53 protein-coding genes (2 of these 53 only partly in view) are annotated in these 57,671 nt (G+C 44.7%); 19 read left to right on the top strand and 34 right to left on the bottom strand.

Features of this window, described 5'->3' with window-relative positions; genetic code table 11:
* The 4 genes from R7Z49_RS10320 to R7Z49_RS10305 all read right to left on the bottom strand — a co-directional run.
* Nucleotides 1–147, bottom strand: the 5' end (the start) of a protein-coding gene (locus R7Z49_RS10320; protein ID WP_318111621.1) for a TolC family protein. It extends 1,125 nt beyond the left edge of the window; only the first 147 of its 1,272 coding nucleotides appear in the window; its start codon is at nt 145–147; the stop codon falls past the left edge of the window.
* Nucleotides 140–1,273, bottom strand: coding sequence for an efflux RND transporter periplasmic adaptor subunit (locus R7Z49_RS10315; protein WP_318111619.1), 1,134 nt, complete (start codon nt 1,271–1,273; stop codon nt 140–142). The genes R7Z49_RS10320 and R7Z49_RS10315 overlap by 8 nt, the downstream gene beginning before the upstream one ends.
* A 228-nt stretch (nt 1,274–1,501) precedes the next feature.
* Complete coding sequence (locus tag R7Z49_RS10310; RefSeq protein ID WP_052708172.1) at nt 1,502–1,936, bottom strand: hypothetical protein; 435 nt, start codon at nt 1,934–1,936, stop codon at nt 1,502–1,504.
* A gap of 2 nt (nt 1,937–1,938) precedes the next feature.
* The gene (locus tag R7Z49_RS10305; protein ID WP_046874446.1) at nt 1,939–2,751 is read right to left on the bottom strand and encodes a TIGR02594 family protein; all 813 of its coding nucleotides are present in this window, start codon (nt 2,749–2,751) and stop codon (nt 1,939–1,941) included.
* A 376-nt stretch (nt 2,752–3,127) separates the two neighbouring features.
* On the opposite strand from R7Z49_RS10305, the gene R7Z49_RS10300 reads away from it, so the two are divergent.
* Complete coding sequence (locus R7Z49_RS10300; RefSeq protein WP_015297004.1) at nt 3,128–3,661, top strand: hypothetical protein; 534 nt, start codon at nt 3,128–3,130, stop codon at nt 3,659–3,661.
* 49 nt (nt 3,662–3,710) lie between these two features.
* Here the strand turns inward: R7Z49_RS10300 and R7Z49_RS10295 are convergent, their stop codons facing one another.
* From R7Z49_RS10295 to R7Z49_RS10275, 5 genes are all read right to left on the bottom strand, one after another.
* A complete protein-coding gene (locus R7Z49_RS10295; protein ID WP_318111616.1) occupies nt 3,711–4,226 on the bottom strand; it encodes a protein disulfide oxidoreductase in 516 nt (171 codons plus the stop codon).
* Entirely contained in the window at nt 4,223–6,334 is a 2,112-nt protein-coding gene (locus R7Z49_RS10290; protein WP_318111615.1) for a protein-disulfide reductase DsbD family protein, read from the bottom strand. The genes R7Z49_RS10295 and R7Z49_RS10290 overlap by 4 nt, the downstream gene beginning before the upstream one ends.
* A gap of 65 nt (nt 6,335–6,399) precedes the next feature.
* Nucleotides 6,400–6,798, bottom strand: a complete 399-nt coding sequence (locus R7Z49_RS10285) for a hypothetical protein (protein WP_258676389.1) — start codon at nt 6,796–6,798, stop codon at nt 6,400–6,402.
* 102 nt (nt 6,799–6,900) lie between these two features.
* Nucleotides 6,901–7,503: a response regulator transcription factor gene (locus R7Z49_RS10280; RefSeq protein ID WP_025767241.1), complete on the bottom strand. Its 603-nt coding sequence runs from the start codon at nt 7,501–7,503 to the stop codon at nt 6,901–6,903.
* 25 nt (nt 7,504–7,528) lie between these two features.
* Entirely contained in the window at nt 7,529–9,352 is a 1,824-nt protein-coding gene (locus R7Z49_RS10275) for a sensor histidine kinase (RefSeq protein ID WP_282149609.1), read from the bottom strand.
* Nucleotides 9,353–9,530: 178 nt separating this feature from the next.
* Here R7Z49_RS10275 and dsrO point away from each other — a divergent pair, with 178 nt between their 5' ends.
* The 10 genes from dsrO (at nt 9,531) to R7Z49_RS10225 (ending at nt 21,544) form a co-directional block, all read left to right on the top strand.
* Nucleotides 9,531–10,298 (top strand): sulfate reduction electron transfer complex DsrMKJOP subunit DsrO, encoded by a 768-nt coding sequence (gene dsrO, locus R7Z49_RS10270; protein WP_318111611.1) that lies wholly within the window; start codon nt 9,531–9,533, stop codon nt 10,296–10,298.
* Nucleotides 10,295–11,425, top strand: coding sequence for an NrfD/PsrC family molybdoenzyme membrane anchor subunit (nrfD, locus tag R7Z49_RS10265; RefSeq protein WP_318111609.1), 1,131 nt, complete (start codon nt 10,295–10,297; stop codon nt 11,423–11,425). The genes dsrO and nrfD overlap by 4 nt, the downstream gene beginning before the upstream one ends.
* A gap of 17 nt (nt 11,426–11,442) precedes the next feature.
* Nucleotides 11,443–14,535, top strand: a complete 3,093-nt coding sequence (locus tag R7Z49_RS10260; protein ID WP_318111608.1) for a tetrathionate reductase subunit A — start codon at nt 11,443–11,445, stop codon at nt 14,533–14,535.
* Nucleotides 14,536–14,743: 208 nt separating this feature from the next.
* Nucleotides 14,744–15,307, top strand: a complete 564-nt coding sequence (locus R7Z49_RS10255; RefSeq protein WP_180766580.1) for a c-type cytochrome — start codon at nt 14,744–14,746, stop codon at nt 15,305–15,307.
* An 8-nt stretch (nt 15,308–15,315) separates the two neighbouring features.
* The gene (locus R7Z49_RS10250) at nt 15,316–16,368 is read left to right on the top strand and encodes a c-type cytochrome (RefSeq protein WP_318111607.1); all 1,053 of its coding nucleotides are present in this window, start codon (nt 15,316–15,318) and stop codon (nt 16,366–16,368) included.
* Nucleotides 16,369–16,673: 305 nt separating this feature from the next.
* Entirely contained in the window at nt 16,674–18,005 is a 1,332-nt protein-coding gene (locus R7Z49_RS10245) for a paraquat-inducible protein A (protein ID WP_046874435.1), read from the top strand.
* Nucleotides 17,998–19,644: an intermembrane transport protein PqiB gene (gene pqiB / locus R7Z49_RS10240; protein WP_318111606.1), complete on the top strand. Its 1,647-nt coding sequence runs from the start codon at nt 17,998–18,000 to the stop codon at nt 19,642–19,644. Before R7Z49_RS10245 ends, pqiB begins: the two co-directional genes overlap by 8 nt.
* Nucleotides 19,644–20,222, top strand: coding sequence for a membrane integrity-associated transporter subunit PqiC (locus R7Z49_RS10235; protein WP_054574786.1), 579 nt, complete (start codon nt 19,644–19,646; stop codon nt 20,220–20,222). The genes pqiB and R7Z49_RS10235 overlap by 1 nt, the downstream gene beginning before the upstream one ends.
* Nucleotides 20,223–20,324: 102 nt before the next feature.
* Nucleotides 20,325–21,098 carry a hypothetical protein gene (locus tag R7Z49_RS10230; RefSeq protein WP_318111605.1) on the top strand — a complete coding sequence of 258 codons (774 nt, stop codon included), beginning with the start codon at nt 20,325–20,327 and terminating at the stop codon, nt 21,096–21,098.
* A gap of 206 nt (nt 21,099–21,304) precedes the next feature.
* Nucleotides 21,305–21,544, top strand: coding sequence for a hypothetical protein (locus tag R7Z49_RS10225; RefSeq protein WP_213876376.1), 240 nt, complete (start codon nt 21,305–21,307; stop codon nt 21,542–21,544).
* Nucleotides 21,545–21,604: 60 nt separating this feature from the next.
* Here R7Z49_RS10225 and R7Z49_RS10220 read toward each other — a convergent pair whose 3' ends face one another.
* The 8 genes from R7Z49_RS10220 to sohB all read right to left on the bottom strand — a co-directional run bounded on the left by R7Z49_RS10220 (nt 21,605) and on the right by sohB (nt 30,727).
* Nucleotides 21,605–23,443, bottom strand: coding sequence for an extracellular solute-binding protein (locus R7Z49_RS10220; protein WP_318111602.1), 1,839 nt, complete (start codon nt 23,441–23,443; stop codon nt 21,605–21,607).
* Nucleotides 23,444–23,942: 499 nt separating this feature from the next.
* Nucleotides 23,943–24,644 (bottom strand): orotidine-5'-phosphate decarboxylase, encoded by a 702-nt coding sequence (gene pyrF / locus R7Z49_RS10215; protein ID WP_017821659.1) that lies wholly within the window; start codon nt 24,642–24,644, stop codon nt 23,943–23,945.
* Nucleotides 24,645–24,728: 84 nt separating this feature from the next.
* Entirely contained in the window at nt 24,729–25,904 is a 1,176-nt protein-coding gene (gene lapB / locus R7Z49_RS10210) for a lipopolysaccharide assembly protein LapB (protein ID WP_005376665.1), read from the bottom strand.
* Nucleotides 25,905–25,922: 18 nt separating this feature from the next.
* Nucleotides 25,923–26,219, bottom strand: a complete 297-nt coding sequence (locus R7Z49_RS10205) for a LapA family protein (RefSeq protein WP_005376663.1) — start codon at nt 26,217–26,219, stop codon at nt 25,923–25,925.
* A 281-nt stretch (nt 26,220–26,500) separates the two neighbouring features.
* A complete protein-coding gene (gene ihfB / locus R7Z49_RS10200) occupies nt 26,501–26,782 on the bottom strand; it encodes an integration host factor subunit beta (RefSeq protein ID WP_005385816.1) in 282 nt (93 codons plus the stop codon).
* Between the two features lie 213 nt (nt 26,783–26,995).
* Nucleotides 26,996–28,666, bottom strand: coding sequence for a 30S ribosomal protein S1 (gene rpsA, locus R7Z49_RS10195; RefSeq protein ID WP_005385817.1), 1,671 nt, complete (start codon nt 28,664–28,666; stop codon nt 26,996–26,998).
* A gap of 110 nt (nt 28,667–28,776) precedes the next feature.
* Nucleotides 28,777–29,457, bottom strand: coding sequence for a (d)CMP kinase (cmk, locus tag R7Z49_RS10190; protein ID WP_021033981.1), 681 nt, complete (start codon nt 29,455–29,457; stop codon nt 28,777–28,779).
* 208 nt (nt 29,458–29,665) lie between these two features.
* Nucleotides 29,666–30,727 (bottom strand): protease SohB, encoded by a 1,062-nt coding sequence (gene sohB, locus R7Z49_RS10185; protein ID WP_186584801.1) that lies wholly within the window; start codon nt 30,725–30,727, stop codon nt 29,666–29,668.
* 254 nt (nt 30,728–30,981) lie between these two features.
* Here sohB and R7Z49_RS10180 point away from each other — a divergent pair, with 254 nt between their 5' ends.
* From R7Z49_RS10180 to R7Z49_RS10165, 4 genes are all read left to right on the top strand, one after another.
* Nucleotides 30,982–31,728, top strand: a complete 747-nt coding sequence (locus tag R7Z49_RS10180) for a YciK family oxidoreductase (RefSeq protein WP_005372980.1) — start codon at nt 30,982–30,984, stop codon at nt 31,726–31,728.
* A gap of 129 nt (nt 31,729–31,857) precedes the next feature.
* Nucleotides 31,858–32,550, top strand: a complete 693-nt coding sequence (imuA, locus tag R7Z49_RS10175) for a translesion DNA synthesis-associated protein ImuA (RefSeq protein ID WP_054577653.1) — start codon at nt 31,858–31,860, stop codon at nt 32,548–32,550.
* Nucleotides 32,551–32,554: 4 nt separating this feature from the next.
* Complete coding sequence (locus R7Z49_RS10170; RefSeq protein ID WP_258489679.1) at nt 32,555–33,958, top strand: Y-family DNA polymerase; 1,404 nt, start codon at nt 32,555–32,557, stop codon at nt 33,956–33,958.
* A gap of 27 nt (nt 33,959–33,985) precedes the next feature.
* Nucleotides 33,986–37,060: an error-prone DNA polymerase gene (locus R7Z49_RS10165; RefSeq protein ID WP_318111601.1), complete on the top strand. Its 3,075-nt coding sequence runs from the start codon at nt 33,986–33,988 to the stop codon at nt 37,058–37,060.
* Nucleotides 37,061–37,132: 72 nt separating this feature from the next.
* On the opposite strand, the gene R7Z49_RS10160 is transcribed toward R7Z49_RS10165, so the two are convergent.
* Complete coding sequence (locus tag R7Z49_RS10160) at nt 37,133–38,086, bottom strand: chemotaxis protein CheV (protein ID WP_005372976.1); 954 nt, start codon at nt 38,084–38,086, stop codon at nt 37,133–37,135.
* Between the two features lie 363 nt (nt 38,087–38,449).
* A complete protein-coding gene (locus tag R7Z49_RS10155) occupies nt 38,450–39,667 on the bottom strand; it encodes an ROK family protein (protein ID WP_005385828.1) in 1,218 nt (405 codons plus the stop codon).
* Between the two features lie 410 nt (nt 39,668–40,077).
* On the opposite strand from R7Z49_RS10155, the gene pyk reads away from it, so the two are divergent.
* Complete coding sequence (pyk, locus tag R7Z49_RS10150; protein ID WP_005372972.1) at nt 40,078–41,520, top strand: pyruvate kinase; 1,443 nt, start codon at nt 40,078–40,080, stop codon at nt 41,518–41,520.
* Between the two features lie 108 nt (nt 41,521–41,628).
* On the opposite strand, the gene R7Z49_RS10145 is transcribed toward pyk, so the two are convergent.
* Together R7Z49_RS10145 and R7Z49_RS10140 are read right to left on the bottom strand one after the other, a co-directional pair.
* Entirely contained in the window at nt 41,629–42,780 is a 1,152-nt protein-coding gene (locus R7Z49_RS10145) for a patatin family protein (RefSeq protein WP_005372971.1), read from the bottom strand.
* A 44-nt stretch (nt 42,781–42,824) separates the two neighbouring features.
* Nucleotides 42,825–42,917, bottom strand: coding sequence for a YnhF family membrane protein (locus R7Z49_RS10140; protein WP_005372970.1), 93 nt, complete (start codon nt 42,915–42,917; stop codon nt 42,825–42,827).
* A gap of 127 nt (nt 42,918–43,044) precedes the next feature.
* Between R7Z49_RS10140 and R7Z49_RS10135 the strand changes: the two genes are divergently transcribed.
* The 3 genes from R7Z49_RS10135 to R7Z49_RS10125 all read left to right on the top strand — a co-directional run bounded on the left by R7Z49_RS10135 (nt 43,045) and on the right by R7Z49_RS10125 (nt 45,763).
* On the top strand, nt 43,045–43,635 hold the full coding sequence (locus tag R7Z49_RS10135; RefSeq protein WP_047103413.1) for an outer membrane protein: 591 nt from the start codon (nt 43,045–43,047) through the stop codon (nt 43,633–43,635).
* A gap of 569 nt (nt 43,636–44,204) precedes the next feature.
* Nucleotides 44,205–45,671 carry a sodium-dependent transporter gene (locus tag R7Z49_RS10130; protein ID WP_005372966.1) on the top strand — a complete coding sequence of 489 codons (1,467 nt, stop codon included), beginning with the start codon at nt 44,205–44,207 and terminating at the stop codon, nt 45,669–45,671.
* A complete protein-coding gene (locus R7Z49_RS10125) occupies nt 45,668–45,763 on the top strand; it encodes a MetS family NSS transporter small subunit (RefSeq protein WP_005372963.1) in 96 nt (31 codons plus the stop codon). Before R7Z49_RS10130 ends, R7Z49_RS10125 begins: the two co-directional genes overlap by 4 nt.
* Nucleotides 45,764–45,831: 68 nt before the next feature.
* Here the strand turns inward: R7Z49_RS10125 and R7Z49_RS10120 are convergent, their stop codons facing one another.
* From R7Z49_RS10120 to plsX, 13 genes are all read right to left on the bottom strand, one after another.
* A complete protein-coding gene (locus R7Z49_RS10120) occupies nt 45,832–46,233 on the bottom strand; it encodes a hypothetical protein (RefSeq protein ID WP_005372960.1) in 402 nt (133 codons plus the stop codon).
* Nucleotides 46,234–46,445: 212 nt separating this feature from the next.
* Complete coding sequence (gene ptsG / locus R7Z49_RS10115) at nt 46,446–47,876, bottom strand: PTS glucose transporter subunit IIBC (protein ID WP_005372959.1); 1,431 nt, start codon at nt 47,874–47,876, stop codon at nt 46,446–46,448.
* 444 nt (nt 47,877–48,320) lie between these two features.
* Nucleotides 48,321–49,088: a TatD family hydrolase gene (locus tag R7Z49_RS10110; protein WP_005372957.1), complete on the bottom strand. Its 768-nt coding sequence runs from the start codon at nt 49,086–49,088 to the stop codon at nt 48,321–48,323.
* Complete coding sequence (locus R7Z49_RS10105) at nt 49,079–50,041, bottom strand: DNA polymerase III subunit delta' (protein WP_033905742.1); 963 nt, start codon at nt 50,039–50,041, stop codon at nt 49,079–49,081. The genes R7Z49_RS10110 and R7Z49_RS10105 overlap by 10 nt, the downstream gene beginning before the upstream one ends.
* A 24-nt stretch (nt 50,042–50,065) precedes the next feature.
* On the bottom strand, nt 50,066–50,698 hold the full coding sequence (tmk, locus tag R7Z49_RS10100) for a dTMP kinase (protein WP_005387350.1): 633 nt from the start codon (nt 50,696–50,698) through the stop codon (nt 50,066–50,068).
* Complete coding sequence (gene mltG, locus R7Z49_RS10095; protein WP_005372950.1) at nt 50,695–51,711, bottom strand: endolytic transglycosylase MltG; 1,017 nt, start codon at nt 51,709–51,711, stop codon at nt 50,695–50,697. Before mltG ends, tmk begins: the two co-directional genes overlap by 4 nt.
* Nucleotides 51,708–52,523 (bottom strand): aminodeoxychorismate lyase, encoded by an 816-nt coding sequence (gene pabC / locus R7Z49_RS10090; RefSeq protein WP_065274708.1) that lies wholly within the window; start codon nt 52,521–52,523, stop codon nt 51,708–51,710. Before pabC ends, mltG begins: the two co-directional genes overlap by 4 nt.
* A 107-nt stretch (nt 52,524–52,630) precedes the next feature.
* Nucleotides 52,631–53,881, bottom strand: coding sequence for a beta-ketoacyl-ACP synthase II (gene fabF, locus R7Z49_RS10085; RefSeq protein ID WP_005372948.1), 1,251 nt, complete (start codon nt 53,879–53,881; stop codon nt 52,631–52,633).
* 93 nt (nt 53,882–53,974) lie between these two features.
* A complete protein-coding gene (gene acpP, locus R7Z49_RS10080) occupies nt 53,975–54,208 on the bottom strand; it encodes an acyl carrier protein (protein ID WP_004406112.1) in 234 nt (77 codons plus the stop codon).
* Between the two features lie 246 nt (nt 54,209–54,454).
* Nucleotides 54,455–55,189 (bottom strand): 3-oxoacyl-ACP reductase FabG, encoded by a 735-nt coding sequence (gene fabG / locus R7Z49_RS10075; RefSeq protein ID WP_031781117.1) that lies wholly within the window; start codon nt 55,187–55,189, stop codon nt 54,455–54,457.
* Between the two features lie 45 nt (nt 55,190–55,234).
* Nucleotides 55,235–56,158: an ACP S-malonyltransferase gene (gene fabD / locus R7Z49_RS10070; protein WP_005387313.1), complete on the bottom strand. Its 924-nt coding sequence runs from the start codon at nt 56,156–56,158 to the stop codon at nt 55,235–55,237.
* Nucleotides 56,159–56,233: 75 nt separating this feature from the next.
* Nucleotides 56,234–57,184, bottom strand: coding sequence for a beta-ketoacyl-ACP synthase III (locus R7Z49_RS10065; protein ID WP_017821385.1), 951 nt, complete (start codon nt 57,182–57,184; stop codon nt 56,234–56,236).
* 5 nt (nt 57,185–57,189) lie between these two features.
* Nucleotides 57,190–57,671, bottom strand: partial view of a phosphate acyltransferase PlsX gene (gene plsX, locus R7Z49_RS10060; protein ID WP_017633846.1) — the final stretch only. The gene runs 544 nt beyond the window's last position; 482 of the gene's 1,026 nt are visible here — the last part of the coding sequence; its start codon lies beyond the right edge, outside the window — the gene reads right to left on this strand; its stop codon occupies nt 57,190–57,192.

The following is a 57,671-nucleotide window of genomic DNA, read 5'->3' as shown; positions in this document are numbered from 1 at the left end:
CTGGACGCCGATTTTCGCTTTTTCGTAATTTGGATCGTTCTGCTTTGCTTGTTGCCAAGCTTGTTCAATAGAAATTGCGTAGGTCGGCAAACTGAGCATTGCTGCCAACAATGCAAATGCGATTGTTGATCGTTGCTGCTTAACCATGCGCCGCTCCCATCATGCTGTTGTCGATGACCTCTTCATCAAGCTCCACGCCGTCAAGCACTTCGACATTGATGCCATCTGACAGACCGAGTTTCACAGGTTGTTTATGAAACCCTTGTTCTGAGCTGTCGGGGATCAGAACATTCGGTGCGTCACCATCAAATTGCAGAGCGCGCTCCGGTAGAGTGAGTACGTTTTCAGACTTCTTAAGAATGATTTGAGCCGTCGACGAAAACCCAGAACGAAGCAACACATCTTGTGGGATCTTGAGTTCTCCCACTTCAACCTCAAAACCGTTATCAAAACTTTTTGCCGAAGCGTTGCCTTCTGGTGAGTTAAGGTTCTCAGATTGAATCGCCACTTTGGTTAGCACACCAGAAATCGCCACATCAGGATAAGGCGCAACCGTCAACATAACGGGCATTCCCGGAGACAACTGCGCAGCATCATGCTCACTGACGCTACCTTTAAAAATCAGACTGTTCATGTCGGCCAATGACATCATTTCAGTCGCGGCTTGGCTTGATTGAGTCGAGATGATCGGCTCTCCTACCTCAACTTTCTGGTTGAGTACCGTGCCATCAATTGGCGCGTAGATCGTCGACGTTAAACGCGCATCACCGATAGACGCTTCACCACTGCGGATGAGTTCGAGATTCTGGCGCTTTTGCAATACGTCCGCTTGCGCAGATTTGACTGCCGAGCGCGCACTTACGTATTCGTCGTAGTTACTTGGAATAATGTCCTGCTTGACCAAGCTTTCTAAGTTGGACAGTTTTTGTTTGGCGGATTCCAGATCGGCTTCGCCACGCATGAGTTCTGCCGATGCATCCGTTAATGCTTGGGGGGTTGGGTTTGGACGCACTTTGATCAGCGGCTGGCCTTGCTTCACCTTTTCACCAACTTTCGCGTAAATTTCACCGACGATACCATCGATTTGTGACTTGATAGACACAGAGTGTGCAGGGACAATTTTACCAACAGCCACCGCTTGTTTCTCAATCGTGCCTTTTTCCACAATCAATGTAGGCAGCAATTCTGGTTGAGCGGCAGATTGGAGATAGAAATACGTACCACCGCCGAGCAGCGCAATGCTCACAGCGGAGACAAGCCAACGTTTCGTCATTATTTATTCCAACAATTATTGGGTAGTCTAATGACTACTCCTAAAACACAAAGTTGAAGGAATAATATCCTGCTTTAATAGAGGTTTGGTTGTCACAGTTGGTATGGTTTTGTCAGTCGCCTCTGACAATCAAAGACTAAAAAAATCTCGAGGAATCATTCAGCAAAGACGCTGTCTACGATGGCGACTAACATTCTCTGTAACCGCTCGTTTCAACCGCCCCCCATTTCATTCTGAACAATGTGCAAAATGGCGCTGCTCTGTATCCAAGTGAGCAGCTGTTTCTTGAGCGTTTAATATATTCTCTTGATTAGCCCCAAACTCAGCCCCTGTTCCAGGCCAATAATATGTATCTTTATCACGACATAGTGTGAGAATGACAGGATCATTGTGTATATTGGGCTCATCTCCTAGCTCGCCATACATACTGAAAGTAATCTCAGACCCAACGTCTCCACGAAGTTTCTGAATCACTTCTGCTTGAACTTTAAAGAGAACATCTTCCTCGTGTTCAGCAAACTTTTCAAAACCTGTAATTTTCACCACTGCAGAATAGGGCGTTTGAACTATCGCATCTTTGAGTACCTCATTCTGAGAGTACACTCCCTGTGAAGCACAAGCTGATAAGCTTACACAGCCTAGCAAACTTATAAATTTCTTCATATTTAACTTTCCGTTCCTGCTAAGGCAGAGCCTTTTGTATATACAGGTAAAGTACCTTTTGTTTCATCGTAGTTACTCGGTACTACGAACTTGTCCCAGACATCAATAGAGTACTTTGCTATATTGACTTGGTTGCTTTGGTTTCCTCCTAACATGTACAAATGCCTACCATCAGGGCTCTTTCCCACGACAAAAGCAACATGCCCACCACCTTTTCTCGATTTAATCCCTAGAGCTCCATGTATAGGTTCTGAGATGTTTTTACCAAAACCCTTCCACTCCTTTGCTCGATAAGCTTCTTTTACTGGAGTGATTCCGTGTTGTTTAAAAACCCAAGCGGCAAACGAACCACACCAAGCATTTTGACCTCCAGAGTCATCAGTGCCCCAGAACTTAGATGCTGTAAAATACTCTAAAATCCTTGGATTGGCCTTAGTGCCTGAAACTTCTTTTTGTCCAATTTCTCCCAACGCTGTTTTCATCCAAGGTACTTTGGTTACTAGTTTTTGAGCATCATGAGGATCATTTTTCACTGAGCTATAGGTTGGTAATCCATTGAGCTTACGATGAGTTCTACCATTTACATCAATCCGACCATCTGGCTTTACCATATAAAGCAGCTTACGCTGACACACTTTTATTGCCTCTACTGTTTTCGATAAATGAGGGCTCCGCCCTAACGAGCCATCAACAACCAACAGTCGGGTAAACCCTATTCTCTTTTGGTTATCATTTAAAAATTGTTGAACTGCTTTAACATCATTTTTAGAGTTAGTGCCATTTATACCAACAGAACCACGGATTTTTAGTCCCATTCTCATTACCTTTATAGCTAATCATATACTTAAGAAAGTACGCCTTAGCGTGGCAACAATAAAGATGAAATATTTTTTATACGATTAGCCATACGAGGGAAATTAGGTGTTGAAAATATAGATTACAAATAAACTCAGCTCATATCACTAAAAATACCTATCTAGCATCTTTTGGTAACGCTTCAAAGCAGAACAGCCGGATGTTTTTAAACTACACGTATTAGTAGACGATAAACTGTATATGAAAGAACACTTAAATTAATGTAACAAACCTATCGCTTATTATTTTTCATTTAAATAATGATTCTTATTTTGAATATCAACCTATAATTAAAGTGCTCAAATTCTCATGTTGTATTAACTTGAGGTTTAATTTATGAAACTAACTCCTTATTTAACTGCTGTTGTTTCGGTCAGCTGCGCTTTTGGCGCATTCGCAGCCGATGATTCAAAAGCACTTTTAGAAGATGCACTGAGTGCTGCACCACCGACTATTCGCGATAAAGTAACAGTGATGGACTGGAACAATAATGTTCTGCAAGAAGGTTCTAGCCAATACACTTGCTTCCCAACGCCTCCTCAATTGGAAGGCATTGCTCCAATGTGTATGGATGGTCCTTGGATGGAATGGGCAGACGCTTGGATGAACAAAAAACCTTTCCAAGCCAAAGCATTAGGTATTTCTTACATGTTAGCGGGTGATGGCGGTGCCAGTAACACCGACCCATTTGCAGAAGGGATGACGGACGATAATCAATGGATTGTGGAAGGACCACACTTGATGATTATTACGCCAGACCAAGCGTTGCTCGACTCTCTACCAACCGATCCAAGTTATGGTGGCCCATACGTGATGTGGAAAGGCACGCCATACGCACACATTATGATTCCCGTTGGAGCGAGAAAATAAAAAGAAAAAATCCGATATTCAGTATTTTGAATATCGGATTTTTATTTAGTTATTGAGCTAACCAAATTCTCGCCAATATTCCTATCGGCGTTGTGACGCCTGTCGTAATAGAGGTCACTTCACCATTTCTTAAAATATAAATGGTTGGAGTCACGCTAATTTTCCATTCACGCATAATATCGCTTGAAGGATCGTTTATGTTTTCAAAACGATATTCTTTTGCCTGCATAAACTGCGCCACACGCTCATTTGGCCCTGATGAGCCAGAAACACCAACTACGGCATAGTCATCACTCAGCCAGCTCACGCTTGGGCTTACAAATTTACAAGCGGGACACCAAGTCGCCCAAAAATAAACAACGACAGGTTGTTCATGACTTTGTGCGATTGCATCGAAGTATTCACCATCGCTCAATACGGAGCTCAATGGTGGTGCCTCCTGTTTGGGAATATCTTTGGTGCGATACCAATCCATCGCGATAGAAATAACGGTGACAATGAGCACCATCTGTACGATTTGAACGAGCCAATATCGGACTGTTCTACGCTCCTTTGTCGAACTCATTGAATGGATCCTCCACTCGCTTGTTTCACCGCGCTTAAAACAACATCATCAGTCAGAATCACAGGTAACGGGATACCTTGTGGCGCCGCCGGGCCATAGACGATGTTGAACGGCACACCGTAACGCCCATGAGCTCGTAAAAAGTCCGTTACCGAGCCGTCCGGATGCGTCCAATCCCCTTTTAACGTCGCCACATTAGGGCTTTGCAGCAATGAGTAGACAGGATCTTGCCAGATTACGCCGATCTTGTTCGCTTTACACGTGACACACCAATCCGCAGTCACATCCACAAACACCACTCGCCCATTATTGACGTGCTCTTCAATCGCTGAATTAGAAAGCTTTTGCCAAGCTAGATCATCCGGAAGTGGCGTTGCCCATTGGTCAGCAGTGACACTGCCAAGTAGTAAGCCGCCAGCTATTAACACTAACGATGCGGTCCCTGATACAACAAGTGCTTTCTCACCATACACACGCTTAACTCTTGCCATCATGACGACAAAAGCAATCACCGCGATGATTGCAATCCATAACATCGGAACATGATTTGCCATTAATGAAAGTAGCCAAACGCTGGTTGCCAACATCATTATGCCAAACACGATCTTAACGACATTCATCCATGGACCAGGCTTTGGTAGTTTTAGCGCGACACTTGGAAACACAGCGACTAAGACCCAAGGCAGTGCCATGCCCAATGCTAATGCTGTAAAGGTAGCAAATAACGTTAATACGTCCGCGCCCAAGGCAAAAGCAACGGCGGTGCCTAAAAACGGTGCGGAACAAGGTGTCGCAAGCAAAGTAGCGAACATACCTTGAACGTAGTGACCCACTAGAGAGTTATCACCTTTCGATGCGAGCCATGTATTAGTACCCGATGACAGACGGATTTCAAATAACCCCAACATATTGGCGCCGAACAAAGCAGTGACTAGTACCATCAATCCTAGGAACCAAGGGCTTTGGAACTGCACGCCCCAACCGATCGCGTTACCCGTAAGCTTCAACACCAAAATGAATCCAGCTATCAGCCAGAACGAAGTGAGAATCCCCAGAGAAGAAGCGATAAACTGGGTACGAATTTGACGGCGCTCTACACCATGCGCAGCCACAATACTGCTGAGCTTCATCCCTAATACAGGCAGCACACACGGCATGATGTTCAAAATCAAACCGCCTAACAATGCAAATAAGAAAATACTCGCTAAAGAGGTAGTTGGCAGTGACGATGTAACCGCTCCTGCTTGTGCTTGTGTTACCTCTTCGACCAGCAAATTATCATCTTTGATAGAAACATATAACGATTGTTCATTAAGCTCTACCTCACCCAGCCAGGTATCAACCGAGTAATTTGCTGTGACGATATCACCTTCTTGCTGAAGTCCATCCAACTTGAAGCTATAGTCACGAATCGCATCACCAACACCATCTACCAACACTTGAGGATTTTGCCAACCTTGCGTGTTCTTTAGTTTGATTTGTAATTTGGATTGAGTCGCATCCCAATTTGTTTGCGTGACCTCAACAAAAGGCGAAGATTGAGGAACATTACTCACCGCTTGGGCGTAACTGAACATCACGTCTTCGTCCACTTTCAGATCAGAAGGTAAGAACGTCAATTGAATTTGGTAGTCCGTCAGCACACAAATCGTAGTACAGGAAGAAAGCGTGAGCACTGCATCAATCGTGACGGGTTTCGACATATCGTCGATATGCAGCATCATTGGGAACAAAGTGTCGCCTTTGTAACCGAGAGTCTCAATGCCCAATAACTCGAACTTTTGCGGATATGGCCATTGCCAATCAACCTTGCTCAGGTTTTGCGAGTTTTGCCAATCTATCGATGGCGCGACACCACCCTCGCCCGGCGATCGCCAGTAAGTTTTCCAGTCTCCGGTTAACTTGACATCCAAATAACCTGTAAGTGTTTTGGCTTGCGGATCTTGTTGACCCGTTAGTACAAAGCGCGTTTGCACTGGAGGATGTTGTGGATTGGTCATCCAACCGGTATCGGTAGTTTGTGCTGAAATATTCAGAGAGAACAAACTCAAAGCCAGCGTCATAAAGAACATAGACGCGAACTGAGTCAGTTTGGTAATTTGATTCATAGTAATTCCTAATAATAAAAACAAATGTGCTAAATCGCTGACGTTATTGGTCAGAAAGCACGTTTTTATTCTTGGAATACACAGAAAGTCAGATGGACTCGATACTTACGACCTATCGGCTCCGTCCAATGTTGTGCGCGAATATAAGTGCAGCACATCCAAATAGCCGATGCTAAAAGACCGACAAACAGAACAACAATAAACGCATCGAGTTGATGTTGAGAAAATTGAATTAACTTTTCAGACAATTCGCATTTGCTGGTTTCGTTAGCATCAATCGACTTGACGCTCGAACCCTCATCAGTAAGTGAAACAGCAGGCGATACCGTCTCGTACTTCATAGAGCATGACGATGCAAAACCTGAATTTTGCATCAGACACACGACAACCACCCAGCCAATAATCGCTAGTAGCCATTTCACCCGTTTATGTGGCGTGTGATGTCGTTTAGTCAATAAACTCATAAGAATTCAGATAAAGTAGGAACGAAGAAGATAATACGCGAGTCGTCATAAAGCTCAAGTTGTATCCACAAAATAGCATTAAGAAGCTTCACTCACTAAGCTCTAATCTAGCTTGCCATAAATATATGCCAACTCTGCGACGGTTTTTGCCGAGAACTTCTTCAATAGATTAGCTCGGTGTACTTCAACCGTTCGCATTGCTATGCAAAGTTCGTCAGCAATACGAATGTTGCGCTTTCCTTCAATAATCAAACGTAAAATGTCTTTTTCTCTAGGTGTGAGCGATTCATAAGCCGATTTAGCTGCTGCCATATCGAGGTTTGTGGCAGACTGCGCCTGTCCCTGCAAAATGGCTCGTGCCAGTTCATCGCCTTTGACTGGTTTTTGGAAGAAATTGACCGCCCCAGCTTGCAATGCATCGACCGCCATCGGAACATCACCATGCCCTGTCAGATAAATAACGGCTAGCGGGCTGTTGGCTTGATTTAAAATTTGGTGCACTTGCTGGCCACGAAGGTTGGGCATTCGGCTATCAAGGATCACGCATCCGGCCTGATGAATGTTCACTTTATCGAGAAAAGATTGCCCATCAGCAAAAGTCGTCACGTTGAAGTCATGCTCTTCCAACATAAAAGCGAGCGAGTCACGCACCGATTCATCATCGTCGACTACAAAAACAGGTAGCTGCTTTTCACCGCTGCTCATTGAATGCTCCTATGCCTAGTTCAGATTAGTTTTGATATGGAAACACAAGCTCAACCAAACAGCCATGTGGCGCTGTCGAGCTGATGAGAAACTCGCCACCATGCATTTCCATTACATCACGACAAATGGCTAACCCCAGCCCGAGCCCTTCTTCTTTGCTACTCACAAACGCTTGAGTTGGATTCTCTTGCTGCAACCCTGTGCCGTTGTCCAATACTCGAATGGAAAGTTGATTGACTTGGTAGTCACTATGCAGGGCAATTTTACCTTGATAACCTGACGAGTGATATTTCTCTTGGAACAAAGTACACGCATCAATCGCGTTACTGATCACATTAACTAAAACCTGTTGAACGCCCACAGCGTCGACAAGTACCGGACAGACGTTCCCTTCTATACTGGTCACAATCGAAATATTTTGCTTCTGCATTCGAAAATGGAGCAATTCAATCGTGTCATCAATAAGAACTTGAAGATCGCACGGCGCTTTGTCGACACTGCGCTTGCGGATCAACGTTCTTAAGCGCTGAATAATTGCATCGGCTCGTTCAACTTGCCCCTGTATTTTCTCAAGCACTGGGACAATATCTTCATGAGGGCGTTTTTTGGCCAAGCGAAGTAAACCGCCTTCACTGTAATTGCGAATGGCCGCCAATGGCTGATTGAGCTCATGGGCAAGACTGGTGCCGATTTCACCGACAATCGCGACTCTTTGTGAATGCTCTAACTGTTCACTTTTCTCTTTTAAACGTAACGATGTCTGCTCCAACGCTTGCTTGCTCTTGCTAAATCGATACTCAAGCCAAAAGTGGTAAGCGTTCAATACAATCACAAAAATGAACAGCGCCCACGCCCATTCCTGATGACTACGCAGCCAACGCAATGCTTCTTGCCACCAAGGCTGCTGCAACGGATGGAGGTCTAGCGCCTGATAAAGTTTGTCGATGCTCAGCAAGCTGACGGGTGACGTCCAACCTGACGCGCCTGCCGCAATAATCGCAGGGTGATCTGGCGGCATCGCTAACAATACTTGCGCAATCTGTTTGGCGAGCTGAGCTGAGCCACGCTCTGTTTTGGCAAATGACCAGTTTGGATATAACGGCGTAGAAACAGCGCACGAAGAATGTTCATTTGGCTGTTGATTTAGGACTCGAAAATCACCTTGCTGTAACAGACCTTCATTTTGCATCTGTTCCAATAAACAAGCAGGGATGACAGCGGCTTCCACATTACCATCACGCAATTGATACAGGTTGGCGTCAATAGGAAAGCCGAGGTAACGGACATCAGCAAAGAAATCGTTAGGATTAAGACCCATTTCCAAGATTTGATAGCGCATCGTTAGATAACCACCAAAGGCTTTTTCTGATACTGCCGCAACGGGAAGCCCTGAGACATCTTGCAATGTTTGATGGCTTGAATTGGCTCGAACCACCAGCGCCGAACCAATGCCGTAGTTCGAATTTTGCGGCACTCGGCTGGTTAGCGTTGCCATCCACGATAGCGCGTATTGCCTGCCCAATCGCACGGCTTGACCGGGGTTAGTTAAGATGAAATCCATCGTCTGAAACTTCACCGCTTGGCCCATTTCATCCAAGTTAAGGGGATGAAGAACAAAATGCACATCGGAAATTTGCTGATTGAGCCAATCAATGGTCGGTTGCCATCTCTGCTCAGCATAAAGATGACCGCGTATCGCTAACACGCCCACTTCGACTTTCTGCTTGGCCTCTGGCTGCACTGCCTTTTGCTCTTGCAGATCTGCTTGTTCAGAAACTGCGCCCTGAGCCAAAGATGCAAAGGCAACCAAGCAAAGAATCCGAAGCTGAAGCCACAGTACTTTTTTCATGATGAGTCGAATCGTTCCGTCAAGAAAGTGCGACAAGAATAACAGCTACCTTCCCTAAACCACATTTGTTTTAGATCAAGTTTGATCTGGGTATGTGGAAATCCACAATATAAGCCTCGCGGTGCATTTCTCACAATGGAATCAGTCAATTCAAATACAACAAAAAAGCAGGTGAGTTATGGATTCCACCAAACGTCGCTTTCTCAGCGCGGTCACAGCTGGAGCCGCGTTAATTCCAGTCGCGGGCATTGGCACGGTAACCGCGGGAAACATTATTCGCAATAACCAGTCCGCCGATCGAAAAGGACAAGTGGGGAAACGTTATGCCATGGTGGTGGATTTACGAAAGTGCGTCGGATGCCAGGCTTGCACCGTGGGTTGCAGCATTGAAAACCAAGCACCTATCGGTCAGTTCCGAACCACAGTAAAGCAGTACGAAGTCACGCTGGATGACGGTTCGAAAGCCACGCGAGAAGCGAAAGCCTTTATGCTCCCTCGCCTTTGTAACCACTGCGAAAACCCGCCCTGCGTGGCTGTGTGTCCGGTTCAAGCGACCTTTCAGCGAGAAGATGGCATCGTCATGGTGGATAACAGTCGCTGTGTCGCCTGCGCGTATTGCGTACAAGCTTGCCCTTACGATGCTCGTTTTATCAATGAGGACACCCTCACCGCAGATAAATGCACCTTCTGTGCACATCGACTCGAACAAGGCTTATTACCTGCCTGCGTGGAAACCTGTGTTGGCGGTGCGCGTGTGATTGGTGATTTGAATGATCCATCAAGTGAAGTCCGCCGCTTAATTGCGAAGCACCAAGACGACATCAAAGTGCTAAAGCCCAATGAAGAGACCAAGCCACACGTGTTTTACATCGGCATGGATGAACGCTTTACCAGCCATATCGACGGGCAGCCAGCTATTTACGACCCACAAGGAGAGCACGCATGAACATCAGCGAAGTGTTAGTCCAACCTCAAGCGATGGCTTGGCTCCCGTGGGCGGTACAGTATTTCTTCTACATCGGTTCGGCTTATGCGGCTGCTATTTTATTCCTAATCGCCCTATTATTTGAAAAACACACCAGCCACAGACTGCGCGCTGCATTTGTGCTGACGCTGGCCATCGGCGCCATCGTGGGACCATTAGCGTTAACAGGCGACCTTCACCAACCGGGACGAGCTTGGCATTTTTACGCGCACATCACGCCGTGGTCATGGATGTCTTTAGGGTCGCTTTTCTTGCCTGTTTTCTCAGGTTTAGCGGTAATAACCGCATGGCTGTATCTCCGCCAGGATCTGATCAACTTACGTGATCAGCCTGGGAAAGTACTGCCTCTAATTTCAAAGCTGTCATTGGGTGACTGGGCGCTCTCTCGTAGAGCCATGCTTATGGTGTCCGCCATCACGGTACTATCAGGCATCACCATCGCTGTCTACACAGGCGCTGAAATTGCGGTCGTTAAATCGCGCTCGTTATGGCACCAACCCGCGTCACCAATTCTTTGGTTTGTCACTGCATTTATGGGCTCGGTCGGTTTCGCTCTGCTGATTTGGCTCTTGCTGCCTAGTCAGTCAAAGACGCTAACATCTGGCGATACTAATTTACTGAAAAAATCGGTGGTTACCAGCGGTGTATTAACGCTGATACTGCTACCGATTTGGGCATCCAACAATTCCGCTTTTTCGCTCTATTCTAGCGAGCAATGGATGCACAACATTGCCCTGCTCACTTTCGTTATTTTGGGCAGCATTACCTTCGCGTTTATGACGATGAGAGACACCAAATCGTCAACAACGTCTCGTATACATCGTGTCATGGGCTCGTTGTGCCTGTCGTTGATCACGTTGGCAAGCGCATGGCTGATCCGCTGGTTCACCATCATGGAAGTGCAAACCATCGCCAAGTTCGATGCAGGGCTGTATCCATACCAACTCACTATGGATGGAAATGGCTGGATAGGCATTATCGGCATGCTCGGATTATGGCTTGCACTGGCATTACTCGCTTCAGAGTTAATCCAGCCAAAGCGAAACTCCGAAGTGACACCAACATCACTCACTTTAACTGAACGCTAATCAAAGAGGATTTCATTATGGATAACAAACGCCGTCAGTTTTTGAAATCAGGCATTGCAGTGGGTGGGCTTGGCGCATTCGCTGCGGGTTACGCCACCACCACCAAACATATGGTCGAAGGTGCGCTCGAAGGCACCGCTGGAGAAAAAACGCGTGATATTCACCACGGTAACTCGCTTGAACCAGAATACACGGTCAACAACAAAGGCAACCTGATCCCGAATCCAAATCAGCGCGTTGCGCCATCCATGTGCTTTGGTTGTTGGTCACTGTGCGGGTTGCGTGTACGCATTGATAACCGCAACGACGAGATTTTGCGTATTACTGGCAACCCATATCACCCACTCTCTCATCAGCAACACATTCCGTTCGAAACGCCAGTCAAAGATGCTTATTTAAGTTTGGCAGGAGAAGCGGGCCTTGAAGGTCGCTCCACCGCCTGCGCACGTGGAAACGGGATGCTAGAAATTCGCAACAGTCCGTACCGCATCACTCAACCGCTGAAACGAGTTGGCAAACGCGGCGAAGGAAAATGGATTCCGATCAGCTACGAGCAATTGATAGAAGAAGTCGTTGAAGGTGGTGATTTATTTGGTGAAGGCCATGTTGATGGCTTGCGCGACATTCGCGATTTAACAACGCCCGTTGATCCTGAAAACCCAGAATATGGCCCGAAAGCCAACCAACTGTTAATGACCAACGCCGGTAACGAAGGCCGAGACGACATCTTCAAGCGCTTCGCGTTCAACAGCTATGGTACGCGAAACTTTGGGCATCATGGCTCTTACTGCGGCTACGCATTTCGTGCTGGCAGCGGCGCATTTATGAATGATTTGGATAAATTTGCCCATTTAAAACCAGACTTCGATAATGCCGAATACATCATCTTTATTGGTATGTCGCCTGCTCAAGCTGGCAACCCTTTTAAGCGTCAGGCGCGTCAACTCGCCAATGCGCGAACAAAAGGTAGCTTGGAATACACCATCATCACGCCAAGTTTGCCTGCGGGTTCATCGAGCTTGGCGGCAGGTGACAATAACCGCTGGGTACCAATCAAACCAGGCACCGACTCTGCCCTCGTGCTTGGCATGATCCAATGGATTATCGAAAACCAACGCTACAACAAAACCTTCTTAGCGCAGCCGGGGGCAAACGCGATGAAGCGAGCCGGCACCGCGCACTGGTGTAATGCTACGCATCTCGTGATAAGCGATGAGCAGCACCCGAGAAACGGCACGTTTTTACGCGCGTCGGATTTGAATCTGCCATTCGAAGGCGAAGCGTTGTCTGACTCCGATCCGTACGTCATCGTGGATGATCAAAGCGGCGAATTTGGTGTTCATACCCAGACAGGGGAAGCGGCACTGTTTGTCGATAAAACGGTTTCGCTTGCATCAGGCGAAGTGCGAGTAAAATCTTCCCTGCAAAGACTCAAAGAAGAGGCGTTTAAATACAGCCTTGAGTTCTACAGCCAACAATGTGAGATTCCTGTCGAACAAATTGTTGAACTAGCAAAGCGCTTCACCAGTTACGGAACAAAAGCGGTAGTCGATACCCACGGTGGCAACATGCACACCAATGGGTTCTATAACTCGTTTACCATCATGATGCTCAATGCGTTGATTGGTAATATCAATATGAAAGGCGGCGCGATGGCCAAAGCGGGTGGCTACCCAACTTCCGCTGCGGGCCCTCGTTACGACTTCACCAAATTTGCGGGCAAAGTCGGCCCGAAAGGCGTCTTTCTGTCGCGCAGTAAATTCCCCTACCACAAAACCAGCGAATACAAACGTCGCGTTGAGGCAGGTGAATCCCCTTACCCAACTCGCGCCCCTTGGTATCCGTTTGCCGCGCCATTGCTGACAGAGCACCTATCTGCGGCTATTGATGGGTATCCATACCGCGTTAAAGCGTGGCTCAACCATATGGCGAACCCAATGTATGGTGTACCCGGTTTAAAAACGCTGCTAGAAGACAAGCTTAAAGATCCAAAGCAGCTCGGTTTGATTGTGTCTGTTGATGCATTCATTAACGAAACCACCGCGTTGTCGGATTACATTGTGCCGGACACCGTTACTTACGAAAGCTGGGGCATGGCAACGCCTTGGCACGATGTTCCGGTGAAAACCGTTACCGCTCGTTGGCCGATAGTGGAAGCGCGAACAGAGAAAACCGTCGACGGTCGCTCGATTTGCTTAGAGAACTTTTTGATTGATGTCGCCAAGAAAATGCAACTAGGCGGCTTTGGTGACAACGCGATTCAAGATGCTCAAGGAAACTGGCACGATCTCCACAGCGCTGAAGATTTCTACTTACGTTCCGCGGCAAACTTGGCGTATGTGAAAGGCGGCGTGCCTGAAGTTTCGGCAGAAGACATTGCGTGGTCAGGCTTAGAGCGTTTAATGCCAGCGATGCAAAGCACGCTAACAGCGGATGAGATGAAACGAGTGGCGTTTATTTTTGCTCGCGGCGGACGCTTTGAAAATGCAACCGAAGCGTATCAAGGTGAGCAAATGAAGCACAAATGGACACGACCTGTTGCGATATGGAATGAACGTGTCGGCAGCGCAAGAAACACTATGACGGGGGATTTCTACACCGGTTGCCCAACATGGCATCCACAAAAACTGGCCGACGGCACACCAATGGAAGACCAGTTCCCAAGCTCAGAATGGCCTTTCAGCCTGACTAACTTTAAATCCAACATTCACAGTGCGGTGTCGAACCTATCGCCAAGGTTGAACTCGATTAAAGGCGTAAACCCAGTGTACATCCATCCAATCGATGCCGAGCGTGCAGGCATTAAAACGGGAGACGAGTTTATGATCGAAACTCCATCAGCAAGCACCAAAGCACTTGCGATGATAGTCAGCGGAATTCGCCCTGGCACACTCGGATTTGAACATGGGTTTGGTCATACCGAGCTAGGACAACGCTCGCACTGGATCGGCGATAAACAGCAACCCGTAAAAACGCGCAGCCAAGATGGCGTTAACATTAACGACATCGGATTAATTGACCCAACCCGAGAAGGGAAAGGCGTGTTGTTAGATTGGGTGGTAGGAGCCGCGGCTCGCCAATCATTACCAGCCAAAATCCGCAAAGCTTAGTAGACAACCAAACCTGAAGAGCTGCCATTTAGCAGCTCTTCACATCCTCTAAATATGTGGAAATCCACAATACCTTTCCTTATTGACAAGGCCGACAATATCGTCCCAGTGACTACCAAGTAGCACTTGGACATATTAATAACAATTAAAGTGAGTCAGCATGTCAAAGATTCTTCCAGTGGTGACAGCCTATTTGCTAGCCACCACTATGGGCGCAAGCGCCTCGTCTATTCCGGAAAAAGCCAGCGTGTGTAGTGGTTGTCACGGCCAAGATGGCATGGGACAGCCAAATATCGCGCCTATGATCGCTGGTTTAAACGCAAATTATCTCAACACTCAAATCGAACTATTCCTTAGTGGTGAACGCCAAAACGTAGTCATGCAAGGCATGGCGAAAGAGCTTAGCGATCCTGCCGTTCGTAAAGAAGTCATGGATTACTTTGCTAATCTTCCAAGCTACGAGTTCACTAACCCAGAGCAACGCGGCGACCAAGCCGACATTCGTAACCCGTATCGTAAATTGATCTTCCAAGGTGATTGGGATAGAAACATTCCAGCTTGCGCGACTTGTCATGGAGCCAGCGGAATGGGCGTCGACAAATTCCCTCGCCTCGCAAGCCAACATGCTGATTACTTAAAAACGCAATTGATGGCATGGAAAAACGGCACTCGCAGTGGTGACCCGCTCAATATGATGGGTACTATCGCGAAAAATCTCACTGACGAAGAGATTGAAAACCTTTCCTACTACTTTGCCTCATTACGTTACTAGGAGCAGACATGAAACGTTTCTATTCTTTGTTCGCATTGCCTCTCATCTCTGCTGCTACTTTGGCCAACGAGCCACTACCGGATCGTCAAACTGAACTGCCAGCTGTGAAAAAAGAAAATCATGGCGAATATTTGCAACCTCGCGATCTGAGTAAAATTCCAAACACCGCATTTGGTGAGCAAGTAAAACGTGGTTACTCGCTCTTTGTTAACTCGCAACAGATGCGCGGCAAATACGTTGGCAATGAGCAAAACTGTGTGAACTGCCATATGGAAGCAGGACGAAAAGCCAATGCAGCACCGCTGTGGGCGGCGTACATGGCCTACCCGGCTTATCGCAAGAAAAACGATCGCGTAAACAGCTACGCAGACCGTATTCAAGGTTGCTTCGAATACTCCATGAACGGCAAAGCCCCCGCTTACGACTCACCCGAAATTGTTGCCCTCAGCGCTTACGCTTATTGGTTGGCGATGGGCGGCTTGCTCGACAAACATGGTATGACGGATGAACCAATTCCGGAGCTAGACGCAAAAGCGTTGCAAGTTGGTGGAAAAGCAAAAGACTTCCCGTTGCCCGAAGCCATCGCGCAAGCATTACCAATTGAAAAGCGAGGTAATCTCTCTGGGCGTGGCTACCCAAAAATCAACGCCCCTGAGCAAGAACCATCAATAGAGCGAGGCGCACTGGTCTACGAAAAGAACTGTGAAACTTGTCATCGCGCCGACGGTTCAGGCATCAAAAGCACCGACGGTCATTCATACATTCCACCACTTTGGGGCGAATATGCGTATAACTGGGGTGCAGGTATGCACCGGATTAACACCGCGGCCTATTTTATTTACGAAAACATGCCGCTTGGGAAAAGTGTCCAGTTAAGCAAACAAGAAGCGTGGGATGTCGCGGCATACGTCAATAGCCACGAGCGTCCACAAGATCCTCGATTTAAAGGCAACGTGGGCGCAAACGCAGAGAGATATCACCAACATCAAGGCTATTACGGAAAAACACTTAGTGGGAAGCAAGTCGGCTCTAATGCTTTCAAGAGCGGAACCGTCGAGTAAAAAACAACCGTTCATCTTAAATACCAGTGCTCCCACCTCCCTGCTCAGGTTCTCTGAGCAGGGGTGTTTTACTCTCCTGAAGCAATTCACTTACCCTCTCCAAACCAGCAACGTTAAGTGGTTTTCGGCTTCCAACATACCCATCTTCTCAGTAAAATAGTGCGCCAAACGCAACTTTATTTATATCTTAGAGCTTCCATATACTATGATGCCAAAAGTAAGAAACTCGTAAACTCCTGAATCAAAACAAGCGTGCCTAATGAAAAAAGAGTATTCTTAGGACAAATGAATCCAAAACCTACCCGATGAGTATTCAACCTAATTCCCGTCAGTTAATTTCATGCGAAGAGTGCGGCCTTGTTGTTCGTATTCCCGATATCGATCAAGGGCAAAAAGCTCAATGTCCTCGATGCGCGCATTCTCTGACAAAAGTGAATGCTAAACCCTATCAAAGCGTGATCGCCATTTCATCGGCATGTTTGATCATGTTGGTGTTAAGCATTTCTTTCCCTTTTATGTCGTTCAGTGTGCAAGGGCTATCGCAAGAAATCACCTTATTGCATGCGGCCAAAATGCTGGCTGAATTTCAAAATGTACTTTTAGGTGTGTTGCTTCTCGCAACGGTCGTCGTATTGCCTGCTATCTATGTCGGTCTCATTCTCTTTCTTCATCTCGAAGCATTAAAAGCGCGTAAACATACGCCATCCAAAAAACAGCAACGAATGGCGAAAGTTTTATGTCGCCTTCTGTTTCGAGTCGAACCCTGGCTGATGGTCGATGTATTCTTGATTGGCGTATTAGTCAGCTTAATTAAAATCGCTTCTCTGGCAGACATTGGAATGGGGACTTCATTCTGGGCGTTCTGCGTTTATACCGTACTGGTAGTCAAATGTATTTCTATGGTTGACAAAAGCTGGCTCTGGGGACACTTCATTCCAGCCATCGTGCTGCCCGATGTAAATGAGGGCGATACGCACCATAACCACAACCATATTGGTTGCCATACATGTCACCAACTCAACCCAATTGAAGCGAAAAAGCACCAATACTGCATTCGTTGTAAAAGCCCTATTCATAAATACAACCCAGCTGATAATTTACAAAAAGCTTGGGCGCTTTTGTTTGCGTCAGTCATTTTCTATATACCCGCGAACCTTTATCCAATGATGTATACCGTAAGCCTTGGACATTCAGAAGGTTCAACTATCATGGAAGGGGTAATACTGCTTTGGCATTTAGGTTCTTACCCTATTGCGATGGTAATTTTCTTTGCTAGCGTATTCATTCCAATGGCGAAAATGCTGGCACTCGCGTGGCTGTATTACAATGCGCAAAAAGCGCGATATCTTCCTCCCAAAGAAAGTATTTCACGCTTAAAGATATACCGCTTAACTGAGTTTATTGGTCGCTGGTCCATGATCGATATCTTTGTCGTCGCCATCTTAGTTGCACTGGTTCAGTTGCAAAACTTAATGGCGATTTATCCAGGCCCTGCTGCGCTCTCTTTCGCGGCAGTGGTCATTTTCACTATGCTTTCTGCAATGATATTTGACTCACGTTTGTTGTGGCAGTTGCCACAAAACGAAGTGCAGGAGCCGATTTCTGACAACTTAAACGAGAAAGCCAAATATGAGTGATGAGAACAACGTAACCGCTCAAATAAAACCGCAAAAGCAGATTTCTGCGATCTGGATTGTCCCGATCCTTGCGCTAGCCATGGGAGCGTGGATGCTGTTCCAATACATCAACAGTACAGGCCCACAAATTACTCTCCAACTGCCAACCGCAGATGGGATTGAGGTTGGCAAAACCGAAATCCGAGCATTGAATGTAAAAGTCGGACTGATTACTGAAGTCACTCTCAGTGAAAATTACGATCACATCATCGCTAAGGCACAAATGAACAAGGATGCAGAACGCATGCTGCGAGATGACACCATGTTTTGGGTGGTGAAGCCTCGTATTGGCCGTGATGGCGTTTCAGGTTTAGAGACCTTGCTCTCTGGCGCTTATATCCAACTTCAGCCGGGTAAATCTAAAATAGAGAAAGAGCGCTTTACGGTCTTAGATGTTCCCCCAGTGGCCTCTCCTGATGCAGAGGGGTTGCGCCTTGTGTTAACACACCGCGAGGCTGGTAAGCTAGGCGTTGGTGACCCCGTCATTTATAAAGGCTTTACGGTTGGTCGTGTAGAGAAAACTAGCTTTGATGTTGACACTCGCAAAGCGTTATACCAACTCTTTATTTTCAAGCCTTATGACAGCTTAGTGCGCACTCGTACCAAGTTCTGGCTGAATTCTGGCGTAGATTTACAGCTCAATGCTGAAGGGTTCGAAGTCAAGTTTGGCTCATTAGAGAGCATGCTAACGGGTGGTGTTACCTTCGATACCGTTCCAGGTCTTGAATCCGGTGAACAGCTCACTGAAAATATGGTCAACTTCCGCTTGTACGATTATATTAAACAACTTCGAGAAGGCATGTACGATGATTATATTGAATTCGTTATGCTTTTTGATGAATCGGTACGAGGACTTAAACGTAAGGCACCTGTCGAATATCGAGGCTTGAGAATTGGTACTGTGATGCGTGTACCAATGCGACTTCCAACCCCAGAAGAGAACTTTTCTGCGAAAAAAATCCCTGTATTGGTACGTATCGAGCTCGGCCGTGTTTATGGCGATTTCCAATCCCAATCTTTACCAATGTTAAAAGATAAATTGAAGAGTGAGTTTGCTAAAGGCCTACGTGGTACTTTAAAAACAGGTAACTTATTAACAGGCGCACTGTATGTTGACGCCGACTTCTATCCAAACGACGAGCCTTACGTACCGAGTAAGTTTGCTGATTTAGATGTTTTCCCAACTATGCGTGGTGGTTTTGCGCAGGTTCAGCGCCAAGTGAACGACTTCCTAAATAAGATTAATAACTTACCAATGGAAGAAACACTAGACTCTCTCAATTCAACGTTAAAAACGTCCGAAAAAACGTTAGCTTCAGCAGAACGCGTGGCGGACAGTATTGATAAACTTTTGAATCAAAAAGAGACGCAAGAGATCCCAACAGATATTCGCCAAAGCTTACAGCAATTACAAAAAACACTCGATGGTTATGGGCCCAACTCAACCATGTACAGCGAAATGGAAGCCACGCTAAAAGAATTAGAAAGCGTGATGACAGAGTTTAAACCCGTACTTAAACAGCTAAACGAAAAGCCAAACTCTCTCGTGTTTGGAGAAGATGAAACCAGTGACCCAATACCAGTTAAAGGCAAAAACTAATGAAACGAGTATTCTTTCTGTCTATCGCGCTATTTGTCGGTCTAACGGGTTGCAGTAGCGCTCCGCAAACTAAAGGAGCTATGTACCTTCTACCTAAGGCGGAACCAGTGACTCTGAGCTCTTCTGATATCGCTCAGCGCCCAACTTTAGTTGTTCGTCCAGTGACATTGGCGAGTTATTTGAATGATAATGGCATTGTTTATCGAACCTCTGAGACCCAAGTTATTCAGGCGAAACACAATCAATGGGCGCACAGTATTTCTGAGCAAATCACTCAGAGAGTCGTCGCGGAGCTGCGTCACAAGCAAAGTCATTACTGGCCGGCTGAAATGAATAATCTGTTGGATCAAAGCGGTGAAGCCAAACTCCAGCTTACGTTAAATAAATTTAATGGCAGCTACAAAGGTAATATCGAAATTGAGGGGGAATGGTTACTCATTAATGCCGAAGGTAAGGTAGAAAACAGCGCGCCAATACAAATCTCACAGCCGCTTCAAGATGAGGGCTATGAAGCGCTCGTCAACGCTTTATCCATAGGCTTAGAAAGCCTAACCTCAGACATTGCCAAACAACTCTAAGTCAATGTTAATTACAGGGAAGCAAGTTGCTTCCCTTTTTTATGCAGAGTGTAGCGACTTCTACTAAGCTGAAAGCTGACGAAAAGCCGAAAAGGAAATTGGATGAAACCATGTAACCTGCTATCACTCTCCTCACTCATTCTTGTATTACCTACATCAGTAGCGCTCTCAGCCGAGACACAAGAATCTCGTTGGCGAAATAGCATAGAAGTGTACATGCTAGGACTGAATATCCACGGGGATACCAGTATTGTTCGCTTTTCATCAGAGGTGGATGTCGATCCTAAGTTCATCGTAGACCACCTCGATATTGGGGCGATGTTGCGATTCGAGAGTATTTACCAAAGTAAGTGGGGCTACTACATAGATTATAGTTTCATGAACTTAAGTGGTGATGTTAATAATATCAAGGGCGCTCTGCCTAACGCTCGTTATCGTGCGGACATCGAAATACGGCAAGGTGTTCTAGAAGCAAAGGCATTCCAACGCGAACAATATTCATTCGGTAAACTGGATTATATGTTTGGATTACGTTGGTGGGACAATGACATCACCGGCAAGCTGTATCGTAATGACAACCGGGTACTAGAAGATAGACTGTCATTACAAGAAGATTGGGTCGATTTTTTAGTTGGCTTGCGACTCATTGATGAATTGAGCGAAAACTGGCGATTTCATGCCAGCATCGACGCCGGACTTGGCAACGATACTCACTTCACTTATGCCATTCAAACTGGTGTTCGTTATAGCTTTAATGAATGGTCTGATCTCAACTTAGCTTACAAGTCGACCTGGGTCGATTACAAAAATGAAGAGGTATTTGAATATGATACGGCTTCTCAAGGGCTTTTAGTCGGACTTGGCTTTTACTTTTGATTAGGTTGAACCCTAGCCTATATTCAAGCGTTGTAACTTGTACCAACTCTAGGTACACGTCTAGTGCCACGTTACAGATGCTTAAATAAGGCAAATTGATCTTCATCAGACTATAAATTGCTCTTCGGTGCTACTCTCTGTCACAAAATATAAAACCCCACTCTATGACCTCATATAGGTCTTGTTGATAAGGTTCCCGAGTAGCAATGTCGATTAACATTTCCGATTTAACCACCGCCCTAAATAAGGTGGAGCATATTCATAAAGTGCAGCTTGAAAACGTACATCAGTTCTTCAAAGCAAACGAAGCTTTCTCGTTGCAAACATTCAGCCAGCTGATATCAAGCAACTCGCTTGATGATCGATTTAAAACCATCGATAAAGCGTTCTCTTTGCTTGGTGATGCAAAAACCTACCTTTTAGAAGCGTCTTACCTTATTAAGTAAAAAAGAAAGCCCCGATAAAATTCATTACCGGGGCTATCATTTTCTATCTAAACTACTGATTTACAATTTGTAACGATCATCAATTACCGTTAATTCTGGGAAGGTTTTACCCTCGTCCATCGCTTCTTCTGTCTCTTCTTTTACTTGGTTATCAATCCAGAAATTACCGATATCCATTGGATGAAGCACCCATTCTGTCGCTTTTGTCATGCCGTTTTTAGAAATTTTAACCCAGCGCCAATGAGCAACTCGAGAATAAGGCACCATGTAGCCAGGAACGATGATGTTCGCTTTGCTGACATAGTTTTGGATTTGATGCGACAAGTCGTAACGCTTCTCCTGATCAAACTCAGAGTCATACGCTTCAATTAACTTGTCTAGCTCAGGGCTGCTGTAGTTGGTGTGAGCATTCGTTTGTGGTCGATTTGCATTATCCGAGTGTAGGTATTCCCAATACGCAGGGATCTCACCAGAGCCCATATTCAAAAACGCTAGCTGATGCTTTTTCTCAAGAATGTATTTAAACGCAGATGAGCCATCCACCAAGTTTAACGTGAACTCAAGACCAGCAAGTTTCGCTTGCTCTTTCAGGTATGCAATACGCGGTGTCCAAGAGTTGTATCCGTAGGTGATAGCAAAGCTCAAGCGTTGGCCCTTGTCGTTAACACGAATACCATCTGCGCCCACTTTGTCAAAGCCCGCTTTTTCGAAGTGTTTAACCGCCGCATCAGCATCAAACTTTGGCGGTGTATTGTTAGGATCATCGTATTCGCCATGACCAAAGCCGAGTCCATGCGGTTTACGTGAATAATCTCCACGCATGATGTTTTCAATCATGCCGTCATAGTCAGTGGCTGCCATAACACCTTTACGCACTTCTAGGTTATCCAACATCGGCATCGCTGTGTTCATCCAAAGACCACCTGCTCCTTGCGGTGCTTCGTTAAAGCCCCAGTACTTTTGGATATAGCCTTTTTTGTACACATCACTATTGGTTTTGTCATGCCAAAAGCTTGGTAGCACCATCTCAAAGTAGTCTAAGTTGCCTTTCTCAAAGTGCTTCATGGCAATATCAGGATCGCGAATCACCTTAATGCGAACCTTTTCAACGTTATAACGGTTTTTATAGTAGCGGTTGTTGTATCCCCACCAATCTTCACCGACATGTTTGAATGTCACGCTCTTACCTTTCTTCACTTGATCAATGTAGTAAGGCGCTGCGGTTGGCTCAGATTTAAAGTTAAACTTTCTGACGAAGTTATCAGGCATGCCATCGTTATTTGCGTCCTTTTCTCCTTCAAAGAAGTGTTCAGGACGAGGCTGAAAACCATTACTTGGCATGTTAATCATAACCATAAGTGAGTCATGACTTTGAGCTACAGCAAGATTGACTTTGATCGTGTAGTCATCAATTTTTTCAACACTCACAATACTGTTTGTGAAGAAGTCGTTATACCACGGGTCGATAATGTCTTTTGACGTGTAGTACTTCATCATAAAGACGTAATCATCTGCTGTAATTTTTTCACCATCTGACCACTCGGCCGTTTCGTCGAGTTTAAAGAATACGGTTTTGTTGTCCTCTCCAAATGCCCATGACTTAGCAAGTTGAGGGATCCATTTGCCAGTATTTGGATGACGCTGAGCCAGTTTTGGTGAACCATCCATTAAGTATTGGCGCAAACCTGAGTTCGCATCTGGACCAACACTTCGTAATGTTTGCGGAAAGCTCTGAATGTAAGTGCGATAGGTGCCACCTCGTACCGCTTCTTCAGAGGCAAATAGAGGTTCGTTGTTGTTTGAAATCCATTCGATATCAGCTGGCAATTCTGCCGCACTCAGTTGAAAACTGGCAGCGGTCAGTGTTGCTAGTACTGAAAATGGCAGTTTTTTAGTCATGTTTCTTCCTTGTTGTGTTTGCGCACTAAGGTCGTAACAAGGAAGACAGCGTGTGAAAGCTCACAGAAAGCTGCGATTTAAAATACGCAGATAGGAAATAATAGGAACGTAATATGAAGTGACGTCCTGCCAGCTTCTATATTAATTTCAAAGAGTTTCACTAGGTCATCCTAGACCTTACAACGCAGTGAATGCATCTTCGCCATAGTATTCTTTAGATATTTGTAACGCAAGCCATCAATAACACATGATTGCATTTTCGAGGCATCACAGTGAGTTATGTTACAAAAGTGTGATCAGCATAGTACCAAGCCCTACTTTACTCAGAATAAACCGCAGAACCTTTATCTCAATTGGCCCCGATATACCAGTTACAGCGAGTAAATGATCAGACATAGCTGGTTAAAAGGAATGGTTGTTTACCGCGATCAGTATTTTCATTCGATATAAAAAGTGAGGCATCTTAGCCTCACTTTTCTCCATACAATCGAGACAGTGCTTACATTTTAGATAAGCTCTCATTGATCGACTTCAGCACTTCTGCAGGATTTGACGCTTGAGTGATAGGGCGACCAATCACAAGATAATCTGAACCTGATTGGATAGCGTCTACTGGCGTCATGATACGGCGTTGGTCACCTTGTTCTGAACCAGCAGGTCGAATACCAGGGGTCACTAATTTAAATTCTTGGCCTAGTTCGCTCTTCAGTAGTGAGGACTCTTGCGCTGAACATACGACACCATCTAAGCCCGCGTTTTTGGTCAAGGTTGCTAGACGAATCACTTGCTCCTGAGGCGCAACATTCAAACCAATACCAGCTAAATCACTTTGTTCCATACTGGTTAGTACCGTTACACCGATAAGAAGTGGACGATCTTTACCATATGGCTCAAGAATTTCACGTGATGCCGTCATCATACGCTCACCACCGCTCGCGTGTACGTTCACCATCCATACACCCATTTCAGCCGCAGCGCGAACTGCTTTCGAACAGGTGTTTGGAATATCGTGAAATTTTAAATCTAGGAATACCGAGAAACCACGTTTATGGAGTTCACGTACAAAATCAGGACCAAATAGCGTAAACATCTCCTTGCCAACTTTTAGTCGGCATGACGCAGGATCAATTCTATCTACAAACGCAAGTGCATCTGCTTGGTTATCATAATCCAGTGCGACAATAACTTTTTGGTCGATCATTTCATCTCCTAACTGTTTTGGTTCTTATTAAATAAAAAGTTAAAAAAATGCAGCGGACAGAAACTCTGCCAGCTGCATTAAGAATTATTCACCATCCAATCCGCGGATTGGCTTGATCGTCCCCCATCCTTTACAGGACGGACAATGCCAATAAAGGGAATGGGTAGAAAATCCACACTTCCGGCATCGGTAATGCGGTTTCACTTTTAACTGTTCACCCACCATCGCTTGTAGTGTTGATAGGCTGTCTTTCGCTCGACCATCTTCTGCTTCTGCAATGTGGTAGTCAATTAAACGGTAGAAGCCCTTCATGGTTGGGTTTTTCAGCAATTGTTTCGTCAGTAACTCTTGAGCAGCCCCAACGTTCTCGTGATGAGCAACTAATTGAGCCAACATCAACTCGGCTGATACGCCTGCTTTCTTATCAATACAAGCTCTCAGAAACTCGACAAGTTCATCTTCCTGACCCAGATGATGATAGCATTCTGCAATAGTTGGCAAGACATCACTGATAAAGTCTTTATCTTGCTCAAGTACCCCCGTCAGATATTTGATGGTGTGCTTATAGTCTTCAGACTCTAGGTAAATTCGTCCCAAAGCAATACTTGCTCGAACACACTTCGGGTCTTCCGCTAACGCTTTTTTAAAATGCTGTATTGCCTTATTAGTATTCCCATCAGCTTGGTCGAGCATGGCTATTTCACACCAAAAATGGGCAATATTTGCACGCATCCTTGAGCGTTTATTACCTAACTTAGCCAATTGGTTCGCGTAATAAATCGCCTTTTCCCATTCTCGTGTTTGCTGATAAATGGTCACTAATTGTTGAAGAGCCGCCTCTTTGTAATCTGGCTCTTCGACTAACTGTTCGAAGATTTTCTCTGCACGATCAAGAAAACCAGAGACCATGTAGTCTTTCGCTAACTGTTGAAGGGCGAGGTTCTTTTGGTCCAGTGTTAAGCCTGAACGAGAAATAAGATTTTGGTGAATTCTGATTGCGCGGTCGACTTCACCACGAGACCGGAACAGGTTACCCAACGCAAGGTGAGTATCGATGGTCTCGTTATCAACTTGGAGCAATTCAATAAAGTGATCGACAGCCTTATCTGATTGGTCAGAGAGCAGCAGATTAAGACCCGTCATATACTGACGAGAGATTTGATGAGATTGCTTCTGCTTGTCTTGCTGAGCGCTGCGATGCCCCATATACCAGCCATACGCAGCAGCTATAGGCAACAACAAGAAGAGTAGTTCAAGCATTAAAGTTAAGCCTTATCCTTATGCCTGTTTTTCAATGGCTGGCTTATCAGCAGCGTTGTTTGATTCAGTTGGTTCGTACTTTTTCAGTTTTTTCTTTAAACGACGGACCTGTAGCTGAGTTTTCAGTTGGATGCTACCAAATATAACCCACGCTAAAGCAAAGCCAACCACAAATACTACACCTAATAGCGTAGATAAGTGGAACTCTCCTTTTGCTAGAAGATAGTTAAAAGTCACGAGCTCTTGGTTTTGGGAACCTAACGCCAATGCAATTAAAAAGAGAGCTAAAACAGCAACGATTTTTATAATTTTCATGTTACATCACCCTTCTAGGAGTAAGTCGGTAAGATTATGCAGGAAAATGCTTCTTCAGACTACGTATATTAGCAATAATCTATACCCAAGTAACCTCAAGATGCTTAGTTTGTAGACATGCTTAGAAGTTAAAGTTATTTGGGTATAGAAAGCAGCAAAGAAAACAGCTGAATCCACAATTAGATTAGTAAACGATCTTGGATGTATGACTAACTTGGATACATTACAAAAAAGCGGCATACACAAACGTATGCCGCTTTTTTCAAACTAATAAGAGTGCATTAACCAATATTTACACGCTCACGAAGTTCTTTACCAGGTTTGAAATGTGGAACGTATTTACCTTCCAATTCCACTTTATCGCCCGTTTTAGGGTTACGACCTACGCGAGGCTCGCGGTAATGAAGAGAAAAACTACCAAAGCCACGGATCTCGATACGGTCACCGCTCTCTAGTGTAGAGGCCATGTGCTCTAAAATATCTTTTACAGCATCCTCTACCTCTTTCGCTGATAAGTGTGTTTGCTCAGCGCAGAGTCTTTCAATCAGTTCAGACTTAGTCATAGTTGCCCTCTTTGAGTATCTTTATCACTTATTATAGTAAGTAATACTAATTCCAACAAACACTTGCTGACAATTCTAGACAAATTTTATGCAAAATGCGCAATGAAGAAATGCCTTTTATTAAGATAGTTTACTGTCATTAGTATTACTACTTAAATATGACCAAATATAAAAAAGGAGCCTTGCGGCTCCTTTTTTGCTTAAGCGAGTATATTATTCGCCTTTAGCAGCTTTGAAAGCGTCAGCCATTGCGTTACCGAATGCATTGTCATCTTGCTTGTTGATAGATGCCATTGCTTCTTGCTCGTCAGCTTCGTCTTTAGCTTTGATAGATAGGTTGATTACGCGGTTCTTACGGTCTACACCTGTGAACTTCGCTTCAACAACATCACCAGCGCTTAGGATTAGAGAAGCATCTTCTACGCGATCGCGTGATACTTCAGAAGCACGGATGTAACCTTCAACGCCTTCTGCGATTTCAACAGTAGCGCCTTTAGCGTCAACAGCAGTTACAGTAGCGTTAACTAGAACACCTTTCTTGTTGTCAGCAACGTAAGCATTGAATGGGTCATTTTCCATTTGCTTGATGCCTAGAGAGATGCGCTCACGCTCAGCGTCTACTGCTAGAACAACTGCAGAGATCTCGTCGCCTTTCTTGTACTCACGTACAGCTTCTTCGCCAGCAACATTCCAAGAAATGTCAGATAGGTGAACTAGACCGTCGATGCCGCCTTCTAGACCGATGAAGATACCGAAGTCAGTGATAGACTTGATCTTACCAGTAACTTTGTCGCCTTTAGCTTGTGCTTCAGCGAATGACTGCCATGGGTTAGCTTTACACTGTTTCAGACCTAGAGAGATACGACGACGTTCTTCGTCGATTTCAAGAACCATAACCTCAACTTCGTCGCCAACATTAACAACTTTAGAAGGGTGGATGTTCTTGTTAGTCCAATCCATTTCTGAAACGTGAACTAGACCTTCAACGCCTTCTTCGATTTCAACGAAGCAGCCGTAGTCAGTTAGGTTAGTTACGCGACCAGTTAGTTTGTGACCTTCTGGGTAACGCTTAGCGATTGCTACCCATGGATCTTCGCCTAGTTGCTTAAGACCTAGTGATACACGAGTACGCTCACGGTCGAACTTAAGAACTTTAACTTGGATCTCGTCACCAACGTTAACGATTTCAGATGGGTGCTTAACGCGCTTCCAAGCCATATCAGTGATATGTAGAAGACCGTCAACGCCACCTAGGTCAACGAACGCACCGTAGTCAGTAAGGTTCTTAACGATACCTTTAACTTCAGAACCTTCTTGTAGAGTTTCTAGAAGCTCGTCACGCTCAACGCTGTTCTCTGATTCGATAACTGCACGACGTGAAACAACTACGTTGTTACGTTTTTGGTCAAGTTTGATAACTTTGAACTCTAGCTCTTTGTTTTCTAGGTGAGCAGTGTCGCGGATTGGACGTACGTCTACTAGAGAGCCAGGAAGGAAGGCACGGATACCGTTTAGTTCAACAGTGAAACCGCCTTTAACTTTACCGTTGATGATACCAACAACAGTTTCAGCTTCTTCGTAAGCTTTCTCAAGTACAATCCAAGCTTCGTGACGCTTAGCTTTCTCACGAGAAAGTTGAGTTTCACCGAAACCATCTTCAACAGCGTCTAGAGCTACGTCTACTTCAGCGCCAACTTCAACTTCAAGTTCGCCAGCAGCGTTCTTGAACTGTTCAGCAGGGATAGCAGATTCAGACTTAAGACCAGCGTCAACAAGAACGAAACCGTTCTCGATAGCTACTACAGTACCTTTAACGATGCTGCCTTGTTGGAATTCTGTTTCGTTTAGAAACTCTTCAAAGAGTTGAGCAAAAGATTCAGTCATTTAATTAATCTTCAATAAATTAAACTTCCACGGGTATCCTACCGCATGGGGTTATTAAATTCGCCAGTCATCATCCTTGCGACCAACGCTCTTAGCCTAGTCGAGTATTATTACTCAGCTAGCTTCGATTCGATATATTGTAGTGCCTTTTCTACTACTTCGTCGATAGTCATCGACGTAGAATCTAGCACAAGCGCATCCTCAGCAGGGCGTAATGGCGCCACTGGGCGGTTACGATCTCGGTCGTCACGCTCTTGGATCTCGCTTAAAAGGTCAGCAAATCTAACATCTAACCCTTTCTCTTGCAACTGTTTAAGGCGTCGATTTGCACGCTCTTCAGCACTCGCATCAAGGAAGATTTTTGCTTGCGCACTCGGGAATACAATTGTGCCCATATCACGACCATCAGCAACCAGACCCGGAGCGGTCTCAAATGCACGCTGACGACGTAGTAATGCTTCACGAACACGTGGCAAAGCCGCAACTTTAGATGCTGCCATACCCGTTTCTTCTTTACGAAGCTCCCCTGACACGTCTTCGCCTTCTAGAATGACCTTAACTAAGTCACCTTCCGCGATAAATTGAACGTCTAGGTGTGTTGCTAGTGGGACAAGAGCATCTTCTGACTCGGTGTCGACACCGTGGTGAATCGCAGCGAGTGCAAGTACACGATAAATTGCGCCAGAATCTAAGAGTTGGAAACCCAATTTTTTCGCCAGCAACATACATAAAGTGCCTTTACCTGCACCACTAGGTCCATCTACGGTTACAACCGGAGTTTGAGAGGACATGTTCTTCTCCACCAATAGTTTCTTTTCAGCAATTTGCTCGGTTTTCGAGGCGCACATTATACGGGTAATCAGTCTTTGGAGCGAGGAAAAATGTCGTGTAAAGCATTACACCTAATGCGTAATTGGATTCATCAATAAACATAAAGTTCAACAAAAACGGCGAGAGCTTCCGCCCTCGCCGTTTTAAATGTCATGAACTTAAGCTCGATTAAACAATCGGATTTTGACCACGCTCAGCTAACTTTAAAATCACACTATCAGCGACTTTACCCGCCACACCTGCTAGCTTGTCGGCCAGTTTTTTCTTTTGTACATAATGCACAGAAAGTACAGTTTTATCTTTGCATGCCGCAACAACGATATCATCAGATGTACTAATGTCATCCACCAAACCAAGCTCTTTCGCTTGTGTACCGAACCAGTGCTCACCAGTGGCTACTTTGTCTAGGTCCAAACTAGGACGACGCTCACGAATGAAGTCTTTAAACAAGACATGTGTTTCTTCAAGTTCTTGCTTAAACTTATCGCGCGCTTTATCGGTATTCTCACCGAACATCGTTAGCGTGCGTTTATATTCACCCGCTGTTAGTTGTTCGTACTCAATGTCATGTTTCTTCAACAGTTTGTTGAAGTTAGGAATTTGTGCGATAACGCCAATAGAACCCACAATTGCAAATGGTGCAGAAACAATTTTATCTGCTACACATGCCATCATGTAACCGCCACTTGCCGCAACTTTGTCAACAGAGATGGTCAGAGGAAGACCCGCAGCTTTTATTCGGTCCAGTTGAGAAGAGGCAAGGCCGTAACCATGAACCATACCACCGCCAGACTCTAAGCGAAGTAACACTTCATCACCTTCACGTGCGACAGCCAAAATAGCGGTGATTTCTTCACGTAGAGACGCGACTTCTTTTGCGTCTATGCTACCGTTGAAATCAAGAACAAATAGGTGTGGTTCACGCTTGCTATCTAATGAACCGTCTTTGCTCGCTTGTTTGATTTCTTTCTCGCGAGATTTGTTCTTCTCTTTTTCTTCTTTCTTGACGGCTTTATCTCGAGCCTTGATGAAAGCATCGTCATGCAAATGATGCTCTAACTGCTCAACAGATTGTTTGTGTTGCTCTGAAAGGTTGGTAATCTCTAACTCCCCTTTCGCCGCACCCGATTTGCCACCAGCCGATTTTGCAATAATGAGCAGAACAATTATCGCAGCAACCACCGTGATAATTTTGGCCAGAAACAGACCATAATCTAATAAAAATTCCAACGAGAGCTCCTTTATCTCATTTCAGATGATGTTAGTATGTTACGCAGAAACATCAGCGAGAAGGCAGCGCGGTTTGTAACCACTTGTTCTGATTGATAGCATACCTAACGAAAGTTCTGGAATTGGTATAACACATGAATTGGTGTATTGTAACCATCTTGTCACGATTACCAAGATTTTCCATTGAGAAACAGGCGTTTTTTAGCGTCAATTAACTATCATGGACCCTCTTACAATAATAAGGATTTATCGCCGTGAACTACTCCGTTTCAGCTGATGCTCTAAAAGGTAAAGTCATTCTTGTTACTGGCGCTGGTAATGGCATCGGCCGTCAAGCCGCGCTTTCTTATGCCGAGCACGGTGCAACTGTTATTCTCTTGGGTAGAAATGTGCAAAACCTTGAATCTATCTATGATGAGATTGAAGCTGCTGGCTATCCACAAGCAGCTATCATTCCATTGGATCTCAAGGGCGCAACTCAGCAGAATTACATTGATATGGCAGAGACAATCGAAGGACAGTTTGGTCGCTTGGATGGTCTATTACACAACGCAGGTGTCTTGAGTTCGCTGTGTCCATTTGATCAAATCAAAGAGGAAGACTTCGACGATATCATGCAGATCAACGTGAAAGCCGAAGTGCTAATGACTCAAGCACTACTGCCTGTGATGCGTAAATCAGAAGCTGGGCGTATTATCTTTACCTCTTCAACCGTCGGCCACTCTGGCCGCGCATTCTGGGGGCCATACGCTATCTCTAAATTTGCCGTAGAAGGCATGATGCAAGTTTTGGCTGACGAGCTGAGTGATACACCGATCCGCGTTAACGCAATTAACCCTGGTGCCACTCGTACTCGCATGCGTGAAAAAGCATATCCGGGTGAAGATGCGAATACTCTCAAAACGCCACTGGATATCATGCCGCTATATTTGCACTTAATGGATCCTGCGGTTACCGATGTGAACGGTCAATGCATCGACGCTCAACCGAAGCGTAAATAACTCATTCAGGTTACCTCACATAATCGATTGAAAAGGCAGCAAACGCTGCCTTTTTTCATTTCTCTCTTCATAAAAATCTTGCGACTTTCTCCCACAGAAATATACTGTACATATATACAGGTGTTTATTATGCAAGATATTATTCAGAACTTAAAAAGCCAACACCTTGTTTGGCAAGCAAATTTAACGAAAGCAGATCCTCAGCAGTTGCAGACTAGTTCCGGTTTTTCTGAATTAGATGATTTGCTCGGCGGAGGCTTTCCACCTCATGGCGTAGTGGAGATGGAATCTATTGGTAGTATTGGTGAATTGCGTTTGCTCGCTCCCTATTTAAAAGCCACTCAGACCAATGGTATAACCGCATTTATTCAACCACCTGCGCTAGTGAATTCTCTGTTTTTACACTACATCGGGTTGGATATAAACCAAGTGTGGGTTGTTAATCCAGCTCATCCCAAAGATGCTCTTTGGGCTGCAGAGCAATGTCTGAAAAGTGGGGTATGCAGTAATGTTTTGTTATGGCAAGAAGAGCTTGAAATACATCAAGTGAAACGCTTACAGGTAGCAAGTGAACAAGGGAGTTGCCCGCTCTTTATGCTTAAAACAGATACTATCAACCGCTTGTCTTTGCCTGTGTCACTCAGTTTAAAACTGAAAGGCGACGAGCAAGGGATTAATGTTGAAGTGCTGAAAAGGAAAGGAGGCTGGAATAGAGGTAGCGTTAGTATCGGCTTCCAACACCATTACCCGCAACTGGTGAAACCATCATCTGAAACTGTGCACTCGACTGTGGTCAATTTCCCACTGGCGAACCAAGGTTAGTGATATGGCTCTGTGGATTTACTTGCACTTCCCTCGCCTACAGCTAGACGCACTCTTTGGTGATAACCAAGAACAACCCGTGGTGATTGTCGAAAGCCAACGTTGCCAGATTATTCAATACAACGAGATTGCCGAACAACAAGGCATTAAGCCAGGTATGGGCCTAGGCAGTGCTGCGTCCTTGTGTCGAGATTTACAAGTGCATCCTTATCATCCACAAACCGAATTAAATAAATTACAAGAGGTAGCTCAGTGGTTGTATTTGATCACATCTGACGTTGTGTTGATGCCAAACCAAGGTATTTTACTGCGTGCTACTCCAATGCTCGCTCTGTATGAAGGGCTTGAAAACTATTGGAATAAAGTCAGAGCTCACTTATCGGAGCTGAAACTGAGTTTTCAATTCGGATGTGGTTTTTCTCCTTTTGCTGCCAAATTGATGGCAATATCAGGAGCGAACGTCATCAGTGAAGACAAATCTGCCATACAAAAAGCTTTATCACCACTACCGTTAAAACTGACAGATTTATCAAACGCTACCGTAGAGAAGTTACAACGTGTAGGTGTCACCACATTGCAAAACCTGCTTGAACTGCCATTGCAAGACATCGCACGACGCTTTGATATCGATTTGGTGAACTACGTTGGTCGACTGACTGGGCAGTTTAAACACCCTGTCGACTTTTATCACCCTACCGAATCCTTCCAAGTTTATTTAGAGCTGTTGTTTGAGATCGAAAACGTTCAGTGGATTGAAAAGCCGTTGGCCAAATTACTTCGTCAACTCGAAATCTTTCTTAAATTAAGAGATAAGGTCGCTTTTGAACTGTGTTTAACACTCCACCAGCGTGAGAAACAAGAGCAACACCTTCAGCTCACTTCTGCGCAAGGTGATTACCTATGTCAGCGTTGGCAACAGTTAGCGAGTTTGAGCTTAGAGTCACTCTCGCTTAATGGCCCAGTCACAGGGCTAACGTTAAAAGTCATCCGTCAAGGTGAGCCTCTTAGTGCATCACGCGATCTCTTTGCTGGGCAGAAAGGAAACATGAATGCTTTAGAGCTGCTCTCTTTACTGCAAGCTAAATTGGGAAAAAATGCCGTTTTAAAACCCAATATTGCTTGCGATCCTAGACCAGAAAAGGCCAGTCAGTATCGCCCTGCTGATGCTCCGGATGAAAAGGGGCACGCCATACCATCCATACTACGCCCCGCAATGCAATTACCGACTCCCATTGTATTGCAAGAGCAAGTTTCTTTGGTCCACGGACCTGAGCGAATAGTTTCTGGGTGGTGGGATGGTGATGAGATCATGCGTGATTACTACATTGCACACACCAAGCAAGGCCGCTGGTTATGGATATTTCGTGATCAGCACAAGCACTGGTTTCTTCATGGCTATTTTTGTTAAATCGACAGTTATTTTTGTTGGGTCATTATGAGTTACGCGGAACTATTTTGTCAGTCTAACTTCTCTTTTTTGACTGGGGCTTCTCATGCAGAAGAGCTGGTACTCCAAGCTGCTTTCTATCGCTATCAAGCTCTAGCCATAACGGATGAATGTTCGGTCGCGGGCATTGTCAAAGCCCATGCGACCATCGAACAACATAAACTCGATATCAAACAAATCGTTGGAAGTATGTTTTGGTTAAATGATGAATGCCAAATCGTACTGCTTTGCCCTTGTCGCAAGGCTTATGCCGAGTTGTGTCGTATCATCACAAACGCAAGGAGACGCAGTGAAAAAGGCAACTATCAACTGTTCGAATGGGATTTGATGTCGGTTCGACATTGTTTGGTATTGTGGCTGCCCACACATCAAGAGAGTGATCACTATTGGGGGCGCTGGCTCAATCAACACCACGCTAATCGTTTGTGGGTAGCGATTCAGCGCCATTTGAGTAACAACGATACTGAATACATTGCGCACTGCGAGCAGTTAGCACATGAATTTCAATTACCTATAACTGCCTGCGGAGGCGTTCTCATGCATGATGTTGAACGCTTGCCATTACAGCATGTACTTACTGCTATAAAGCATGGGTGTAGCGTCGATAAACTCGGTTTTGATCGTATTTCGAATACAGAGCGAGCGCTTCGTCCTTTTAAAAAGTTGATTCGGATTTACAAACCAGAATGGCTGGAAGAAAGTACTTACATCGCCGATTTATGCGAGTTTAAGCTCTCCGATTTAAAATACGAATATCCTACCGAGCTGATCCCAGATGGTTACACACCCGACTCTTACTTACGTATGTTGGTCGAACGTGGTAAAAAGCTGCGTTTTCCTGAAGGTGTGCCAGCAGAAGTCAATCAAACCATCGAGAATGAACTGGCGCTTATTCAAGAGCTGAAATACCACTACTACTTCCTTACTATTCACGACATTGTAATGTTCGCGAAACAGCAAGGCATTCTTTACCAAGGGCGAGGTTCCGCTGCAAACTCTGTGGTGTGTTATTGCCTGGAAATTACCGCCGTCGATCCTCTACAAATCGCTGTCTTATTCGAACGATTTATCAGTAAAGAACGTAAGGAACCGCCGGATATTGATGTGGACTTTGAACACGAGCGCCGTGAAGAAGTTATCCAGTATATTTACAAAAAATATGGCCGTGAGCGTGCAGCACTTGCTGCAACAGTGATCAGCTATCGCTTTAAAAGTGCCGTGCGTGAAGTCGGTAAAGCACTAGGGATTGAAGAGACCCAATTGGATTTTTTCATTAAGAACGTTAATCGCCGAGATCGCAGCCAAGGCTGGCAAGCTCAAATTATTGAACTGGGCTTACAACCAGAATCTCTCAAAGGGCAGCAGTTCATCCAATTGGTCAACGAGATCATTGGCTTCCCACGCCATTTATCTCAGCACGTAGGTGGATTTGTAATTTCATCTGGCCCTTTATATGAGTTAGTACCTGTTGAAAATGCCTCGATGGAAGATCGCACTATCATTCAATGGGATAAAGACGATTTAGAAAGCTTGAAGCTACTAAAAGTCGATGTACTCGCACTCGGCATGTTAAACGCCATCAAAAAGTGCTTTCAACTGGTCGAGAAACATCACCAGCGATCCCTCTCGATTTCCGAGATCACTCGCCGACAAGATGATCCACACGTGTACCGCATGATCCAAAAAGCCGACACGATAGGCGTATTCCAAATTGAATCTCGTGCACAAATGAGCATGCTTCCTCGCCTAAAGCCTGCTTGTTATTACGACTTAGTGATTCAAATTGCAATTGTTCGTCCAGGCCCTATTCAGGGTGATATGGTGCATCCTTTTTTAAAACGACGAGATCACAAAGAGCCTGTCAGTTATCCATCGGAAGAAGTAAAAAGCGTTCTTGAGCGGACTATGGGCGTCCCTATTTTCCAAGAGCAAGTCATCAAGCTAGCCATGGTAGCCGCAGGGTTTAGCGGCGGCGAGGCCGATCAACTCCGTCGAGCGATGGCATCATGGAAAAAGAATGGCGATCTCGCTAAATTCAGACCAAAACTGATCAATGGTATGCAAGAGAGAGGCTATGACTTAGCGTTTGCTGAGCGCATTTTCGATCAGATTTGCGGCTTTGGTGAGTACGGCTTCCCTGAAAGTCATTCAGCGTCTTTCGCAGTGCTGGCATATTGTTCTGCATGGTTAAAATATTATTACCCAGCCGAATTTTACACTGCATTATTGAACAGCCAACCAATGGGATTTTATAGCCCATCGCAATTAGTACAAGATGCTCGCCGACATGGCGTCGAAGTATTGCCGGTGTGCGTCAATCATTCAAAATATCAACATCATCTCGTCTCACGTCCGAATGGCAGGCTCGGCGTGCAACTTGGTTTTCGCTTGGTGAAAGGCTTTAACGCAGAAAGCGCACAAAGGCTTATTGAGCGCAAACCACTTAATGGTTACCGATCGATTCAAGAAGTAAAGCAGATATTAAGAAGCCGAAGTGACATTGAATTATTGGCTTCAGCCAATGCATTTCAGGCCTTATCGGGAAATCGTTATAACGCTCGCTGGGCAGCAATGGATTCCTTATCTGACCTACCATTGTTTCACAAGGTCGAAGAACCCAATGTTAGCTACCAGACTCAACCCTCTGAATATGAAAATTTAATTGAGGATTACGCAAGCACGGGACTATCTCTTAGCCGCCATCCAATTAAATTATTAGAAGAAACGGGCAAACTCCCTCACTTTACCCGCATGAGGCAACTGACAGAGAAACCGCATAAGTCACTGGTCACAGTGGTAGGTGTGGTAACAGGAAGACAATCTCCAGGCACCGCCGCTGGCGTGACATTTTTTACGTTAGAAGATGACACGGGCAACATTAATGTGGTTGTTTGGCAAGCGACAGCACGAGCCCAAAAGCAAGCGTATTTAGGCGCTAAAGTATTAATGGTGAAAGGCATTCTTGAAAGAGAGGGAGAAGTCACGCACGTTATTGCTGGCAAGTTGATGGATTGCACGCACTACTTGAACAATCTACAAAGTAAATCTCGGGATTTCCATTAGTACAGAGGAATTAAGGAGAGAGATGTTAAAAATCAGAGAGAGGTGCGCTCCCTCTGATTTCACTAGATCTAATCATGCACTTTTAGAAAGCATCTGGCGTAATCGGTCTTGAGCAACTTCAACCAGCAGATCCGGTTGGAATTTAGATATAAAGCGATCACAGCCTACTTTTTGTACCATGGCTTCATTAAAACTACCGCTCAGAGAAGTGTTCAATGTGATAAACAACTTAGACATACGTGGATCTTGGCGCACTTCATGGGTCAGTTTATAACCATCCATTTCAGGCATTTCAGCATCCGTAATCATCATCAACAGCTCTTTTTCTACATCTTTACCTTCATCACACCAACGTTTTAAAACCGTTAACGCTTCTAGCCCGTCACGACACTCGATGATATTCATACCTAATTGAGAAAGCGTATCGCGAACTTGATTACGAGCTGTAGAGGAATCATCCACAATCAGAACATTACGCCCGACCATTGCTTGGGCCAATTCTTGATCGAGAATGTCCTCCGAGATAGTCACGTCGTAATGTACGATCTCTGCTAAAACTTTTTCAACGTCAATAATTTCGACAATTTGAGAGGCATCCCCCTCTTTGATTTGCGTGATAGCCGTGAGGTAATTCGAGCGACCAGACGTGGAAGGAGGCGGCTGAATTTCAGTCCATGCCGTATTAATAATGTTTTTAACCGGACCGACTAAGAAGCCCTGCACCGTGCGGTTGTACTCTGTCACGATCAAATTTTCTTCTTCCGCTTCACCACGTAAAGCAGGAAAACCAATTGCGCCTCGTAAATCAATCACTGGTACCGCTTCACCTCGTAGAGAAGCAACCCCACGAATATTGTAGTGCGATCCAGGGAGCTTGGTTAACGGTGGAAGCTTGATGACCTCTTTCACTTTGAACACATTAATCGCAAATAATTGGCGACTATTTAAAGTGAACAGCAGAAGCTCTAGTCGATTTTCACCAACCAAGTTTGTACGCTGGTCAACCGTATTTAACACTCCGGACATACTACTACCTAAATTATGGATAATTCTTATTTTACTCGAAATCAGTACAGACACAGCAAGGTTATATAACCAAATAACCTTAAAATATTTGGCTTTTCGAGCACAGCTTTAAAGTACAACAGTTTTAGCGTATTACTTCTCTTTGCATCAGACGCAAAGTCACGCAGCACATTGAAAGCCATTTTGTTTATTTACTTGAGCTTTTTAGGAAATTACATGAATGGCGCAGATATAGCAATGCAACATAACTCAAATTCCCTTTCTAGTAATAGGCGATCAAAAAGGGTGAGCCGTTAAGTCTCACCCTAAATCACCTACAAATGCAGTCTCAACAGCCCGGCACATCATCATGTTAAAAAGTACTTAACCTTCCACAACCTTCATCAATAGTTGACCATCGTACAACGCTTGCTTAATCAACGCGGCACCAGGCATTGTGGCTTGCTTATAGAAACGAGACTCCACCAGCTCAAGATCTTGGTGATAAACAGGTAAACTCTGCTCTTCGATACAGCGACGAACCGCAGGATAAAGCACATCTTTTGCTTGGTTAATCACACCACCGATCAAGATTTTCTCAGGGTTAAATAAGTTGATCACAATAGCAATTGCAGAGCCTAAGTAGCGTCCAAGTTTTTCAATCACATCGACGGCCAAAGGATCACCGTTTGCAGCGGCTTCACAAATGCTCTCAATACTCATTTCCTCTTGTTTAGCAAGAATAGAGTCTTCGCCATCAGCGATTCGTCTTACGACTTCTTCACGAATTGCTTGAGAACTGGCAACGGTTTCCAAACAGCCAATATTGCCGCAATGACAACGTTTTCCATTTGGGTCAATTTGAATATGCCCGAGTTCACCAATGTTACCGTGACGGCCTTGCAAAACGCGCCCATCCAGAATAATGCCCGCACCTAAACCGTGGTGGATAGAGATAAGAACGGAGTTGTCATTATCTTGAGAATGACCAAAAAGCTTTTCTGCTAATGCCCAAGCTCGCGTGTCATTGGCAATGAAAACTGGCAAGCCTGTTGCTTTGTATATCTCTGGTCCAAGAGCAAGATTTTCGACATTGTAATGAGGCATCTGCAAAACGACACCTTGCTCTGAGTTCACGAGACCAGGCAGCGTAAGGGCAATACTGGTAACCCGATCAAGTTGATCCGCGTAAGTCTGAAAGAATTCATCAATTTCGTAAAGCAGGCGCTCAAGCACATCGTCTTGATCAAGCTCGTGTATCTCGATTTTAGTATCGATCAGTACATCACCGCCTAACTCATGCAAAGCAATGGTTAAATAACCCCGCCCCAAACGCATTGACAAAAATTGCCAGCCTTCATTATTGACCTGCAAACCGACAGCAGGTCGACCACGACTCGTCGCTTCTTGTACTGTCGTTTCATGAATCAAGTGCGCTTCAATTAATTCTCGAGTGATTTTGGTGATACTAGCAGGAGCAAGCTCACTCTGCTTGGACAAATCAATTCGAGAAATAGGACCTTTTAGGTCAATTAGTTTATATACACGACCAGCATTGACCTGTTTGATATGATCAATATGGCCCGGTTGAGCCATGTACATCTTGCACTCCGAAATTCTATAACGGGACAATTTTTTTACTTTGCGAACTAATTGTGAAGTGAATTAATAAATCCCCGTGACAAGCATCACGTATAAACCTGTTTGTTTGTGTATTCAATCAAATAACGAAGAATCTACTCCTGTTAAATTGTTTGAAAAATAACTTATTTTTATTCACTAAATTATGAAGTAGTGCCTTTAAAGCAGCGCATTTTTATCAATAAGGCCATTGCCTGTCGAATATCTGTCTGTTTTACCGGGGTTACTCTTAATGTAAACATTCTGTGCATATACTTATATTCAAATAGCTTTAAGGTGTGGGCTCAGCAACGAGGCTAACCTTGAGAGCGATTGCGTAAAGTAAGGATAGAGTTCAAGTTACCTTTACACACACATTCATCGGAGAATCTATGACTTCCAAATTAAGACGAACAAAAATTGTCACTACGCTGGGTCCTTCAACGGATAAGGACAATATACTTGAGGAGATCATCAAAGCCGGTGCAAACGTTGTCCGTATGAATTTTTCACATGGAACCAGTGAAGACCACATTCAACGTGCGAACAAAGTCCGTACCATTGCAGCAAGACTTGGGCGTCAGGTTGCAATTCTTGGTGACTTACAAGGCCCTAAAATCCGTGTATCAACGTTTAAAGACGGCCAAGTCATTTTGAATGTGGGCGATAAATTCACATTAGATAGTGATTTACCAAAAGGTGAAGGCAATCAAGAATCTGTAGGGTTAGATTATAAAGAACTACCGCAAGATGTTTCACCAAATGACATTTTATTACTCGATGATGGACGCGTTCAGCTGCAAGTTACCAAAGTAGAGGGTAATAAAGTTCATACCCGTGTGATTGTCGGTGGTCCACTGTCCAACAATAAAGGGATCAACAAAAAAGGCGGCGGATTGTCAGCCGATGCGCTCACAGAGAAAGATAAAGCCGACATTCTTACCGCCGCAGCAATTCAAGTAGACTACCTTGCTATTTCATTCCCGCGTAACGGCGAAGACATGCATTACGCTCGACGCTTAGCCAGAGATGCAGGCCTTGAAGCCATGTTAGTGGCTAAAGTCGAACGAGCAGAAACCGTCGCGACCAATGAGTCTATTGACGACATTATTCTCGCATCCGATGTGGTGATGGTTGCACGTGGTGACCTTGGTGTAGAAATCGGTGACCCTGAGCTCATAGGTGTCCAGAAAAAACTGATTCGCCGCGCACGCAGTTTAAACCGTATCGTGATTACTGCGACACAAATGATGGAGTCCATGATTACTAGCCCAATGCCAACGCGTGCTGAAGTGATGGATGTGGCCAATGCGGTTCTAGACGGCACTGACGCGGTGATGCTTTCTGGAGAGACCGCTGCAGGTAAATATCCTGTAGAAACGGTCAAATCCATGGCCGAAGTATGTGTGGGGGCAGAAAAAATGTCGGAGGCAAGTCTATCAACCTATCGCTTAGATAGAACCTTCGAAACCGCTGAAGAAACCATCGCAATGGCAACCATGTACTCTGCGAATCACATGGAAGGAATTAAAGCGATGATCTCGTTAACTGAGTCCGGCAGGACTGCGTTGATGATGTCTCGCTTAAGCTCTGGCTTGCCAATATTTGCCTTATCACGGAATGAATCGACACTAAATCGAGCAGCATTATACCGAGGCGTGACACCTGTATATTTCGAGTCAAAAAGTGATGCGGGTTTACCAACGGCTCAAGCAGCGATTACTAGCCTTAAAGAGCAAGGGTTCTTGCACAAAGGTGATTTAGTCATTATTACTCAAGGCGATGTAATGGATGTTGTGGGCTCAACCAACTGCATGCGCATTCTACAAGCGTAGTCGTTATACCTAACCGGAGTTAACCACAAGAACCCGCAAATAAGGCTCCGAAAATGGAGCCTTATTTATATGCTTTGTATATTGCGCACATCGTGAACGTAAGAAGGTTTATGCACTCTCTCTACCATCAATTTCAACATCCAGCTGGTCATAGAGTTGAACTAGGTTAAACCCAGCTTGAAGCCCAAGTTGATAGTCATGCTCTAGTGACTCTTGGTCACTTAACAAAGAAGAAGAACGAAGTCCCTCTTTAGGCGCAACTTGTAAAATAAAAGTGTCGTCAGGTGGAGCAGATATAAAGGCCTGAGTGAGCTCAAATGTTTGATAATGAATCATCAGCATGTCGGCTAAACCTGAATCAAAATTCTCACCAATCAGATGACTTAAACGATACAAGTTATCGGCACCGAACAACCAACGACCTCCATTTAACAGCATTTTCCCTGCAAGCTTCGATTGATGTGCTGCATTAATTTTTTGTTGGAAGAACGACGCCCAATCCAGCTTCCACTGATTCACTTTTTGCTGCCATGATTGCTGTACTGAGTTGATAGACTCTCGATACCATTCGACAGGCACATCCCCCACTTCACTTTGGGCTCTCGCTTCAATCTCTGAAAACGGCTCTGTGCGAATGACAATAATGTTGCGAGCATTCTGACGCCACGCTTCTTGAACAGGGATAGAGGCAGACACGCCGCCATCAACAAACTTATTGCCATTTACGTCGACAGGTCCGTGGTACAACTTGGGAATCGCACATGTCGCTAGCATAGTGTTAAACCACGAGTCATCCAAGATTGGTAGATATTGATCTGATAGCGTCTCTATATTCGTTACCGCAGCAAACGCTCCTCGTTTTCCCAATGCACTGCGACCTAAATCAAGGTCAAGCTTGTATGGGAAATCTTGAATCCGTTCTAATGCCCACTCTAAACCTAAGTACTGCTGCTTTCGGATATAGCGAAACAGATTAAAAAATTCAGGAGACGTTGTCAGCTCGGTAATAAAAGCTTTGCCCATGCCATGTTGACGACACAAGTAAGAACATAAGTTGAGAGCTCCGGCAGAGGTGCCATAGAATTCATCGAAAGGATCGAAGTTGGAAAGTAAAAAGGCGTCTAAAACGCCAGCGGTAAAAATCCCTCTCTGCCCTCCACCTTGCGTGACTAAAGCAGTTTTACCATGCCTAAAGTGCTCATAAACTTTTACATCAAGCTCTGCATGGCTTTCTGTGATTATACCGCTGTTACGTATCATAGGCTCACGCCATTTTGTTAAAACGTTTGGTAAAAGTGGTTATCTTAAGCTGTTGTAATAGCAATGATGCCAAATGACAAAAGCACTGCAAAAACAGTCACCACAATGATTAATGCGGATTTTAGATCGTGTTCCATAAACACCTCCTTAATATGTAACAAATTAATAACACCGGTGTGAAATATGTTCAAGATTTGCTTAATTTAGTCGCGCAATTTTGACTAACCCATCACAATTAGCTTAGTCATAATAAGGAGATAGGGCATGAACCAAAAACTCAGCTGGCTAGTAGGAATCATGATGATGAGTACTGCTATCAATGCACAAGCGAATATCATCGTTACACCATACATAGGCTATACAGGAGGCGGCCAAGTAGAGGATGAAAGTGGTAATACATACGATCTCGACCCCGCAGTGAACTACGCTCTTTCAGTCGAGACTCCCTTAGAAAAAGGAAGGATCGGATTGTTTTACTCCAATCAATCGACGGAACTTGAAAAGCTGTCCAACTCAGCAGATATCCATTATCTGCACTTCCAAAGCAGCATGTACTATCCTGTCGCAGAAAATTGGCAAACCTATATCGGTGTAGGTTTGGGCGCTTCTTATGCCGATGTGGATTGGGTAGACAAAAAATACGGATTTTCGGCTAGCGCTTTTGCAGGGCTGGAATATGAATTTTCAAAGAACTTTGCATTAACAGCCCAACTGAGATGGTTAGGAACGGTCGTTGATAACGATACATCTGGCGCCTGTAATCTACCTAATGACGGCTCAAACTGTATCATTAAGTTCGATACTGATTGGATGAACCAATTCCAATCAAATGTCGGTTTTAGTTTCCGCTTCTAACTTTTATGCATGTTCCTTTGCAGGACTCGTCACAAAGAACGCTGAACGAGTCCTGCACAGAGCCGATAAAGGATATCGTCTAAACACCATTGTTTGGCAAAGTAACGAAGCATCATCTAGATAGGTGCACAAAAGATAGCCGTACGCCCTAATTAATCAAAATAGTCTTAAACACCAAAGCAATTATTGGATCCCAGTCATTTATTCCAGACAAACAACCACCCACCCACACAAAACCACAATCAAACTCAAATTTAACAAGATTAAAACCAGACAACGCATCTGAATTAACATTTAGATTCTATTGCGCTAAGTATTATTAGAAGTTAGTCTGATCAGTGAAAACAGATAAATATTTCAGTTTTATCAAACACACATCAAAATTTTAAGATTAATAATCTACTTTCTCTTACAGTAGCCAGAATATAGCTCTATAAAATTATAAGAAGTTAGAATTAAGGATAGAAAAGCTGATGGATAACAGCGGTCCTTTCTTCCAACTGTTTGCGCAATTATTACTGTGTTACGTAGAGAGCTTCATTCCTCAGGGAGTCTTATAGGAGTCAAATATGAAGCGAGAACAATGGGGATCCCGGGCGGGATTCATCTTAGCAGCAGTTGGGTCTGCTATCGGTTTGGGAAACATTTGGCGTTTCCCATACATGGCCTATGAAAACGGTGGCGGCGCATTTTTTATTCCTTACATTTTTGCCATGATCACTGCCGGTATTCCATTTATGATCCTAGAGTTCAGTATGGGACAAAAATACCGAGGCTCGGCACCAAAAACACTAGCGAAAATTCATTCTAAATTTGAATGGCTTGGCTGGTTCCAAGTTGGTGTGGCTGCAGTTATTGCCGTTTACTATGTGGCTGTTATCGGTTGGTCGATTTCTTACTTTGGGTTGTCGTTCACTCAAGGTTGGGGAACCGATACCAACGCATTTTTCTTTAGTGAATACCTAAAGCTAGGTGACAACTCACCAACAGACTTAGGCAGTATTCAATGGAAGATTGCTTTATCCATGGTGATTGCTTGGGCAATTACTTACACCGCTATTGCCAAAGGCGTGAAATCAGGAATTGAACGAGCATCTAAAATTATGATGCCAATCCTATTCTTGATGGTGATTTTCTTAATCGGACGTATGATTTTCTTGCCAGGAGCTCTAGATGGCGTGAACTACATGTTCGAACCCGATTTCAGCAAAATTTGGGATGTGAAAGTATGGGCAGCGGCATATGGTCAGATCTTCTTTACGCTAAGTATCGGCTTCGCCATCATGCTAGCTTACTCTAGCTACCTACCAGAAAAGTCAGACATAACGAATAACGCGTTTATGACCGTGTTGATCAACTGTGGCTTCTCGATCCTAGCCGGCATCATGATCTTCTCAGTATTGGGTTACATGGCTCAAGAGCAAGGTAAGCCGTTAACAGAGGTGGTATCTGCAGGCGTTGGCTTGGCTTTTGTTACTTTACCTGCGGCAATTAACCTACTACCTGCCCCATATATTCTTGGTCCACTGTTCTTCTTTGCACTGGTGGTTGCTGGTCTAAGTTCGCATATTTCAATTATGGAAGCCGTAACTTCAGCCATTATCGACAAGCTGAAGTGGAGCCGTAAAAAAGCTGCAAATGTTGTGATTGGTATTGGCTTCGTTGTCTCTATGGCGTTTGCTACCAATGGCGGTCTGCTGCTACTCGATCTAGTAGACCACTTTGCAAACAACGTTGGCATCATGGTTGGTGGTCTGGTTGAGATTGTCTTGATGGCGTGGCTATTGAAGCGCGTGCCAGAAGTACGTAATTACGTTAACGAGCGCTCTGATTTCTCTGTTGGTCAATGGTTCGAGATCTGCTTACGCTTCGTTACACCAATCATGCTCGCCATTATCTTAGCGACCAAGCTATACGCCCTAATTACTGAAGGCTACGGTGGCTATGATCTAACTTTAGGCTGGGCACTTATCGCCGCACTCTTTATCTTTGGTCTAGTGATCAACGCAGTGAACCGCAAGGAGACAGCAAAATGACAATCAGCGCAATTATTATGATGGTTATTGGTTTAGGTATCACTTGGGGCGGCGCTGCCGTTTGCATCAAGCGAGCCATGGATAAACAATAGAACGTTAAGTTCCACATAAAAAACGCCGGTAGTTACCGGCGTTTTTTTATACATACATTAGTTCAATTCTAGAAACTGTACTTGATGCCAACGGCGCCGCCAAGTTGCAAGTCAGCACCTTTGTAAAGATCTAGCTCTGGGTGTATTTGACCATAAAGGTCCCAGCCGCGTGATAAATCCCAGTTCACACCAAGTGGTACTCTCACACCAAACTCGTCATCCCATTCATACCAGCCACCAACGCCGACATACCAAGTCACAGGCATGTTTTGATCGAATGTTCCACGCTTAGCGATGTAATCAAACGCCATACCATCGTTTCCGATAATGCCACGATATTTGTTATCTAACTCTACAACAACACTTAATTGTTGATCGACAGCCATACCAACTGATAGATCCGTTGGCTCGCTTGCCGCCATTGCCGTACTAGAAACTAGTCCCAAAACTAAAATGAATTTGTTCTTCATACACGTTATCAATTATTCAAAAAAACATTATTCGCTATTCAAACATAATGGCATATCAATATGTCAACGATGGGTAAGCTCGATGTATGAAAAAGCTGACAAAAGTAAAGATGAGTTTAGGATCACACTAAAAAGGAACTGTCAGTTAATAAAATAGGAACTAAAAAAGGAGGCCGAAGCCTCCTTTTATGCATTACTATGAATGACTGCGATTAACCGTGGTTACGAATCCACTCATCCATTTCAGTTTTTAGGTTATCAGACTTAGTACCGAAGATAGCCTGTACACCACCAGCTACAACTACAACACCAGCAGCGCCTAGTTGTTTTAGCTTGTCTTGGTCAACAGCTGCTGTATCTGCAACTGCTACACGTAGACGTGTGATACATGCATCTAGACCAGTAATGTTAGCTTTACCGCCAAACGCTGCAACCAGTTCACCGCCCATATCAGAGCCAGAAGTTACAGCTGCACTTTCCGTTTCATCTTCACGGCCAGGTGTTTTTAGGTCAAGCGCTGTGATTACACCACGGAACACTACGTAGTAAATTACTGCGTAAACTAGACCAACGGCAATCATTAGCACCATCTTCTGAGCGTTACCAGATAGAACTAGGAAGTCGATCAGACCGTGAGAGAAAGAAGTACCGTGTACAAAGCCTAGAGTGTTCGAAACGATGTATGCAGAACCAGCTAGTAGAGCGTGGATACCGTATAGTAGTGGAGCAACGAATAGGAATGAGAATTCGATTGGCTCAGTAATACCAGTTAGGAATGAAGTCAGTGCAGCTGACGCCATGATACCCATTACTTTTGCACGGTTTTCTGGTTTAGCACAATGAGCAATTGCGATTGCTGCAGCTGGTAGACCGAACATCTTGAACATGTAACCACCCGCTAGCTGACCGAAGCCATTACCAGCAGCACGAGATGCTTCATCAGCAACTAGGTAACAAGTTAGTACACCATTTTGAGCTTCACCGGCAGCGTTAACACAAGAACCTGCTTCGAAGAAGAACGGTACGTTCCATACGTGGTGTAGACCGAATGGGATTAGAGAACGCTCAACAACACCGTAGATACCGAATGCTAGCTGTGGGTTTTGGTGTGCAGCCCAATCAGAGAATGCAGAAATTGCACCGCCAATTGGTGGCCAGATAACAGAAAGGATAACACCTAGGATGATCGCAGCAAAACCAGTGATGATTGGCACTGCGCGCTTACCAGCGAAGAAGCCAAGGTACTCTGGAAGTTGGATTTTGAAGAAACGGTTGAATGCCCAAGCAGCCACACCACCGACAAGGATACCACCTAGTACACCTGTATCGATTTTCTCAACACCCATAACGCCCGCCATTACACCTAGCGTTGCCGTCATGATGCCGTAACCAACGATAGCTGCAAGACCTGCAACACCGTCGTTGTTAGTGAAGCCTAGAGCTACACCTACTGCAAATAGAAGTGCCATTTGGCCGAATACTGAACCACCAGCTTGTTCCATAAGATTAGAAACGATCTCTGGAATAAAGCTTAGATGGGCAGCACCCACACCTAATAAAATACCTGCAACTGGTAAAACTGATACTGGAAGCATCAGAGCCTTACCAACTTTTTGCAGGTTAGCAAAAAGGTTCTTAAACATGTTTATGCTCCTGATAAATTTATAAGTATTATTTGGGCACTAACGGCACACCCCCGTAGCCTAAAGGTTAGCACCCAATGAAAATGTAACCACAACTGCATTATATTTTCCGGCTCTAAATATATATTGATGACCCTCAAACTTTCCACACAGTTACGAAATTTAGTTTCAAAACAAGTCTTGGATCACACCCAAAAACAGCCGATGAAAAGGTTTGCATTGCACTTATATTACTGTTTTATAAAGAATTAATTATTTATATAATTAATTTTAAGGCGTAAATAAAATACGCCTCAATGTTATTTTTAGTAACAAAATTACATTTGTGATTTTTGAATGTTATTAAATCAACATTTTTAGTAAACATTAAACTCGTGAGCGTATCTGTTGTTTTTATCAACAAAAAAGGAGCCTAAGCTCCTTTTTTATGCTCTTATTATTTTTTCATCGCAAAAAAAGATTTCGGAAGTTTTCGGTGGTTTTTTGTGCCACTTCAGAAAGAGAGCACGATTTGAGTTGCGCAATATAAGAAGCGACTTCGACAACGTAAGCGGGTTGATTCTCTTTGCCACGATGAGGGACAGGAGCCAAGTAAGGAGAATCTGTCTCAATAAGAAGCTTCTCTAAAGGTAGAGTCTTCACCACTTCTTTTAACTCTGTAGCTTGACGGAAAGTAACAATCCCCGAGATAGAAATATAAAACCCCAGCTCCAGTGCAGCTTCAGCAAATGGAAGATCTTCTGTAAAACAATGGATAACACCACCACATTTCTCTGCCCCACCCTTACGCAAAATATCTAGAGTATCCGCACGTGCGTTTCTGGTATGGATAATTAAAGGTTTGTTGAGCTCCACTGCAAGATCAACGTGTTGCTCAAAGCGCTCTTTCTGTAACGCGGCCGTTTCGGGCTTGTAATGATAATCTAAACCCGTTTCGCCAATAGCGACGACTTTTGCATTCGACGCATGGTGGCGCAATACGTCCATCGAAAAGTCGCTTTCAACATCAAGTGGGTGCACACCGCACGAAGCATAAACATTGTCATAAGGCTCGATCATTTCCATCATTTTCGGGAAAGAATCCAGCGTTACTCCAACAGAAAGTAGCTCAGTTACGTTTGCTTGTTTAGCTTTGTTAATAACGTCTTCCACATTGATGTGGAGATCGTCGTAATTCAATTTGTCTAAATGACAATGAGAATCTACGAACATAATGCCTCTCGTGATTCAATTAACCAATTCATTGATAGTAGCTCAAGGTTCAGGCCAGGAAAGGCTTGCACCTGAGCTTTCAGGTTCATCAGCGCCTTCGCTGATGAGTACAAACCGTTATAGTTGTCCGGTTGAAACTTTGTCGCGCCCGGAAGCATTTGAGCTTCTGATACACCAAACTGCGCTTTCTGAGCATCTGTCAGTAAATACCATGCCCAGTCTAGTGATTGCTCTGAGTGTTTAGCGATTAAAGAAGCACACTCAGAAACGTCTGAAACAGGCGAAGACATTGCCTTAATAAAACTGCGTTCAAAAGCCAAGTAAGCTTCGAGCTCACCATTATTTAACGCATCCAATGTTTTTATTGGAGAGCCCATATTCAGTTTTAAGGCATAAGCAGGAACTTGCTTCGCCCCTTGTTCGTGCATCCATTGCATCGCTTGTTCCGCTGACGGAGGCGCAACAACCCAGTGTTGGCAACGGCTACGAATCGTTGGGAGCAGACGCTCCTGATTGTGGGTAACGAGCAAAAACAAGCACTTTGCCCCAGGCTCTTCTAGCGTCTTTAACAGCGCATTCGATGCCGACTCGTTCATAGAGTCCGCCGGTTCTATTACAAATAGGCGGTAACCATTAAGCTGAGATGATTCCTGAGCAAGACGGTTACAAGCGCGAATTTGGTCCACCGTTATCGCCTTTCCTTCTTTCTCTGGCTTGATCCAGTGTAAATCAGGGTGGTTTTGAGATTGATTTAGCTGGCAGCTATGACAAAAACCGCATGCTTCACTCGCGTAATTTTGGCAAAGAAGCGCTTGGCTAAAAAACTCGATAAGTTTTTCGATGCCTAAGCCCTGATCGCTTTGTAATAAAAGCGCACCTGGTATTCTGTCCGACTCTAACCCTACTTTGAGGTTATCCCATATTGGCTGTAGCCATGGATAATCATTTAACATGAGTCACCTAAATTTACATTTCACTTATTGACGAGCTAGCCACTCGTTTAGAGCGTCCCGAATATCACGCGACACGCCTTCAATCGTCTGTTCTGCGTTAATGATAACGATGGAAGGATCGGCATGAGCAATCTCCAAATAACGCTCACGTGTACGCTCGAAGAAACTAATATCCATCTTCTCTATACGATCTAACTCACCACGCCCACGCGCACGCTCAAGCCCAACACGAGGGTCAATGTCCATATAGAGAGTAAGAGCAGGTTTAAAATCACCAAGCGTTGTATCCCGGAGATTTTTCATTAACGATGCGTCAATCTGACGGCCACCACCTTGATAAGCTTGCGACGACATATCGTGTCGGTCACCAACCACCCACTGACCGTTTTCCAAAGCTGGTTTGATCACGTTCTCAACCAACTGAACACGTGCAGCGTACAGAAGAAGCAACTCCGTCATGTCCTTAAGTTCTTCGCCTTCGTGCTCTTCTTTCACCAGAGCGCGCATTTTTTCTGCTAGCGGTGTGCCTCCTGGCTCACGGGTATTTACGATATCCTCAATACCGGCCGCTTTTAGCGTATCTAAAACGGTTTTAATCGCAGTGCTTTTACCCGCGCCTTCTAGGCCTTCAACGACAATAAAGTTTGCTTTCATCATTTGTTCTTTCTTAGTTCTCTTAAATAGGCACGAACAGCACGGTTGTGCTCAGCAAGGGATTTCGAGAATACATGTCCGCCCTTTCCACTTGCTACAAAATATAAATAGTTGCTGCTTTCTGGATTCAAAGCCGCTTCAATGGAAGCTTCACCAGCCATCGCAATCGGTGTTGGTGGCAAACCATTGATGGTATAGGTGTTATATGGTGTCGGCGTACGCAAATCTTTCTTACGAATGTTGCCATCGTAGGCGTCACCCATACCATAAATAACTGTCGGATCAGTTTGTAACCGCATACGTTTGTTCAATCGGTTGATAAACACAGAAGCGACGCGCTCACGCTCAGAATCAATAGCCGTCTCTTTCTCGATGATAGACGCGAGAATCAAGGCTTCATATTTATCCTGTAATGGCAGCTTTTCTTGACGAGCTTCCCAGCTAGCGTCGAGTATTTTATTGAGTTTTCGATGCGCTCGTTTTAATAACTGGCTTTCACTCGCACCCGCTGTGTAATGGTAGGTTTCTGCTAAAAACAACCCTTCTAGCTTTTCTCTCTCAATTCCGAGCTTCGCAGCCATTTCTTTTTCTGAAAGATCGGTTAAATCATGCTTTAAATAAGGAGCACTTTTTAGTTGATCTACCCATTCAGAAAAGCGGCTGCCTTCAACAAAAGTGATCGCAAACTGGTATTCTTTTCCAGTATTCAGATGCTCCAATGTTTGCGAAAGTGACATACCAGGCTCAAGTTGGTAAGTACCCGCTCGCACTTGCAACAATTCTGGATATAAGTGAGGAATTAAACGGATGTACTCCGATGTTTCAATCACCTCATCTTCAACTAAGGCGCGCATGACATGATGAAAGCTTGTACCACTTTCTACAGTAAACAGCTGAGGTTGTTCCAATAGAATAGGCTTTTCAACGTATTGTTTAGCCTGTGAAATTATATAAAAAACAGCTGCTGCGCCTATCACTGCGATCAGCACAACAAAAGCCAACAGTTTTTTAATCACGTAGTTAAATTCCCTTGCAGTCGTTGAGTCAATTTTCCTATCGGAAATATAGTCTTAGAGTTCGATGTCACTATGCTGCGAATAGGTGCGACACCTAATATTGAGTTACACATGAAAGCCTCGTCAGCACTCAGCAAATCTGGAAGTATAAAACGCCCCTCGATGACTTCAATATGACTTACTTTAAGTAACTCAAGCACCTTACGACGCATTACGCCCGTAACGCCTGATAAGGTCAGCTCCGGCGTAAATACTTTATTACCTTTAACCCAAAAAAGGTTGGCCATTGTAGTTTCAATGACATGGTTTTGCACATTTAACGTTATTGCATCTGCAAACTCTGTATTGTCGATTTCAGCCTTGGCGAGAATCTGCTCTAAACGGTTATTGTGCTTATGTCCCGCAAGTAAAGGTTGAATCCCTAGACGAGTATTACAAACGCCCAAGTCCACACCTTGTTCTTGCCAAGATGAATAATGAGAAGGAAACGCAAAATTGGAAATCGTCACGATAGGGCTTTCAATCCCATTAGGGCTATACCCTCGCCCGCCAATACCGCGGCTAACGTGAATCTTCACCCCCGCTCGTGCGTCAGATAAAACCGCTTTGCTTGCCCAATCATGCACAACTTTCCAGTCAGGTGAAGAGATCTTCAAAGCGTCAAGGCAAGCACTCATGCGCTCAGTATGTTCCTGCCAGTAAACCAACTCTCCATTTTGGGTCAGGATGGTGGTAAAGCCTCCATCACCGTATTGGAATGAGCGATCACCTAGCTCTACATGCGTTTGCGGAACTCCATTTACCCAAAACATTCACGTACCTTCAAATTAGCAGACAACAAATAAAACAAAACGGCTCAATGCTAAGCATCGAGCCGTTAGAATACAAGTTTCGCTTATCTAAATTAGGTTAGATAGTGTTACTCAGCGAACTTCTTGAAGATCAAAGAACCGTTTGTACCACCAAAGCCAAACGAGTTACAGATAGCGTACTCCATACCTTCAACTTTGCGCGCTGTATGCGGCACAAGGTCGATGTCTAGACCTTCTTCTGGATCATCAAGGTTAATGGTTGGCGGAACAATTTGGTCAACCAAAGACATAACCGTGATAATTGCTTCAACAGAGCCAGCAGCACCTAATAGGTGACCCGTCATCGACTTAGTTGAAGACACAAGAACTTGCTTCGCACCTTCTTCACCAAGAGCACGTTTCACGCCTTTGATTTCTGCAACATCACCAGCTGGAGTAGAAGTACCGTGAGCATTCACATAACCTACTTGAGTACCTGTGATGTTAGCGTCACGCATCGCCGCTTCCATCGCAAGTGCACCACCAGAGCCGTCTTCGCTTGGAGATGTCATGTGGTAAGCATCACCAGACATACCAAAACCAACCAGTTCTGCGTAAATCTTCGCGCCACGTGCTTTTGCGTGTTCGTACTCTTCAAGCACCATCATGCCAGCACCATCACCTAGAACAAAACCATCACGGCCTTTATCCCATGGGCGAGACGCTTTTTGAGGCTCTTCATTACGAGTAGATAGCGCTTTAGCTGCACCAAAGCCAGCCATGCCAAGAGGCGTAGAAGCTTTTTCTGCACCACCAGCAACCATCGCATCTGCATCGCCGTAGGCAATCATACGTGCTGCATGGCCGATATTATGCAGGCCAGTAGTACATGCGGTAGAAATCGCGATATTTGGACCACGAAGACCACGCATGATAGATAGGTTACCTGCAACCATGTTTACAATGGTCGAAGGAACAAAAAATGGGCTAACTTTGCGAGGGCCTTTGTCTACTAATGCAGTATGGCCAGTTTCGATAAGGTCAAGACCGCCAATGCCTGAGCCGATAGCAACACCAACTCGAGCCGCATTTTCTTCGGTAATTTGTAAGCCAGAGTTATCAAGAGCTTGAATACCCGCTGCAATGCCGTACTGGATGAAAAGGTCCATCTTACGAGCATCTTTTTTAGACATGTACTCTGTGCAATCGAAATCTTTAACAAGACCTGCAAAACGAGTTGAGAAGTTCGTAGTATCAAAGTGCTCGATATTTACGATACCACTTTGACCTTCTAGCAGGGCTTTCCAAGATGATTCTACTGTGTTGCCTACCGGTGACAACATACCCATGCCAGTGACAACTACACGACGCTTGGACACGATATAATTCTCCGGGAATTGAATATTTCTATGAGAGGATAGAAGAAGTTAGAAAGAACACAGGCGGTCTAGGAGACCGCCTGGGAGAGCTAATTACTGAGCGCTGTTTACGTAGTCGATTGCAGCTTGAACAGTAGTGATCTTCTCAGCTTCTTCGTCAGGAATCTCAGTGTCGAATTCCTCTTCTAGAGCCATAACTAGTTCTACAGTGTCTAGAGAATCAGCACCTAGATCGTCAACGAAAGAAGCTTCGTTTTTAACTTCTGCTTCGTCTACACCTAGCTGTTCAACAATGATTTTCTTTACGCGTTCTTCGATGTTGCTCATTTTTCTTTTCCTTTACAGATTTCGCCTAATGCGATGATTCCGTAGTTTATTCGAACTATTGAAAGTTGCAAGGGGGTCCTTGCTGGTCAAACCACAAAATTAGCGAATTTAACCGAATTTCAATACATTTTTGACTTAAATCATGCACAAATCTTGCGCATAAGCATGACAAGTTCATGACAGTTAACTGCAACTATAGGCTATTTTTCACAATGTAAAATAGCTTATTTTGCATAAACTGTCGCATTAAACCATGTACATGCCACCATTTACATGCAAAGTTTCACCAGTAATGTACGCTGCTTCAGGAGAAGCAAGGAAAACTACTGCTGATGCAATTTCACGTGGGTCACCTAAACGACCTGCTGGCACGTTCGACAAAGTTGCCGCACGTTGGTCATCATTTAGCGCCTTAGTCATGTCAGTTTCGATGAAACCAGGAGCAACAGTGTTCACTGTTACACCACGAGACGCAACTTCACGAGCCATTGATTTAGTAAAACCAATCACGCCCGCTTTCGCTGCTGCGTAGTTAGTTTGACCAGCATTACCCATGGTACCAACAACAGAGCCTACGTTGATGATACGACCCGCACGTTTTTTCATCATACCGCGTAAAACCGCTTTAGACATGCGGTAGATAGGCGTTAGGTTGGTATCGATGATGTCGTTCCACTCATCATCTTTCATGCGCATCAATAGGTTGTCACGAGTAATACCAGCGTTATTCACCAGAATATCGATCACACCAAATTCTTCGTTGATCGTTTTTAATGTCGCTTCGATAGACTCGACATCAGTCACGTTAAGCGCTAAGCCTTTACCGTTATCACCAAGATACTCGCTGATAGCAGCCGCACCACTTTCAGAAGTAGCAGTACCGATAACCGTAGCACCTCGCTCGACAAGAAGTTCCGCGATCGCGCGGCCAATACCACGGCTTGCGCCGGTAACTAGCGCGATCTTACCTTCTAGATTCATCATGTTGTGTTTCCTTTTCTTATCGCAAATTTATCGCTTGATGGATTACTTCGCAGCGTCTAGCGATGCGATATCATTCACTGCTGCTGCAGTTAGCGTTTTCACGATACGTTTTGTTAGACCTGTTAAAACTTTACCAGGGCCAAGCTCAAGAAGATTTTCTACGCCTTGTTCGTGCATCAGTTCAACTGTTTCAGTCCAACGAACTGGGCTATGTAGCTGACGAACAAGCGCATCTTTGATTTTTGCAGGATCTGTCTCAGCAACCACATCAACGTTGTTGATAACTGGCAGCTGTGGTGAGTTAAATTCGATAGACTCAAGAGCTACAGCAAGTTTTTCCGCTGCTGGCTTCATAAGTGCACAGTGTGAAGGTACTGAAACAGGAAGAGGAAGCGCACGCTTCGCACCAGCTTCTTTACATAGCGCACCAGCTCGCTCTACTGCGTCTTTGCTACCAGCGATAACGACTTGGCCAGGCGAGTTAAAGTTTACTGGAGAGACCACTTCGCCTTGCGCTGCGTCTTCACACGCTTTTGCAATCGCATCATCAGCCAAACCGATAATCGCGTACATTGCGCCAGTACCAGCTGGTACTGCTTCTTGCATAAGTTGACCACGTAATTCAACCAGCTTGATGGCTTCTTTAAAGTCAATAACACCCGCACATACAAGTGCTGAGTACTCACCTAGGCTGTGACCAGCTAGGTTGGCTGGTTGCTCTAAGCCAAGTTCCTGCCATACACGCCAGATTGCAACAGATGAAGCTAGCAAAGCTGGTTGAGTACGGAAAGTCTCGTTTAAATCTTCTGCAGGTCCATTTTGAACAAGCGCCCATAGATCGTAACCTAGTGCGTCAGATGCTTCTGCAAATGTTTGTTTTACTACGTCATATTGTTCGCCTAGTTCTGCAAGCATACCTACAGCTTGAGAACCTTGACCTGGAAATACGATAGCAAACTTGCTCATGTTGTTTTCCTTTAAGCAAAGTAAAAAGAAATAAGATGCACCAAGTGCACCTTAAATTTTGAATTCTTGTGAAACTTAGAACTTCACAAGGGCCGAGCCCCAAGTGAATCCGCCGCCAAACGCTTCAAGAAGCAGAGTTTGACCGCGTTTAATACGACCATCACGTACCGCTTCATCTAGTGCTGTTGGCACAGTAGCAGCTGATGTGTTGCCGTGTTTATCAAGTGTAATCACGACTTGGTCTAGTGACATCGAAAGTTTCTTCGCTGTCGCTGAAATAATGCGGTAGTTCGCTTGGTGCGGCACTAGCCAGTCTAGTTCAGACTTATGCATGTTGTTGGCTTCAAGCGTATCTTTTACTAGTTTCGATAGCTGAGTGACAGCGACTTTGAATACTTCGTTCCCAGCCATATGAAGCCATTTATCCGCATCTTGCCCCCGCACAGGTACAGGTAGGCTTAGAAGCTCTCCGAATTGACCATCCGAGTATATGTGGGTAGAGATAATGCCAGGCTCTTGGCTAGCGCCTACGACAACGGCTCCGGCACCATCACCAAATAGGATGATGGTTGAACGGTCTGTCGGATCACACGTTTTAGACAAAGCATCTGAACCAATCACAAGTACGTTTTTGCACATACCAGATTTGATATGTTGGTCTGCAACAGATAATGCGTACACAAAACCAGAACAAGCAGCGGCTAAGTCAAAAGCTGGACAACCTTTAATGCCAAGCTTTGCCTGCACCTGACACGCAGATGAAGGGAAAGTATGGCTACTGCTCGTTGTGGCTACGATAATCAGGTCGATATCGTTTTTATCAATACCCGCCATATCGATAGCGTTTTCAGCTGCGTAGAATGCCATGTCTGCTACAGTTTCGTTTTCTGCAGCAATTCGACGCTCTTTAATACCCGTGCGAGCAACGATCCACTCATCACTTGTATCTACCATTTTCTCTAGATCTGCGTTTGTACGCACCTGAGATGGCAGGTAGCTGCCAGTACCTAAAATTTTGCTATACATGAAGACTAATAATGCCTCTCGAGTAAAACCGCTTCCAAACGATCGCTAATACGGCTTGGTACTTGTCGTTTGACCTCGTGTACTGCCTCGCCAAGTGCATTGACAATCGCAGATACATCCGCACTTCCATGGCTTTTTATGACAATGCCGCGCAATCCTAGCAAACTTGCGCCGTTATACTGGTCGGGGTTCAGTGTTTTTAGTTCATTAAACAGCCTAGAAAACAACTTTCTAGCTATCCAACCCTTTATCGTTGATGCCATTATGCTGGTTTTAATTTTTTCGATAAAAAGTTGAGCTGTTCCCTCACTGGCTTTTAAGCATACGTTGCCGACAAATCCATCACAAACAATGACGTCAGCAACATCATGCAAAATTTGATTACCTTCAATATAACCGACAAAGTTAATCGCATCGGTCTGAGAAAGCATTTCTGCGCAACGTTTGACTAAATCGTTACCTTTAATCTCTTCTGCGCCAATATTGA

It is taken from the genome of Vibrio sp. 1562, from assembly GCF_033340155.1.
In the GTDB taxonomy this organism is placed as follows: Bacteria; Pseudomonadota; Gammaproteobacteria; order Enterobacterales; family Vibrionaceae; genus Vibrio; species Vibrio alginolyticus.
Note: the sequence above shows the minus strand (reverse complement) of the source record. Positions and strands in the feature narration are given on the sequence as shown.

Coding starts and splice junctions, on each gene's coding strand:
- R7Z49_RS10315 (WP_318111619.1), bottom strand. CDS start 1,273: ATGACGAAACGTTGGCTTGTCTCCGCTGTGAGCATTGCGCTGCTCGGC.
- R7Z49_RS10310 (WP_052708172.1), bottom strand. CDS start 1,936: ATGAAGAAATTTATAAGTTTGCTAGGCTGTGTAAGCTTATCAGCTTGT.
- R7Z49_RS10305 (WP_046874446.1), bottom strand. CDS start 2,751: ATGGGACTAAAAATCCGTGGTTCTGTTGGTATAAATGGCACTAACTCT.
- R7Z49_RS10300 (WP_015297004.1), top strand. CDS start 3,128: ATGAAACTAACTCCTTATTTAACTGCTGTTGTTTCGGTCAGCTGCGCT.
- R7Z49_RS10295 (WP_318111616.1), bottom strand. CDS start 4,226: ATGAGTTCGACAAAGGAGCGTAGAACAGTCCGATATTGGCTCGTTCAA.
- R7Z49_RS10290 (WP_318111615.1), bottom strand. CDS start 6,334: ATGAATCAAATTACCAAACTGACTCAGTTCGCGTCTATGTTCTTTATG.
- R7Z49_RS10285 (WP_258676389.1), bottom strand. CDS start 6,798: ATGAGTTTATTGACTAAACGACATCACACGCCACATAAACGGGTGAAA.
- R7Z49_RS10280 (WP_025767241.1), bottom strand. CDS start 7,503: ATGAGCAGCGGTGAAAAGCAGCTACCTGTTTTTGTAGTCGACGATGAT.
- R7Z49_RS10275 (WP_282149609.1), bottom strand. CDS start 9,352: ATGAAAAAAGTACTGTGGCTTCAGCTTCGGATTCTTTGCTTGGTTGCC.
- dsrO (WP_318111611.1), top strand. CDS start 9,531: ATGGATTCCACCAAACGTCGCTTTCTCAGCGCGGTCACAGCTGGAGCC.
- nrfD (WP_318111609.1), top strand. CDS start 10,295: ATGAACATCAGCGAAGTGTTAGTCCAACCTCAAGCGATGGCTTGGCTC.
- R7Z49_RS10260 (WP_318111608.1), top strand. CDS start 11,443: ATGGATAACAAACGCCGTCAGTTTTTGAAATCAGGCATTGCAGTGGGT.
- R7Z49_RS10255 (WP_180766580.1), top strand. CDS start 14,744: ATGGGCGCAAGCGCCTCGTCTATTCCGGAAAAAGCCAGCGTGTGTAGT.
- R7Z49_RS10250 (WP_318111607.1), top strand. CDS start 15,316: ATGAAACGTTTCTATTCTTTGTTCGCATTGCCTCTCATCTCTGCTGCT.
- R7Z49_RS10245 (WP_046874435.1), top strand. CDS start 16,674: ATGAGTATTCAACCTAATTCCCGTCAGTTAATTTCATGCGAAGAGTGC.
- pqiB (WP_318111606.1), top strand. CDS start 17,998: ATGAGTGATGAGAACAACGTAACCGCTCAAATAAAACCGCAAAAGCAG.
- R7Z49_RS10235 (WP_054574786.1), top strand. CDS start 19,644: ATGAAACGAGTATTCTTTCTGTCTATCGCGCTATTTGTCGGTCTAACG.
- R7Z49_RS10230 (WP_318111605.1), top strand. CDS start 20,325: ATGAAACCATGTAACCTGCTATCACTCTCCTCACTCATTCTTGTATTA.
- R7Z49_RS10225 (WP_213876376.1), top strand. CDS start 21,305: ATGTCGATTAACATTTCCGATTTAACCACCGCCCTAAATAAGGTGGAG.
- R7Z49_RS10220 (WP_318111602.1), bottom strand. CDS start 23,443: ATGACTAAAAAACTGCCATTTTCAGTACTAGCAACACTGACCGCTGCC.
- pyrF (WP_017821659.1), bottom strand. CDS start 24,644: ATGATCGACCAAAAAGTTATTGTCGCACTGGATTATGATAACCAAGCA.
- lapB (WP_005376665.1), bottom strand. CDS start 25,904: ATGCTTGAACTACTCTTCTTGTTGTTGCCTATAGCTGCTGCGTATGGC.
- R7Z49_RS10205 (WP_005376663.1), bottom strand. CDS start 26,219: ATGAAAATTATAAAAATCGTTGCTGTTTTAGCTCTCTTTTTAATTGCA.
- ihfB (WP_005385816.1), bottom strand. CDS start 26,782: ATGACTAAGTCTGAACTGATTGAAAGACTCTGCGCTGAGCAAACACAC.
- rpsA (WP_005385817.1), bottom strand. CDS start 28,666: ATGACTGAATCTTTTGCTCAACTCTTTGAAGAGTTTCTAAACGAAACA.
- cmk (WP_021033981.1), bottom strand. CDS start 29,457: ATGTCCTCTCAAACTCCGGTTGTAACCGTAGATGGACCTAGTGGTGCA.
- imuA (WP_054577653.1), top strand. CDS start 31,858: ATGCAAGATATTATTCAGAACTTAAAAAGCCAACACCTTGTTTGGCAA.
- R7Z49_RS10170 (WP_258489679.1), top strand. CDS start 32,555: ATGGCTCTGTGGATTTACTTGCACTTCCCTCGCCTACAGCTAGACGCA.
- R7Z49_RS10165 (WP_318111601.1), top strand. CDS start 33,986: ATGAGTTACGCGGAACTATTTTGTCAGTCTAACTTCTCTTTTTTGACT.
- R7Z49_RS10160 (WP_005372976.1), bottom strand. CDS start 38,086: ATGTCCGGAGTGTTAAATACGGTTGACCAGCGTACAAACTTGGTTGGT.
- R7Z49_RS10155 (WP_005385828.1), bottom strand. CDS start 39,667: ATGTACATGGCTCAACCGGGCCATATTGATCATATCAAACAGGTCAAT.
- pyk (WP_005372972.1), top strand. CDS start 40,078: ATGACTTCCAAATTAAGACGAACAAAAATTGTCACTACGCTGGGTCCT.
- R7Z49_RS10145 (WP_005372971.1), bottom strand. CDS start 42,780: ATGATACGTAACAGCGGTATAATCACAGAAAGCCATGCAGAGCTTGAT.
- R7Z49_RS10140 (WP_005372970.1), bottom strand. CDS start 42,917: ATGGAACACGATCTAAAATCCGCATTAATCATTGTGGTGACTGTTTTT.
- R7Z49_RS10135 (WP_047103413.1), top strand. CDS start 43,045: ATGAACCAAAAACTCAGCTGGCTAGTAGGAATCATGATGATGAGTACT.
- R7Z49_RS10130 (WP_005372966.1), top strand. CDS start 44,205: ATGAAGCGAGAACAATGGGGATCCCGGGCGGGATTCATCTTAGCAGCA.
- R7Z49_RS10125 (WP_005372963.1), top strand. CDS start 45,668: ATGACAATCAGCGCAATTATTATGATGGTTATTGGTTTAGGTATCACT.
- R7Z49_RS10120 (WP_005372960.1), bottom strand. CDS start 46,233: ATGAAGAACAAATTCATTTTAGTTTTGGGACTAGTTTCTAGTACGGCA.
- ptsG (WP_005372959.1), bottom strand. CDS start 47,876: ATGTTTAAGAACCTTTTTGCTAACCTGCAAAAAGTTGGTAAGGCTCTG.
- R7Z49_RS10110 (WP_005372957.1), bottom strand. CDS start 49,088: ATGTTCGTAGATTCTCATTGTCATTTAGACAAATTGAATTACGACGAT.
- R7Z49_RS10105 (WP_033905742.1), bottom strand. CDS start 50,041: ATGTTAAATGATTATCCATGGCTACAGCCAATATGGGATAACCTCAAA.
- tmk (WP_005387350.1), bottom strand. CDS start 50,698: ATGATGAAAGCAAACTTTATTGTCGTTGAAGGCCTAGAAGGCGCGGGT.
- pabC (WP_065274708.1), bottom strand. CDS start 52,523: ATGTTTTGGGTAAATGGAGTTCCGCAAACGCATGTAGAGCTAGGTGAT.
- acpP (WP_004406112.1), bottom strand. CDS start 54,208: ATGAGCAACATCGAAGAACGCGTAAAGAAAATCATTGTTGAACAGCTA.
- fabG (WP_031781117.1), bottom strand. CDS start 55,189: ATGAATCTAGAAGGTAAGATCGCGCTAGTTACCGGCGCAAGCCGTGGT.
- fabD (WP_005387313.1), bottom strand. CDS start 56,158: ATGAGCAAGTTTGCTATCGTATTTCCAGGTCAAGGTTCTCAAGCTGTA.
- R7Z49_RS10065 (WP_017821385.1), bottom strand. CDS start 57,184: ATGTATAGCAAAATTTTAGGTACTGGCAGCTACCTGCCATCTCAGGTG.